The organism is Sphingobium sp. TomTYG46 (assembly GCF_055396345.1).
Window position 1 is genome coordinate 1 of sequence record NZ_AP027324.1, and the last position, 55,003, is coordinate 55,003.

Below are 55,003 nucleotides of genomic sequence, written 5' to 3' on the forward strand. Positions count from 1 at the left end.
ATGAAGGGTTTCACGGCAGTGGCGGATAGTTTGAGCGTTCAGGCATCGGATGATGATGCGCGTCTGGAATCGGCGTGGGACGCGATCCGCGCTGGGCTTCGCCGCGACATCGGCCCGCGCATGTTCGATCAGTGGCTGAAGGCCGCTCGGCTGGGCGACTATTGCCCCGAATCCCAGACGCTGGACCTGCTGTTCGCCTCCGACTTCACGGCCAATTTCGTGTCCGGTCATTTTGGTGACCGGCTGTGTATGGCATGGCGCTGTGCTGGCGTGGGGGTCCGGGAGGTCAGGCTTCGCCGCGCGCCTAACTCCATCGGCCCGCGCCTGCTCGAAGCCGCGCCGGTGGAGGAGGCGGCCGTTGGTGATCCCGTCTCGCTTGATGCCGCCCCCGCCTGCAACTTCCAGCCGCGCCACAGCTTTGCCGATTTCGTAACCGGTGAATCCAACCACCTCGCCTTTTCCGCGGCGCAGGCGATCGCGGCAGAAGCGCAGCCCCGCTTCAGCCCGCTTTTCATCCATGGCAGCACGGGACAGGGCAAGACGCACCTGCTCCACGCCATCGCCCAGCACTTCTCCACCCATTCCCCGGCCGCACCTGTGCTCTACATGTCGGCGGAGCGGTTCATGATGGAGTTCGTGAACGCGATGCGCGCGAACGAGACCATGATGTTCAAGGCGCGCCTGCGCGCCGCCCGGCTGCTGCTGATCGACGATATCCAGTTCATCGCGGGCAAGGGTTCGACGCAGGAAGAATTTCTCCACACTATCAATGACTTGATCGATTCCGGCGCCCGCATCGTCGTGACCGCCGATCGCGCCCCGCAACTGCTCGACTCGATCGACGCCCGCATCCTCTCCCGCCTTGCCGGAGGGCTGGTCGCGGACATCCGCCCGGCCGACCTCGACCTGCGCCTGTCCATCCTGGAAGCCAAGCGCGCCATCGCCGGCGACCCGCCAGTCCCTGACGCCGTCGTCGATTTCCTGGCGCGTTCAATTCGCTCAAACATTCGTGAGTTAGAAGGCGCTTTCAACAAACTCATCGCCTACGGCCAACTGACTGGTCGCTCGGTCGATCTGGAATTTGCCCAAAGCATGCTCGCCGACGCAGTGCGCGCCAACGCCCGCCGCATCACGGTAGACGAGATCCAGAAGGTCTGCGCGGCGCACTACAAGATCGACGCTTCGGAGATGCGGTCCAAGCGCCGCGCTCGCGCTGTGGCGAGACCCCGTCAGGTGGCCATGTATCTCGCCAAGAAGATGACGCCTCGGTCGCTGCCCGAAATCGGACGCATTTTTGGCGGCCGCGATCATAGCACGGTCATCCACGCCGTGCGCACGATCGAGGAACTGCGGCAAACAAACGCCGACATCGATGCCGACATCCGCACCCTCCTGCGCCAGCTGGAAAACTGACGCTGACAGCAGTGGAGCGGTGGATTAGGATGCAGCAGTGATCAGATATGTCGCCCTGCTGCTCGCCTCTCTACTTTCCTTCACGGCCGCTGCCGCTCAGGTTACGGCTTCTTCTCCTTCACAGGATGTGCAGGTCGCGCTCGATACAAATGCTGGCCGCATCATCGTCGCCGTCCATGTAGCCAAGGTGCCGATCACCGCGCGCAACTTCTTGCGCTACGTCGATCAGAAGCGGCTGGATGGCACCACATTCTACCGCGCTGTGGGGACAGCTGATTATGGCTTCGTCCAAGGCGGAACGCAGAATGATCCCGCGCGCACACTCCCACCCATCGCCCATGAGTCCACCACGCAAACCGGCCTCACACATGATGAAGGGGCGCTTTCCATGGCACGCTACGCGCCGGGAAGCGCTGCTGGCGATTTCTTCATCGTCCTTGGCAAGATGCCCAGCATGGATGCGCAACCCGCGTCGCCGGGCGATAATCAGGGCTTCGCTGTGTTTGCCCATGTGGTGGAGGGTATGGACGTGGTCCGCGCAATCCTGTCGGCACCAAAGTCGCCGACTGCGGGTGAGGGCGTTATAAAGGGGCAGATGCTTCAGCAACCCATAAGGATCACGACAGTCCGTCGGCTGCCCTGATCCTAACGAGCAGAAAAATTCGGCGGCTCCTGCTCCGAAGCGAAGACCGCCGACGAGCGTTTCGTCCGAGGTCAGCCCTTCCGTTCGGGCGGCAGGGTGATCTTCACATCCTCTCCATTCTGCCCCGGAAAGCCGGTGAACATCGCGTCGATCAAGTTGGGGACGAGATAGGTCAACCTGTTCGATAGGGACTGTGCAGAAGCCTTGCCTTCGAACAGCCGCCTATTGTCGGCCGCCCGATCGATCTTCATGCTGAGGTCGCTGGTATACACGGTATAGCTGCTGACGTCGCTGTAACCGGGGCCGAACAGCCACGGATCATAAAAGCCGTAGCCCCAAGGCCTACCCCAGCGGCCGCGCCAGCCCCAGCCGCCATAGAAATACGGATCGGGCGGGCCAAAGCCCGTAGAGCGCACCTTTTCACGCCCATTATCGACATGATAGGCGACGCGGACGATCAGGTCAGCGCGGGCCGGATCAGATGCTGGAGTGTAGCCGGTCTGGGCCAGGCGTTGACCTACCATCCCTGCATATTGCGAAAATTCTAGGCCACCGGCGAGACGGGGGTCATCGGCAACGACGGTGAAGCTCTGCCCGGCGGGTGTAGGCAATTGCTGGAAGCGCGCGACATTCGCTTTGAAGGATGAAGCACAGCCAGAAAGGGCGATCAGCGCCAACGTCGGCGCCGCAACCATACCAATCTTTTTGATAAGTTTCATATTCCTGCGTCCCTAAGGCAGAGAGCCAATACAACCTTGCGCCCGACAATAGCAGAACGCAACTGAACATCATTTGAACGCTCGAACAAGGCGGGCGGACGCAATTATGTCAGCTATAGGAAAGACGTCGCGGCGACCGTTATTCCGTCGACGGCGATGGGCAGCGTTTCAGCGCATCAGGCCCATCGCATCATAGGCCGCCCGCAGGGTCGGCTCAGCGGCGGCGCGCGCCTTGGCGGCACCATTTTCCAGTATGGCGTCGAGCGCCGCGTCATCCGTGCGCAGTTCAAGGAAACGCGTACGGATGGGCCGGAGGGTTTCAACCAGCAGTTCGCCCAAAGCAGGTTTGAAAGCCCCAAAACCCTTGCCCGCAAAATCGGCGCACACGGCGTCGGCCTTTCTTCCGGTCAAGGTCGCGTAGATGCCGATCAGATTATTCGCTTCCGGTCGGCCCTGCAGACCCTCTGCCGTTTCGGGCAACGGTTCCGGATCCGTCTTGGCCTTCTTCACCTTCTGCATGATCGCGTCATCCTCATCGGTGAGGTTGATGCGGCTCATGTCCGACGGATCGGACTTCGACATTTTCGCAGTGCCATCGCGCAAGGACATAATGCGCGCCGATTCCTTGGGGATGATCGGATCGGGCAAGGTAAACAGCTCGACCCCGAAATCCGTGTTGAACTTTGTGGCGATGTCTCGGGCCAGTTCGAGATGCTGCTTCTGGTCCTCGCCCACAGGCACATGGGTAGCGTTGTACACGAGGATGTCGGCTGCCTGGAGTACCGGATAGACGAACAGGCCTATCGAGGCGCCCTCGCGATCCTTGCCGACCTTGTCCTTGAACTGTGTCATGCGGTTCAGCCAGCCAATCCGCGCCGTGCCGTTCAGCAACCAGCATAGCTCCGCATGGGCGGGGACCCGTGCCTGATTGAACAGTACGGAGCGATCGGGATCAATCCCCGCAGCGACAAGCGCCGCCGCCATGTCCCGGACATTACGAATGCGCTGCTCGCGTCCCTCATGCACGGTGATCGAATGCATGTCGGCCAGAAAGAAGAAGCATTGGCTTGCCGCATCCATCTCGTCCTGCATGCGCACCCAATTGCGGATCGCGCCCAGATAATTGCCCAGATGCAGATTACCGGTCGGCTGGATGCCGGAAAGGACGCGCATTCTTCTATCCATTCTCTTGGGTTGTGGTTGAACCCCGTCGGCGCATGAGTGCCTTAAGGTCGGACACGCGATAGGCGCCCGTCAGGAAACAGGCTATCCCGTAAAGCGCTATCCCCGCGCCGACAAGCACGGCCAGCGCAAGATAACGCTGGATCATTGCCCCAGCTAACCATGGTTCAAGAAGGCTTTCGCCCGCGATGAGCGCGCCGCCCATGACCAGTGCTGCCAGCGCAAGTCGAGGAAGCCGTCGGCGCAGCTGCGCATCAGCGATGAAATGGCCGCGTTTTACCAGCGTTGCATAAAGCATGGCGACATTGACGGTCGAGGACATCGCAGTTGCCAGCGGCGGGCCTACATGCCCGAGCAGGGGGATTAGCGCGACATTGCCGATGATATTGATGAGGATCGACAGCATCGCATAACGCACCGGGGTCTTGGTGTCGCCACGTGCATAATAGCCAGGCGTCAGAACCTTCACGAGAACGTAGGACGGGAGGCCGATCGAAAAGGCGGACAATGCCCAGCCACAGCGACGCGCGTCCTCAACGCTGAAGCGGCCATATTGAAAAAGGCCGCGAACGATTGGTTCGGCGACCGTGATGAAGGCGATCGTCGCGGGCAATGTGAGAAACAGGGCCAACTCGACGCCGCGATTTTGCGTTTCCATGGCCACCTGCTCCTGCCCCGTCGACAGAAGCCGGGAAATGGTCGGCAGCAATATGGTGCCAAGGCCGATCCCGATCAGTCCGAGCGGCAGTTGGTTCAACCGATCGGCATAGTAGATATAGGTGATCGACCCAGAGGCTAGCAGCCAACCGGACAAGGCAGTGGAAATGAGCAGGTTGATCTGCGAAGCGCCAGCACCGGCGGCAGCTGGCACGATGAGACGCAGCAACTCACGCACATCGCCATCAAGGCGAGGGCGTTTGAGCTTCATCGAAACGCCCGCGCGACGGCAGGCCCAGATCAGCCATAAGAGTTGCAACGCTCCGCCCACGGTGACCGACATGGCCTGTACCCGCGCCGTTTCATATTCGTCCGCCCCGTGGAAAAGCCACAGCCCAACGATCATGGCGACATTCAGCAATATAGGCGCGGCGGCATTCACCCAGAATTTATCGAGCGAATTCAATATGCCGCCCAGCAACGACGCAAGGCTGATCAGCGCGAGATAGGGCAGGGTGATGCGCGACAACAGCACCGCAAAGGCAAACTGCTCCGGCGTCGGATTTTGGCGCGAGAAACCGCCGGACAACAGCCAGGTGATGGGGTAGGCCGCAGCAATCAGGATGACGGTGAAAAGGACGAGCACCGGCAGCAGGACGGCAAGCGCACGTTCGGCGAAATGATAGCCGTCCTCGACACCGCCCGGCCCCGCCGCCTTGCGGTTGAACATCGGAATGAAGGCTGCGGAAAAAGCGCCCTCCGCAAACAGGGCGCGAAACATGTTGGGCAGGCGAAAAGCTACGCCATTGAAGGCGTCTGACGCAAAGCCTGCACCGACATAGCGCGCGGCCAACGAGTCGCGGACCAGCGCCAGCACCCGGCTGGCGAGCGTCAGTCCGCCTACCGAGCCAAGCGCCTTGACCAACTTCATGGGGTTATCTCTCCCGCCGAGCGAGGTTGGGCTGGTCCGTTCTGCCTATGGCCGAAGCGCGGGGCAGTTCGCTTACTCCGCTTACCGCAAGCTTGGCGAGCCCAGCGGGAGCGGAGTGCGACCTCATATGTGCTTCAGGCGTGACCAGCCGGTTCGCCTGCGGTTTGTGCGATCGCCTGAGCCTGCTGCTCGTAAAGTCCACCGAAATCGATCGGGTCGAGCAACAGTGGCGGGAAACCGCCATCGCGGATCGCGTCGGCCAGCACGCGGCGGGCGAAGGGGAAGATCAGGCGCGGCGCTTCTGCCAGCATGAACGGCTGAAGCTGTTCGTCCGGCACATTGCGCATGCCGAAGATCGCGGCGTACAACAGCTCGACGGCAAAAGCCGTGCCCTGCGGAGCGAGCGCCTTTACCTCGATTTTCAACGAAACTTCTACGACTTCATCACCGACCTTGTCGGCCCCGATGTTGAATTGAACATCGATTTGCGGCTGGTCCGGCCACTGGTAGACGGCGGGCGAATTGGGGTTCTCGAACGAGAGATCCTTCACATATTGGCTGATGAGCGCGATCTGTGGGCTCGTGTCGGCGCCGTTACCCGCGCTGGTCTGGATCGTATCGGCTTCGTCGGCCATTTGAGTTCCCTGAATTTCCTGTTGATCCGGGGGCAACCGGCCCCAAGACGTTGGCCCGTGCGCTTAGCAGGGGCGGCGGGGCAGGGCAATGCCGCCGCCTAAAGGCGCCATTTGAATATGGGCGGAAACATGCCTATGTTGATTGCGTTGTCGTTTTCAGATCTAGTCTAAAGGGTTCTTTGCCCCGTGTATGTAATCGTGATCCTCGCCCTCATCGCCGGTTTTCTGGCGTTGCGGCTCTACTCCGTACTGGGAAAGCGGACGGGGCATGAGCAGGAACCTGCGTTGCGTCCGGCTGAGGAAAGGGCGAAGGTAACTGTTCTCCAGCCTCGCACGATGACGGACATGGCCGGTGATTCGGTGCGGTTGGCCGATGGCTTGATTGCCCAAGGTGGCGAAGCTGGCGTGCGCGCATTGATCGCGGCCGACCGGAATTTCGATGTCCCGCAATTTGTCGAGGGTGCGAAAGCAGCCTACAAGATGGTGCTGGAGGCATTCTGGCGGGGCGATCGTTCGGAACTGGAATGGTTGTGCGATACAGAAGTGCTGACCTCTTTCGAGGAAGCGATCGCACAGCGCGAGGCTGCGGGTCATGTGCTCGACAACCGTCTTGTTCGGATCGAAAAGGCGCAGATCGTGAGCGCCAGCGTCGATGGACGTGTTGCCGAAGTTTCGCTTCGGTTCGAGGCCGATATTGCAGCGGTGACCAGGGACAAGGAAGGCAATGTCGTCGCTGGTTCGCTGACTGATGCAGTGGGCACCAACGATATCTGGACATTCACGCGCGACTTGCGCAGCACCGATCCCAACTGGAAGCTTAGCGAAACCGACGAGGCCGCATGAACTTCAGGCAGCCGTGGGCAGCGCTATCGGCTGCGCTGCTCTTGTCGGCATGCGCGGGCGGTGTCATCCCACCCGGAGCGACAGGTCCTGCCCCTTCAAGGCAAGTGGGCGGCTCCGAGGCCCCGGTCAGTGCAGTTGCCGCTACGCCGCGCCCAGCTTTGCCGTCCACTACGCCATCGACCCAGGCTGCTGATAATTTAACGGCGGTCGCCGCCGGAGTTACGCGTGGTCCCGATATTGCGCCACTGATCGAAGCGGGAGAGCGTTCACGCAAGGCGCTGGAGGCATTTCGTCTTTCCTGCCCGTCGCTGATGAAGCGCATTGATCAAAGCGGCCTTACAAAAGGGTCGGACTGGAACAACGCCTGCGCTGCTGCGTCCAGCTGGCCGGGAGCGAGCGCCAACGAATTTTTTGCCCGCTATTTCGAGGCGGTGCAGGTTGGCCCTGGCACAGCGTTCGTCACGGGATATTATGAGCCGGAAATCTCCGGATCGCGAAATGAGCAAGCGGACTACCAGGTCCCGATCTATCGCCGTCCACCTGAACTGATCGACGTCAATCTTGGCTTGTTCAGTGACAGTCTGAAGGGCAAGACGATCCGCGGGAAAGTGCAAGGGAGCAATTTCGTCCCCTTTGACGAGCGTTCCCAAATCGTCGCTGGTGCGCTTGCCGGTCGCGGGCTTGAACTCGCTTGGGCGGCGGACCCGGTCGAATTCTTCTTTCTTCAGGTGCAGGGCAGTGGACGTCTGCTGCTGCCCGGTGGCGATGTCATGCGGATCGGTTATGACGGGCAGAATGGCCGCGATTATGCTGGCATTGGCAAGCTGATGAAGGATCGCGGGCTGATTCAGGCGGGATCGATGCAGGACATCATGGCATGGTTGCGCGCCAACCCGGTGGAGGGCGCGGAGATCATGAATGAAAACAAGAGCTTCGTGTTTTTTCGCGAATTGACGGGGCCGGGGCCGATTGGCGCTATGGGGGTGCCGGTGACGGCTGAGGCGACCGTGGCCGCTGATCCGCGATATGTCCCGATGGGGGCGCCCGTGCTGCTTTCGCTTGATCGCGCGGAGCCCAATGGAGTCTGGATCGCCCAGGATACGGGCGGTGCCATCAAAGGCGCCAATCGGTTCGACAGCTTCTGGGGCGCAGGCAGTCGCGCGCGATCGATCGCCGGGGGCATGTCGGCACGCGGAAGCGCGCTGATCCTGCTGCCCGTTGGATCGGCGGCGCGGCTGGCGTCACAATAATTGCTGCTGGCGATGGCCCGGCGGCATCTTTCCTCTGACGAACAGGCGCTTTGGAGCGCTCTTACTCGATCCGTTCGCCCGCTGCGGCCCGGTCGGCATAAAGTCGATATGGCTGAGCCTGTCGCAACGGTGCCGGGCAGTCGATCTTTGCCGCCTGTTCCCTTGCGGCCGATAGAAAACCGTCCATCCCGCTCCCCGACAGCTATTCTCGATACCGGGTGGGAGCGCCGTATCCGTGGCGGGACGCTGGTGCCGGACATGGCCATCGACCTTCACGGTCATACCCTATCGAGCGCGCATGTAATGCTGAATCAGGCGCTTTCTTCCGCATTGGCCCGTGATTTGCGCATCTTGCTCGTGATTACAGGGAAGCCTCCCAAAGCGGCCGTTCCAAACCGCGAATCCCGGCGGGGCGCAATCCGGGGTGAGATCGGTCACTGGCTGGAAACCAGCCCGTTTGCAGACCGGATCGCAAGCGTCAGACAGGCCCATCCGCGCCATGGCGGCGATGGAGCTATCTACATCATATTGCGGCGCAAAAAATAGCCGCCCCAAGGTCTGCCACTGACCTTTTCTTAACCAGCATCCTCCATAAGCATCCCGATCCGTGGCTCATTATCGAGCTGCGCTCTGGGCAGGAGGCACATGCAGGGCGTGACATTGAAAAGCCGCGCCACTGCCTTCGCCTGCGCCGCGGGGGCGCTGGTGTTCATCCTGTCGCTTGTGCTGGGGCAGGATCAGGCCGACGATATCCTGGGCATCGGCAGATCGCTGATCGTCGCGATCCTGTGCGGCACATTGAGCTGGGCCTCGGCGCGCCAGACGGTCGCCACGACCGCGAGCGCCATTGATGTCGCAACCGAAAGGTTGATCGCTGCTGCCCATGGTGATCTGCAATCGTCCGTACCGCCTGAGATCGCCGTCGAATTGCCGGACCTGTCGGTGGCGATGACCAGCCTGTTCAGTCAGGTCCGCACCAATCTGGACCATGTGCAAACGCTCGCATTGTTTGACCAGGTGACGGGCCTAGCCAACCGCACGAGCTTTTGCCGACAGGTCGAAAGGCTGCTTGCCGAGCGGGAAGAGACCTGTGCAGCGGCGCTGTTCTTTATCGATCTCGATGGCTTCAAGGGGGTGAATGACACGCTGGGCCATGCTGCTGGCGACCAGCTGCTCGCTCGTGTCGCCGGGCGCCTTCGCGAAGTCGTGATGGCGCAGGTCAGTGCAGGCATGAACGACGCGGTCATCGGTCGGCTGGCGGGTGATGAGTTTACGATGTTCTTCCCCCGGCTGTCCGCACCGGAGGCCGCGAGCCGCATCGCGCGCGCTATTCAGTTCGCGCTGAGCGAGCGCTTCGATCTGGGCAGCCAGCATATAGAGTTGGGCGCATCGATCGGCATCGCCTGCTACCCCGATCACGGCGATACCCTCTCTGCCCTGCTGCGATCCGCCGACATCGCCATGTATCATGCCAAGCATCGCGGCCGGAACCGGGCCGAGATGTTCACTGCCGAACTGGCGCTGGAAGCCGCCGACCGCGCCGAACTGGAGCGGGATTTGTTGCTGGCGCTGCAACGGGATGAGTTTATTCTGGAGTTCCAGCCGCAAGTGGAGGCTGTGAGTGGCCGGGTCGTCACGGCCGAAGCCTTGATCCGCTGGGAGCATCCCGAACGTGACATGGTCATGCCGGGCTTCTTCGTACCTGTCGCGGAGGAAAGCGGTGCCATCGTGGCGTTGGGCGATTGGGTAATGAGCCGCGTTTGCGAAACGGCGGCGCGTTGGTCGAAGGCCGAGATCGGGCAGCGCATCGCGGTCAACATCTCGTCACGGGAACTGTCCCAAGCGGATTTCTTCCTGCGACTGCGGCATGCCATGGCGGCGCATCAGACCCCGCCGCACATGCTGGAGCTGGAAATTTCCGAATCGCTGGCGATGGGAATGGACGAGCGGGTGCGTGCGCAGCTGAAAGCGCTGCGTGAGGAAGGCGTGCGGATCGCCATCGATGATTTCGGGACTGGTTATTCCAACCTGTCCCGCCTGAAGGAGCTGCCTGTCGATCGGGTCAAGATCGATCGGAGTCTGGTGCGCGACATCGCCATATCAGCCGAGGCACGTACGATTTGCAGTGCCGTTGTCGGCCTAATCCAAGGGTTGGGGATGGAGGTTGTGGTGGAGGGTGTCGAATCGGAAGCGCAAATGGAAATGCTGCGCGTTATCGGTTGCACGCTGTTCCAGGGATATCATTTCGCCCGACCCACCAGCGAGCAGGATTATCTGGCCCGCTTCGCACCAAAGCAGGCCATCCAGCGCCGCATGGTTTGAAGGTCAGGCCGCTAACGCTCTGCGAACAACCAGCGCGTATATGCGCGTCAGATCTTGCAGGTCCTGCAGAGCCACGGCCTCATCCAGCTTGTGCATCGTCGCATTGTTCAAGCCGAATTCGACCACGGGGCAGAGGCGCGAGAGGAAACGGGCGTCCGAAGTGCCACCAGTGGTGGAAAGTTCCGCTTCCACCCCGGTCACCTCCCTGATCGCTCCTGCTACAAGGCTGGACAAGGCTCCGGGTTCGGTCAAAAATGGTTCGCCGCTGATCTTCGCGGTGACGGTGCCGCCCTCGGCCGCGGAGATCGCGTTGATTCGTTCAATCAACAGCGCGCCATTATGTCGATCATTGAAGCGGATGGAGATACGCGCATTCGCTGCGGCTGGAATGACATTGGTTGCGGGGTTACCCACTTCCAAGTCGGTGATTTCGATATTGCTTGGCTGAAACCAGTCGGTGCCTTCGTCCAGCACCACGGCATCGATGGCGGCAAGAATGCGAACGAGCCGTGGCACGGGATTGTCGGCCAGATGGGGGTAGGCGACATGGCCCTGCATCCCTTCCACCCGGATCCACATATTCACCGAACCGCGTCGGCCCACCTTGATGACGTCGCCCAGCCGTTGGGACGAGGTAGGCTCGCCGACCAGGCAGAGGTCGGGCCGCAGTCCACGCGCGGCCATGCGATCCATGAGCGCCAGCGTACCGAAAACCGCAGGGCCTTCTTCGTCGCCAGTGATGATGAGGCTGACCGTACCCGGCAAGTCTTCCGGAATGCTGGCAAGCGCCGCGACGAATGCAGCGATCGCCCCCTTCATATCGACCGCGCCGCGACCATAGAGCAGGTCGCCGCGAAGTTCGGGTGTGAAAGGGTCGCTTGTCCAGCCATCCCCGGGCGGTACTACGTCCAGATGTCCGGCGAAGGCGAAGTGCGGACCCGCCCCGGTTGTCCGCCAGGCGAGCAGATTTTCGACCGGACCGTCAGGCTCCTCCCCCACAACAAAGCGATCGACGGTGAAGCCGAGCGGAACCAGCATCGCTTCCAGAACGGCGAAAACCTCACCCCGCGCGGGCGTTACCGAAGGACATGCAATCAGCTTTCGTGCTATGTCCACTGTGTCGGCATTGGTGCTGGTCATGCTCATGAGGCTGCGTTAGCGAAAGCCGAACGCCTTTGCCAGCGGAGGAAGAGATCATGCCCAAGATCGATCTTGCAGCCATAGAGCAGAGTAACAGGACCGGTTATCCGGCACCCTATTCTGTGGTAGTCGATGGACGCTGGGTGCGAAAGCTCGGCCATGGTTGCGGACTCGCCGATTTTGGCATCAGTCATGTCATATTGAAACCAGGCGCGGCTTCATCGCAGCGGCACTGGCATGAGGACGAAGATGAATTCGTCGTAATGCTGAGCGGGCAGGCCGTGCTGATCGAAGAAGAAGGCCGCTTTTCGATGCAGGCAGGTGACATGGCAGCTTTCCCCAAGGGAGAGCCGAACGGGCATCAACTGATCAATGAAAGCGACGGCGATTGCGAGTTCCTGGCTTTCGGGCGGGTGCCGCAGGGAGACGCGCATTATCCTGACATCGATCTTAGATGGTCGATGGGAAGCTATCGGCGCAAGGACGGGAGCGCTTTTTGAGCGGCTATCCGGGCTTCGACAGGCGCATGATGCTGGCGGGAATGGGAGCCGCGCTACTGGCCGCCAAGGCGCCTGCTCCAACCCTCATCAAGCCGCCGCGTTTGCGTCCGGGCGAGGTTGTGGGGCTTGTTGAGCCAGCGGGCTTTACAGATGACATGTTCGATCTGGCTGTCGTGCGGGAAACGATATTGGCGATGGGGTTGAAGCCCAAGCCTGCCCGCCATCTGGTCGAGCGATATGGCTATCTGGCGGGCAAGGACGAAGACCGGGCCGCCGATGTGAACGCGATGTTTGCCGATCCGGAGGTCCGGGCCGTGTTTGCTGTTCGCGGCGGATGGGGATGCGCGCGCATCCTGCCCCATCTGGACTTTGCAACGATTCGCGCGAATCCCAAGCTGCTGATCGGATTCAGCGATATTACCGCGTTACACATGGCCTTTGCGGCGCGGGCGGGCTTTACCACCATCCATGGCCCCAATGCTGCAAGCAGCTGGCCGCAATTCAGCTGGGACGTCTTTCGCGCGATTGCCTTCGAAGGCGCTACACCGACCTTGATCAACCCGCAGCCCAAGGAGGACCGGCTGGTTCCATTGGGCGGACGCATCCGGACCTTTGTGGGAGGACGTGCCAGCGGGCGATTGCTGGGCGGCAATCTGACCGTGCTGGCGGCCATGATGGGCACGGGCTGGCTGCCTGACTTTGCGGGTGCCATCCTGTTTCTGGAGGATGTGGATGAGGCGCCCTACCGGATCGACCGGATGCTGACCCAGCTGTCGCAGGCAGGCATTCTGGGCAAGGTGTCGGGCGTGGTTTTTGGTCAATGCACAGGCTGTGGCGCACGCGAGCCGTCCTATGGCGGTTTCACCTTGTCCGAAGTGCTGCAACAGCATTTCGGTCCCCTTGGCGTTCCAGCATTTCAAGGCGCTGCCATAGGTCATGTCGCGAGCCAGTTCAGCCTGCCATTGGGCGTGCGCGCGGAAATTGATGCTGATGCGGGGAGCATCCGCTTGCTGGAGGCGGCGGTTAGCTGAGGATTCACTCCGTTTCGTCTGAGGGACGGATGTAAGCTCCGCGCCCATCGGGCGGGATCAGTTCGTTATTCCTTATGGTCAGTGTCAGCATATTGAAACCGGGCTGCGGCACGTCTTTCGTCGGTTCGGCCAGTAGCCGGACGGTGCCATTTTCCTCCTGCCAGCGTCCTTCGGCGAAAAGATCAAGAGCGCCGTAGACGAGATACCATTGAAACCGCCCATCCGGCCGGAGCATCAGTTCAGAGCCGGTTTCCATGACTCCACGAAGATAATAATGGCCCGCCCGCTGAGTGGGTGAAGGCTCTGCCAAGGCTGCTGTGGCGAAGAAGGCCACCAGCGGTAGGAAGGGTGCGATCAGCCGCATGCGAGCCAAGATAACAGATTTTGGCGACGAAAGCCTGTCTTGCGACTAGACCCGGCTGAAGGGGAGTAGCTCTTCATAAACCTGGAGCGGTGGTTTCCCTTCCACGCGCGCGCCTTTCCGCATCAGGAACGCATGGCGGATGATCTCCGCCTGTTGTTCAAGTCCATACCTGCCGAAAGGCCGCCCCGGCATTATGTCGTAACCATAGCGACAGAAGGGGTGGCGCATCAGCGGCAGATACCATTTGCCGCCCCTTTGCGCCTGCCAGACATGGGTCATCTCGTGGATGAAATGACCCTGCAAGTGCAGCCCCTGGTCGCAGAAATCGGCGCAGAAGAGGCCGCTCTTGGGATTGAACCAAATATGCCCGTCCGGCGACATGGTCACGCGGGCGGGCTGAAATGGCCACCATTTATGATTGTGAGCCCGCACCTGATCATAGGCGATCGCATCGCCAAAGACCGAGCGAGCTAGCGCGACTTCTCCCAAGGTCAGAGGTCGGCTGGTCAATGCTTATTTTACTTCCTCGGCCTTGGGAGTTGGCGCGCCAGGCTTCTGGATCGCGGCATCGACCAGCAGGCGGTCGCCATTGGCGAGGAGGAAGGTCAGCGTCATCTTGCCCCGGCTGATAGCCGTATCATTGACTCCCCAGATCATCAGATGCTTGCCTCCGGGCGCGAAGGCGACTTTCGTCTTGGCGGGAATGTCGACTGAATCGACCTTCTGCATCATCATCATGCCGTTATGATCCATGCTCTCGTGCATCTCTACCTTGAGCGCATAATCGGTGAGCACGCCGCGTAGTTGCGTCGCTGCGTCACCGCCATGCACCACAAAATATCCAGCCGATGGCGTATCCTTGTTGGGACTGAGGCGTACCCAAGCTTGGTCAATATAGGTCGGTGCAGGATCGCCGCATGCCGCAAGCGTGAAAGGAGCGGCAAGGGCAAAAAGGCTGAAGAGTGCGCGCATCAGGAGGCTTTCGTGACTGTCTCGTTTCCGGTCGGTTGTTACGGTAATCGCCCGCGCTTCTTGTGCCAAGAAAGATCACGCCTATATCCCATCCGCAAACGGCCTTGCCTTGGCGCTTTCGTGAGGTATGGGGCCATCAACCGCTGAATGAAATTGGGGTTTAAGAGGACAAGATGGGAAAAGTAATCGGCATTGACCTTGGCACCACCAACAGCTGCGTGGCTGTAATGGATGGCGGCAAGCCCAAGGTGATCGAAAATGCGGAAGGCGCGCGCACCACGCCGTCGATCGTTGCCTTCACCAAAGATGGCGAGCGCCTGATCGGCCAGCCCGCCAAGCGTCAGGCCGTCACCAATCCGGACAATACGATTTTCGCGGTGAAGCGCCTGATCGGCCGCCGCTTCGATGATCCGACGACGAAGAAGGACATGGAGCTGGTCCCCTATCACATCGTGAAGGGCGGCAATGGCGACGCGTGGGTTCAGGCGGGGGGCAAGGATTATTCGCCTTCGCAGATTTCGGCCTTCACGTTGCAGAAGATGAAGGAAACCGCCGAGAGCTATCTGGGCGAGACCGTCACGCAGGCGGTCATCACCGTTCCGGCTTACTTCAATGACGCGCAGCGTCAGGCGACCAAGGACGCTGGCCAGATCGCGGGTCTCGAAGTCCTGCGCATCATCAACGAGCCGACCGCGGCCGCGCTCGCCTATGGTCTCGACAAGCAGGACGGCAAGACGATCGCTGTCTATGACCTTGGCGGTGGCACCTTCGACATCTCGATCCTCGAGATCGGCGACGGCGTGTTCGAAGTAAAGTCCACTAACGGCGACACCTTCCTGGGCGGCGAAGATTTCGACGCCAAGGTCGTCGAATATCTGGCCGAAGGCTTCAAGAAGGATGAGGGCATCGACCTCACCAAGGACAAGCTGGCGCTCCAGCGTCTGAAGGAAGCAGCCGAAAAGGCCAAGATCGAACTGTCTTCGGCACAGTCGACCGAAGTCAACCTGCCCTTCATCACCGCTGACCAGAATGGCCCCAAGCACCTGGTGAAGAACATCACCCGCGCCGATTTGGAGCGTCTGGTGACCGACCTCATCAAGCGCACCATGGAGCCCTGCAAGAAGGCGATGGCCGACGCTGGTATTTCCGCCAGCGAGATCAGCGAAGTCGTCCTCGTCGGCGGCATGACCCGCATGCCCAAGGTGCGCGAGGCCGTGAAGGAATTCTTCGGCAAGGAACCGCACACCGGCGTGAACCCGGACGAAGTCGTCGCCATGGGCGCGGCGATCCAGGCGGGCGTGTTGCAGGGCGACGTCAAGGATGTGCTGCTGCTCGACGTCACTCCGCTTAGCCTCGGCATCGAAACGCTGGGCGGCGTGTTCACCCGCATGATCGACCGCAACACCACCATCCCCGCCAAGAAGTCGCAGGTCTACTCGACCGCCGACGACAATCAGCAGGCGGTGACGATCCGCGTGTTCCAGGGCGAACGTGAAATGGCGGCGGACAACAAGCTGCTGGGCCAGTTCGACCTGGTCGGCATCCCGCCCGCGCCGCGCGGCGTGCCGCAGATCGAAGTGACCTTCGACATCGACGCCAACGGCCTCGTCAACGTCCATGCCAAGGACAAGGGCACGGGCAAGGAACAGCAGATCCGCATCCAGGCTTCGGGTGGGCTGTCCGACGCCGACATCGACCAGATGGTCAAGGACGCTGAACGCTTCGCCGAAGAGGACAAGAAGCGGCGGGAAGGCGCCGAGGCAAAGAACAATGCCGAAAGCCTGATCCACACCACCGAACAGCAGCTCAACGAGCATGGCGACAAGGTGGACGCGGCTCTGAAATCCGAAATCGAAACCGCGATCGCCGCGACCAAATCCGCCGTCGAAGGCGGTGACGCCGAAGCGATGAAGGCCAAGGCGCAGGAACTCGCCCAGGTCGCGATGAAGCTCGGCCAGGCGATCTACGAGAAGGAACAGGCTCAGGCCTCTGCTCCGGGGGCTGAAGCTCCGAAGGCTGATGACGATGTCGTGGACGCCGAATTTTCGGAAGTGGACGACAACAAGGCATAAGGCCCGATGAAACGGTTCTCGACTTCGCTCGAACCGAACGGTTATGGTAGCCGCTACCGCCGTTCGTGCCGGGCGAAGCCGAGGGACGTGCGCGCGCCGGGGGCGAGATGAGTAGCGAATTGGACTATTACGAACTGCTCGAGGTCGAGCGCACCGCCGACGCGGGCGTGATCAAGAGCGCCTACCGCAAACTGGCGATGAAATATCACCCGGACAAAACCGGGGGATGCAGCGACGGTGAAGCGAGATTCAAGGCGGTTTCCGAAGCCTATGAGTGCCTGAAAGACCCGCAGAAGCGCGCAGCCTACGATCGCTACGGTCACGCTGCCTATACCAATGCCCAGAATGGTGGCGGTGGCGGCTTCAACGGGCGTGGCGGCGCGGGCGGCTTTTCTGACCTCGGCGATATTTTCGAGACGATCTTCGGCCAGAGCGGCTTCGGCGGCGGTGGTCGTCAGGCGCAGCGGCGCGGCGCGGACTTGCGCTACGACATGGAGATCACGCTCGACGAAGCCTATCATGGCAAGAAGACCGAAATAGAGATCGAAGTCTCCGCCTCTTGCGAAAGCTGCGACGGGTCGGGCGCGCAGCCCGGCACCGGCGTCAAGACCTGCGGCACTTGCGGCGGTCATGGCCAGGTCCGCGCTCAGCAGGGCTTCTTCGTGGTCGAGCGCACCTGCCCCGGCTGTCATGGCGCGGGTCAGGTGATCGAAAGCCCCTGCCGCACCTGCCGTGGCGAAGGGCGTGTGGACAAGCCCAAGACGCTGTCCGTCAACATCCCGGCCGGCGTCGATGAAGGCACCCGCATCCGCCTGTCGGGCGAAGGCGAAGCAGGCGCACGCGGCGCACCTGCGGGCGACCTCTACATCTTCCTTCATGTAAAACGGCACACTCTGTTCGAACGCGACGGCACGACGCTTTTCTGCCGCGCGCCGGTCAGCTTCACCACAGCGGCACTCGGTGGCTGCATCGAAGTGCCCGGCCTCGACGGCCAGCGGCATGAGATCAAGATCCCGAGCGGCATCCAATCGGGCAAGCAGATCCGCCAGCGGGGCGCGGGCATGCCGGTGCTGAACGGGCGAGGGCAGGGCGACCTTGTGATCCAGGTCGATGTCGAAACCCCGACCCGCCTTTCCGCAAAGCAAAAGGAACTGCTCGAAGCCTTCCGCGACACGGAAACCGGCGAGGAATGCCCGCAATCCACCGGCTTCTTCAGCAAGCTCAAGGAATTGTGGGGCGACTAAGCGCGCTCTGTTCCAGACCTGAAAATCAGAAGGCCGGGCGCAGCATCATCTGCCCCGGCCTTTTTGCATCAGCTAGGCAGAACTCGTTTCGCTCACCAGTCAACGTTCGTTTCGTCGCCCGGCGGCTCCCGACCAAAGTCGGTCGTCAGTCATGATGATTTTGCATCCCAAAAACCTGCCATTCAGACCAGGAAGACAACCTACCAATTGAGTTAAGCGCCTTCCAGGTGCCCGCAACCCAGCCATCCGTCATCGCCACCCGTAAATAATGCCAATGCCTCGCCTCAGGCCGCCAAAAACATGTCCGGATCGATCGCCATCAGGCTTTCGGCGCCACCCTCGATCTTCCGCCTCAACGCGCCCGCATCCGGCATGATACGCTCCGCGAAAAAGCGCGCCGTGACCAGCTTCGCCTCCAGATAGCGCGCATCGCCTTCGCCCGCTTCCAGCAGCGCCGCCGCCGCCTTCGCCATGCGCAGCCACATGAGGCCCGTCGAAACGATACCCAGGATATGCATATAATGCACCGCCCCAGCCCCGGCATTGTTCGGGTTCTGCATCGCATTCTGCATCAGCCACATGGTCGCCGCGCCCAGCTGCCCGCTGGCCTTCTCCAGCGCCTCGGCCACGCCAGCCAGCTTCTCATTGCCCTTCGCCTGCGCGACCTCGTCAGCCACCAGCTTCAGGAAAGACTGCAAAGCCCGGCCGCCATTCATCGGCAGCTTGCGGCCGACCAGGTCCATCGCCTGCACGCCGTTGGTGCCTTCGTAGATTTGGGCAATACGGGCGTCGCGTACATATTGTTCGGCGCCATTTTCCCAGATGTAGCCATGGCCCCCGAACACCTGCTGGCACATGACCGCAACGTCGAAGCCTTTGTCGGTGCCATATCCTTTCAGCACCGGGGTTAGAAGCTGGACGAGATCGTCGGCGGCCTGCCGTTCCTCCTCCGTCGCGGCGTGCTGCGCCAGATCGACCTGAAAGGCGCCCCACAACATTAGCGCGCGTAACCCTTCGGTCAGCGCCTTCGCCTCCATCAGCATGCGCCGCACATCCGGGTGGACGAACAGCGTATCGGCTTTTTCGTCTTTGTCTTGCGGGCCGGTCAGTGCGCGGCCTTGCCGCCGGTCGCGCGCATAATGGACCGCATTTTGGAACGCGATTTCCGCTTGGCCAAGCCCCTGCATGCCCACCCACATGCGCGCGGCGTTCATCATGATGAACATGGCGGCGAGGCCCTTATTCTCCTCGCCCACAATCCATCCCTTGGCGCCGTCATAATTCATGACGCAAGTGGCGTTGCCGTGAATGCCCATCTTGTGTTCGAGCGACCCACAGGACACCGCGTTGCGCTCACCCAGCGACCCATCGTCATTCACCAACAGCTTGGGCACGACGAAAAGGGAGATGCCTTTGCTGCCTTCGGGCGCGTCCGGCGTCTTGGCGAGGACGAGGTGGATGATATTTTCGGTCAGGTCTTGCTCACCGGAAGAAATGAAGATCTTCGTGCCAGTGATTGAATAGCTGTCGTCACCCTGCTTCACCGCTTTGGTCTTGATGAGGCCAAGGTCCGTGCCCGCATGGGGTTCGGTCAGGTTCATCGTGCCCGTCCATTTGCCAGACACCATGTTGGGGAGATATTTCTGCTTCTGCTCTTCGCTGCCCTTGGCGAGCAGAGCGGAGACAGCCCCGCTGGTCAGGCCATGATACATTTCGAAGCTGTGATTGGCCGACAGGACATATTCGCCAACAGCCGACGCGACGACATTGGGCAGGCCCTGTCCGCCATATTCGACCGGCGCGTGCAGTGTGGTCCATCCACCTTCCACATAGGTGTCGAACGCCTGCTTGAAGCCCGGCGGCGTCGTGACGCTGCCATCGGGGTTTCGAACGCAACCTTCCTTGTCGCCGACGGCATTGAGCGGAAAGAGTACTTCCTCAGCAATCTTCGCGCCCTCCGTGAGGATGGCATCCACCAGATCCGGCGTCGCGCTCTCAAAGCCGGGCAGATTGGCATAGCGATCGAGGCCCACCACATGGTCGAGTATGAAGCGGGTTTCGCGAATCGGGGCGGAATAGCTAGGCATCAATCTTCTCCGGTTATCTTTCTCGTCGCGAATGCTCAGGGCTTGTCGAGAGCTGTGACAAAGCCCGAAAGTTCCGCGATGGCGGCATCTATGTCGCTTTTCTGGCGGGTGAGCAGTTCGATGCGAGCCTTGCATTTGGCGACTGTGACGCGCCGCTGCTCCTCATGTTCCTCATCCGCATCGTAAAGGTCGATCATTTCGCGGATCTCGGCGAGGCTGAAGCCGACTCTTTTGCCACGCAGAATCCAGGCAAGCCTAGCGCGGTCACGGCGCGAATAGATGCGGGCAAGGCCATGACGTTCCGGTGCGATAAGCCCTTCATCCTCATAGAAACGCAGGGCGCGGGCCGTCACGTCGAACTCCTCCGACAGATCGGTGATCGTGTAGTTCTGTCGTTCCTTGTGGTCGGGCAGTTCGATGCCCGCGATGCTGCTGCGCTGGTCCATGGCGTCTTAGCTAAGAAAGGTTGACGTTAACGTCAAGCATGATCTGCGGCAATTTGCCCTGATGACAGTCGGGCCTGGAGAGGTTAAGCGGCCCCTAATGACGGGGGCAATCAGACAATCTGAAGTCGCGCGGGGCTTGCTTTCCGCGTTGGCGCTGCTCGTCCTGGCCATCCAGTTGATTACGCCCGCCGGTTTCATGCCGGTTCGTACGGAGCGGGGCGTGATGGTGACCCTTTGCACGGGGCGGGGCGCGGTCAGCGTTCTGGTCGATCGCGATCAAGCGCCGGGTAAAGAACATCATTCGCAGGATGACGGCGTCCCGGTTCAGCAACATTGCTCCTTTGCCGCCTCGGTTCAGTCGGTGGTTCCTCCGCTGATTCTCGCCGATCTGCCGTTGCCAGCGTGGCAGACTGTTTTTGGGCCTATCGCATTCGCGCTCAAGACGGGGCTGATCGCCCGACTTGCCGCACCGCCCCCGCCATCATCCGGCCCTCCGCTGTCCTCCTGAAGCTGTCGTTTATTGCCGCGCTGAGCGCGGCGCGATTTTCTTGAGGATGAATTCATGTCTGCATTTACCGCTTTGCGCAGCGTGTCGCTGTGCGCTCTTGCCTGTTCGCTGCTTGCCACCCCTGCTTTCGCTGATGAAGCTGGCGATCAGGGCCGTATCATCGTGACCGCCAGTCCTACGGTAGAGGACGCCGTTACCCATATAAGCCGGACGGCGGGCGGCGCCGATGTCGTTGCTGCCAAGGATTTCGAAGACAAGCTGGCCGTATCGCTGCGCGACGCGTTGGCCTTCTCCGCAGGTGTCTACACGCAACCGCGCTTTGGTCAGGAGGTGCGCATTTCGATACGCGGTTCAGGACTGTCGCGGAGTTTCCATATGCGGGGCCTGACGCTGTTGCAGGATGGCATTCCGATCAACATGGCGGACGACAACGGAGACTTTCAGGAACTGGATCCGCAGGTGTTCCAGCATTTGGAGGTCTATCGCGGTGGCAATGCGCTGCGACTTGGTGGATCGACATTGGGTGGCGCTATCAACGCGGTGACACCCACCGGACGGACGATGCCGGGCACGGAGTTGCGCATAGATGGCGGCTCGTTCGATACGCTCCGTGCGAAGGCGGCCCATGGTTATGCCGATGCTCGTGGTGACGCCTGGGCAGCGATTACCGCCGACAGGTCCGATGGGGACCGCGCTCACGGAGAGAGACGCGCCCTGCGTTTCAACGGCAATGTTGGGATCAAGCTGAACGATCGGGTGGAAACCCGTTTCTATGTCAGCGCCCAGACGATCCGGCAGAAGCTGTCGGGAGCGCTGACCGAAGCGGATGCCTTGAATGATCCGGGAAAGGGCAACTTCGCAGGTGATCAGGCGCGCAACATCGATTCCATCCGGTTTCAAAACCGCACCACGGTTGAACTGGACGGCGGTCAACTGGCCTTTGGCGCCTATTTCAATGCGAAGGCTCTAAACCATCCCATTTATCAGGTGGTCGATCAGAAATCAGAGGATCGTGGACTGTTCGCCAGCCTCGACCTTTCGGGAGAGGTGCAAGGCCTCCCGGTCGAGCTGACCTTGGGAACGCAGGCACGTTTTGGCCATGGTGATTTCCGGCAGTTTGTTAATATCGACGGCAAAGCGGGCGCTCTCACGTCCATGCAAAAGGCGCGGGCGCAGACGATCAACAGTTATGCGGAGGCCAGGATCGCTCCGGTTCAGGGACTATGGCTGATCGCAGGCGGCATCTATACGCATGGTGAGCGGCAACTGGACAATCGCCTCGCGCCTTCACGCAGCGGCGAGGCTAAGTTCGACAGCTTCGCGCCTAAATTCGGGCTTCTGTATGCACCCTCTCAAACAGTGCAGGTCTATGCAAATTACAGCCGTTCTGTGGAGTTGCCTGGCTTCATCGAACTGGGCCAGATTGCCGCTGGACCAAGTGGCCCGCTGCCCGGCTTCACGCCACTCGACGCGCAGCGGGCCTGGACGGTGGAAATCGGCACGCGTGGCAGCATGGGGCCAGCCCGTTGGGACATAAGCCTCTATCGCGCGGACCTGAAAGGCGAGTTGCTGCAATATAATGTCCAGCCGGGCGTCATTCCGGCGGCAACATTCAATGCGGATCGGACAAGGCACCAGGGCATCGAGGCCGCGCTGGACCTGACCATCGCGCCGTGGGCGACGTTGCGGCAGGTCTACCAGTATAGCGACTTCCGTTTCCGGAATGACGCGCAATTTGGCGACAACCGCCTGCCCGTCGTGCCACGTCATTTCTACCGCGCCGAAGTTAAGCTGGGAACCGATCGCGTCAGCATCGCTCCGGCTGTGGAATGGGTGCCGCAGGGTGCCTGGGCTGATTATAACAATAGCAAGCGGGTTGATGGCTATGCGATGTTCAACATCGGGGCGCAGGCGCAATTGACGAAGGGCGTCAGCCTGTTCGTCGATGCACGCAATCTGACGGGGAAGCGAGCGATAGGCGATATCGGAGCGCTCGTAAGCTACAAACCGGACGATCCATCGATCCCTGGGAACCAAGCCAGCGCCGCCTTCTATCCCATCGAACGCCGGGCGGTTTACGCGGGCCTGCGCGCGCGTCTCTGAAAAGGCAGCGGCCTATCCTCATGAGGGGGTGGAGCGGGGCGGTAAATGCGGCTAGAGGCGGCGCCATGTTGCGTCTCTCCGGCCTCAAGCTGCCCCTCGACCACCCGGCCGATGCGATGCCTGCCGCCATTTGCGAGCGGCTGGGAATTGAGGCATCGGACCTCGTCCGTCACGTCATCGTGCGCCGGGGAAATGATGCCCGGCGAAAAAGTGCAATCCAACTGGTTTATAGTGTCGATGTCGAGCTGGTGGACGAGGCCGCGGTGCTTGAACGGCTGGCGGGCGACCACGATGTGCGCCGCCGCCCGGATACCGACTACCGCTTTGTTACGCATGCGTCACAGGGCTGGTCGGGGAAGCGCCCGGTCGTGGTGGGCGCAGGCCCATGTGGGCTTTTCGCGGGACTGATCCTTGCGCAGATGGGCTTCCGGCCTATAATCCTGGACCGTGGCAAGGTTGTGCGGGAGAGGACCAAGGATACCTGGAGCCTTTGGCGGCGGGCCGAACTGAACCCCGACAGCAATGTCCAGTTCGGGGAAGGTGGCGCGGGCACCTTCTCGGATGGCAAGCTCTACTGCCGTGTGAAGGACCCGCGTTTCCTGGGCCGCAAGGTGTTGGAGGAATTTGTCGCTGCGGGCGCGCCTGAAGATATATTGACCGAAGCGCATCCCCATATCGGGACGTTTCGCCTCGTGAGCATGGTCGAAAGCCTGCGCCGCCAGATCGAGCAGCTGGGCGGCGAATATCGCTGGCAGCACAAGGTCGACGAACTGGAAATGGAGCGGCAAGGCGACGGAACGCAGCGCCTGCGCGGACTGCATCTTTCCGACGGTAGCTTTATAGAGGCCGACCATGTTGTGCTTGCCGTCGGACACAGTGCCCGCCCGACTTTCGAGATGTTGCACCGGCGCGGCGTTCATATCGAAGCCAAGCCTTTTTCAATAGGAGTGCGGATCGAACATCCACAAAGTTGGATCGATCGAGCCCGCTACGGCAACTGCGCGGGTCACCCGGTACTTGGAGCGGCGGCCTACAGCCTTGCGCATCATTGCGAGAATGGCCGCACCGTTTACAGCTTCTGCATGTGTCCGGGGGGACGCGTGGTCGCTGCCACGTCTGAAGAAGGACGTGTCGTCACCAACGGCATGAGCCAGTATAGCCGCGCGGAATTCAACGCCAATTCAGGCCTGGTGGTTGGCATAGAGCCGGATCGGGATTTCCCCGGAGGGCCTTTGGCGGGCATCGACCTTCAACGGCATTGGGAAAGCCAGGCCTTTGTCGCAGGCGGATCTTCCTACTGGGCTCCAGGCCAAAAGGTCGGCGATTTCATGGCGCGGCGTCCCTCCACAGGGCTGGGGGAAGTCGTCCCTTCCTACAAGCCGGGCGTTACCATGACCGATCTGTCCCTTTGCCTGCCTGACTTTGCAATCGACGCCTTTCGCGAGGCGCTGCCTGCATTTGGCCGACAGATTGCCAATTATGATCACCCTGATGCGGTCATGACCGGTGTCGAAACCCGAACCTCATCCCCCATCCGCATCACACGCGGTAAGGATTTTCAGAGCCTGAATGTGGCCGGACTTTACCCGGCTGGCGAAGGCGCGGGCTATGCAGGCGGCATATTGTCGGCGGCCATTGATGGCATCAAGGTTGGGGAAGCCGTCGGCTTGGCGATTTCCACCTGAGTCGTGCGGCGTTGCCGTAAGGTAAGGGCCTGAAAATCAAGTCCGTGCCGAGGCTTAGCCAAAATTCTTTCCAAGCTGAGCCAAATAAAGCGGATAAGCCACATTCGATCGGAAAATTAAGCTCCGATGAAATAATTCTTATGCCCATGACTTCATTGGTGATAATTTGTTACCCGGTCAGGCGGCTTTGCAATATATAAGCAGCCGCTGCTCTCGGCTGGTCCGACGCTGCCGCAGCGGCCTTTCAGTAAAAATTACTAGAGAAACAGAGGAGGCCTCTATGTATGCCAAGCCTGTGATGGCGGCGCTTTGCGTCTGCTTGGCTGTGCCGATGGCGGCAGATGCCAAGCAGGGATCTGGGCAACTGACGGTGGTAGCACCCGATAAAAGCGCAATAAGCTATGAAAAGTGGACGGATCGTACAGCATCAAGATTGTCGCGGAGCATCCGTCAGGCAACGTCTCTTTATCGTGACGGAGCATCGGTTGGATATTCCCGCGTGCAGTTCCGGCTGGGAGAACAGGGGCGGCCGGAGAATATTTCTCTGGCGGGCTCTTCGGCATCCCGCAGTGTCGATCGCATATCGATGCGCGCTATCCGATCGATGGGGTCGCTTTACCCCTTACCGCAGGAGGTGCGCCCCGGGTCGAAGTTCGAGGCATGGGTGATTGTTGCGAATGATGCGACGGACAGGGACAACATGCTGAGCAGTTTGCGCGCTCAACACTTTGCGCAGGCGGCGGCCGATCGGCCGATCCTTCTGGCGGCGCGTTAAATAGCGGAAAAGTCGGCTCCAGGCGCGCGGCATGAAGTGTGCGTCTTGAGCAGCGTGAAACTTACCGTCAAAGGCGGCGTTCCCATGCCATGCGCCGCCTTCATTTCGATCTTCACAATGGCACCGGCTTTACCCGCGATGACGAGGGGCGGGAGTTGGCCGAAGAGGCTGATGCCCGTGCTCTTGCCATAAGCAGCATCCGCTCGATCCTGAGCGAGGAAGTGCTGATGGGCGTCGTCGATCTGACGGGCTGGATCGACATAAGGAGTGATTCTGGCGTACAGATGGGACGGGTGTCCTTCAGCGAGGCTGTGTGTCTCCGGCTCGCCCCAGGAGACCGCGATGGTAGAGGTGCATCTCGCCAAGCTTAGGTTCCGTCACCCGTTATCTCCGGAAGAGGAAGAGGCGATCCGGGCGATCACGCCGCCGGGCCGCCATGTGCCTCGCAACAGCATCATCGTGCATGAGGGCGAACCTCTGGAGGCGAGTACATTGCTGCTCGAAGGGGTTATGTGCCGTTTCAAGGATTTGGCGGACGGCAAGCGGCAGATCACGCAAATCCACGTAGCGGGCGACTTTGTCGACATTCATGGCTTCACGCTCAAGCGGCTTGAGCATGATGTCATGACGCTGACGGATTGCGTCGTGACCCTGGTGCCCCATGAGCAAATCCGCCAGTTGATCGAGCAGTGGCCGCGTATCGGCCGTCTGTACTGGTTCAGCACAAACCTGGATGCGTGCATGAGCCGCGAATGGGAATTGTCGCTCGGCCAGCGTTCGGCGGCGGGCCGGATGGCGGCTCTTTTTTGCGAACTATATGTCCGTCTACAGGTGATCGGTCAGGCGAACGACTGGTTCTACATTGGGATGAGCCAATCTCAGCTCGCCGACAGCCTTGGCATGACGGCGGTCCATGTAAACCGCACTCTCAGATTGCTCCGCGACCGGGGGCTTCTGAAATATCAGCGGGGTGAAGCGCAGATCATTGACCTTGAGGGTTTGAAGTCTCTCGCCGAATTCGACGCGCGCTATCTCTATCTCGATCCCGACCCGCTTTGACATGGATCCTCAAGGAAGGTGTTGATTTCGTTCCGGTTAAGGTGTCGATTGGTGCCGTGATCATAAGCGGGACTTGAGGACCGATGCCAACGATGCAGGAGCGCCAGCCCAAGGGCACCGAGGCGGTGAAGCCTCCCATCCCGGCGGATGAGGCCGACCGGTTGCGAGCGCTGGAGCATTACCGGCTTGGCGGCATCGGCCGCGAACGCCCGTTCGACCATATAACCCAGTTCGCAGCTGACCTGTTCGATGTGCCAATGTCGCTGGTGTCGATCGTGGGATCGGACACGCAATGTTTTCGCGGTGCGTGTGGCATCGATGAAACCCATACCTCACGGGACGTTGCCTTTTGCGCCTTCGCGATCCTGCAACCGGAGGTCATGGTGGTGCCGGATGCGACGAAGGATCCGAGGTTTAGCGGCAACCCATTGGTCACAGGGCCGCCGCACGTCCGCTTCTACGCCGGTGCGCCCTTGCGGGTGGCCAATGGCCAGCCGCTTGGAACCTTGTGCATCGTCGATTACAAACCACGTGATTTCAGCGACGGTGATCGGCACCGGCTCGCCCAGCTGGCACGGACGGTGATCGACCTGATAGAATTGCGGGTCGAAGGATTTGCGGCTGACGAACATCGGCGCAAGCTTGATGACGAACGCCAGTTGCTGAAGCTGACAGTGGAGAATGTGAGCGGCGGCGTCGCGGTGGTAGATCGGGACCTGCGGCTGATGCTGTGGAACCAGGCCTTCGTCGATCTGTTCGACTATGCTCCCGATAGCGTGACGGGCGGTAGGGATGCGCGTGAACTTATCCGCCTGACCGCGCAACGCGGCGAACTGGGACCCGGCGACCCGGATCAGATCGTCGCAGGCTTTGTCGAGTCCATCCGCACTAGTGATAGTCGGCGGTTGGAGATTCAGCGCAGGGACGGACGCATCCTGGATATACGGCGCGAGTCGATCCGTGGGGGGCGGTTCATCATGACGGCGCGGGATGTGACGCAGGAGCGGCAGATCAGCCGCTTGAAGGACGAACTGGTATCGACCGTCAGTCACGAATTGCGGACGCCGTTGACCGCTATCTCTGGCGCATTGGGACTAATGGCGGGTGGCGCCGCTGGGGAATTGCCTGACAGGGCCAAACAACTGGTCGCGATCGGCAGCAAAAATGCGGAGCGGCTCATTCATCTGGTCAATGACCTGCTGGACATGGACAAGCTTCAATCGGGCAAGCTGGTCTTCCATTTCGACGAACGGGAATTGGGCTTGTTGCTGACCGAGGCGATCGAGCAGATTGGGCCATATGCCGAGCGTTTCGGTGTTAAGCTTGAATTCGACCGCCCGGCTGAAGCCGTAGTCGCAAAGGTTGATGGCAATCGCCTGTGCCAGGTGATGACCAACCTATTGTCCAACGCTTGCAAATTCTCGCCCTCAGGCGGGACCGTCCATGTCTCCCTTGATCGGGCAGGGGATGTCGCGCGGATCAGCGTTGCTGACGAGGGGCCGGGGATTTCGCCGGAGTTTCGTGCGCGGCTGTTTAAGCGTTTCGAGCAGGAGGACGGTGCGCATCAGCATGGCCATGCGGGCACAGGTCTCGGCTTGGCGATCAGCAAAGCTATCGTAGAGGCGCATGGCGGAAGCATCGCGCTGGATTCCGCGGCGGAAACAGGGGCGACGTTCCTTGTCGAATTGCCGCTGTGATGCCGAATTGACAGAAAGGCCCAAGTTGACCCGCATTCTTTATGTTGATGACGAGGCGGACCTGCGGGAGATCGCGGCCATGTCGCTTGAGCTGGACCCGGAGTTCGAGGTGCGAACGGCGGCCTCGGGTGCGGAAGCGCTGGAGCAGGCGAGGCAGTGGCAGCCTGCTCTCATCCTGCTTGATGTGATGATGCCGGGCATGGATGGGCCTGCGACTTTGGCGGCGTTGCAGGTCGACCCCGCCACCGCGACAATTCCCGTCGCATTCATCACGGCCAAAACCCATCCACGGCACGTGACGAACCTCAAGGCCCTCGGTGCGCGAGCCGTGCTTGCCAAGCCGTTCGACCCGATGAGCCTTGCGGGGACCGTGCGGACATTGCTGGAGCCATGAGCGATGCCGAAGCGCAAATGCAGAAGTTGCGACAGCGCTTCCATGCGCGGGCCGCGTCCGATCGGAGTGCCATCATTTCGGCGCTTGAAGCCGGGGATCGCTCCCGCCTCTTGTATCTCGCCCATGGATTGGCGGGCGTGGCCGGGATTTTTGGCTATGCCGATATTGGCGGTCATGCGTCCGCGTTGGAGGAGGCTGTGGACGCCGGCGTTGATGATGCGGCCGTAAAGGGGCTTGGGCAAGCGCTTATAGAAGCGCTGGCGCGCGTTTAGGGTCGACTGATCCAGGAGGACCCAGGCAGGCTGCTCCGCCTGTATGGTATAGAAAAAAGGGCGGCATCCGAAGAGACCGCCCTTGTTCCAGCTGAGCTGGATCGGTGCCCCGCGCAAGCGGAGCAAGCCGATTACTTGAGCTCGACAGTCGCGCCGGCTTCTTCCAGCTGCTTCTTGATCTTCTCGGCTTCGTCCTTGCTGGCGCCTTCCTTGACAGCCTTGGGCGCGCCTTCGACGAGTGCCTTGGCTTCGGTCAGGCCCAGGCCGGTGATGGCGCGGACTTCCTTGATGACGTTGATCTTCTTGCCACCGTCGCCGGTCAGGATCACGTCGAATTCGGTCTGCTCTTCAGCAGCCGGAGCAGCGGCGCCAGCAGCCGGACCGGCAACTGCGACAGCAGCGGCGGCCGAAACGCCCCACTTTTCTTCCAGAGCCTTCGAGAGCTCAGCGGCTTCGAGAACGGTCAGAGCCGAGAGCTGATCGACCAGTGCGTTGATGTCTGCCATGATAATATTCCCTTCTGGGTGGGGCATGTGCCCCATGATTGAGTTGAAAACGTATTTCGGAAAAAGCCGTGACCCTTAGGCCGCGTTCTTTTCCGCATAGGCGTTGAAGACCCGCGCGAGCTGCGCAGCCGGTGCCTGGGTGACAGTCGCGAGCTTGGTCGCGGGTGCAACGAGCAGCCCAACGATCTTCGCACGCAGTTCATCCAGCGACGGCAACGATGCGAGCGCCTTGACGCCCTCTACATCGAGCAGCACTTCGCCCATCGCGCCACCAACGATCTCAAGCTTGTCGTTGGTCTTGGCGAATTCGACTGCAACCTTGGCGGCTGCAACCGGATCGGCCGAGGAGGCGAGGCCAACCGGACCAGTCAGCAGGTCGCTGAGGCTGGTATAGCTGGTGCCTTCAAAGGCGATCTTGGCGAGGCGGTTCTTCGTAACCTTGTAGGTGCCACCGGCTTCGCGCATCTTCTGACGCAGCTGGGTCGACTGTGCGACCGTCAGCCCGAGGTTGCGGGTCACGACGACCACGCCAACATCTGCCAGATGTGCGTTCAGCGCGGAAACGACCTCAGCTTTCTGATTACGATCCATGCCATTCTCCACTTCATGTTCATCGGACGACCCGATGAACGGCAAAAACCCGCGACTTGCGCGGGGCATTGGTCCGAAGGGGAGAGATCGACTGGCCCGTATCCCTTGAGGAGAACAGGCAGACCCGAACAGAGCACAAGGCCCGGCCGGTAAAGAACTTTTCCCCGTCTAGGCCGGAAATTAAGAAGGGCAGATTCCCTTCACCGACTGTCTCGGACGGAAGACCACCGCCATTGCTGACGAGGGTCTGCTGCGGGCGCCCCTACAGATTTGTAGGAGGCGTGTCACGCGGAATCTGACGGCGGGGCGTGGCGAGGCGCGGAAAACTGCCATTTTCCGCCGAAGTTCACATCATATGCGCGCGCGTGCGCAAGCGCGCGTAGGCGTTGTGGGAAGCAGTTGGACGGTTCAAAGACGGGACGGGATAGGCAGGCCGGAGGGATGTAGGACAGGGGAGAAAGGGGTCTGGACAGGAAATAGGATGCTTTTCGCCCCGACCGTGGCCCGGAGGGCACAGCCGACAGAGCACGGCCGGTTTCGACCAAAGTGAGACATTCCCCTCCCGCTGGCGGGAGGGGTTAGGGGTGGGCGCGAGCAGAGCGAGCCTTCAGCTTAGCCGTTGGAACCGCCGCTAATGTCGCGCCAACCCACCCCCTAGCCCCCTCCCGCTTGCGGGAGGGGGAGCAGGTACGCCTTCGCGGATTAAACCCGGTCGGCCTGCACCACCGCGTCCAGTGCTCGCAATGCCGAGAGGATGCGGTTCAGGTGCTGGGCGTCGTTGACCTCAAGATCGATGATGTCGGTGTGGAACGGCCCTTCGCGGTTGACCAACTGGAGGTTTAGAATGTTCGCCTTGGTCGCGCCGAACACGTTGGCGACGGCGGCAAGCGCGCCGGGCTGGTTCTTGACGATGACCTGGAGCCGCGCGGTGCCGCCCTTGGACTTGCTGTCCCAGCTGAGATCGACCCAATCGTCGTCCTGCCCGGCTTCCAGCGACCGGCAGTCGATGGTGTGCACCTCGATCGGTTCGCCCGTGCGGCGCACGCCGACGATGCGGTCGCCGGGTACAGGGTGGCAGCAGTCGCCCAGATTATAGGCGATGCCGGGCGTCAGGCCGCGGATCGAGACGGGCGCGTGCTGGCGCGGATGCGCTTCCTCTATCCCGTCTACGCTGGTGGAGCCGGGGATAAGAGCCTCCATCACCTCTGAATCGAGCAGGCGATGGGTAGCGATGGCCACCATCAGCGACGCGCGATCATCCAGCTTCAGCCGCTTCAGCGCGGCCTTCAGCGCCTTGTCACCCAATTCGCTCGCCAATTCGGGTGAGAAGCGGCCGATGATTTCCTCATAGAGCTTCTCACCCAGCGCAACTTCCTCGCCGCGCTGCTTCTGCCGGATATAGCGGCGTATGGCGGCGCGGGCCTTGCCGGTGATGGCGAAGGTCAGCCAGCCCGGCTGCGGCTCCTGCCCTTCGGATTTCAGGATTTCGACCTGATCGCCATTTTCAAGGCCGGTACGCAAGGGCACCACGCGGCCATTGACCTTGGCCCCGACCGTCTGGTTGCCCAGCGAGGTATGGACGGCATAGGCGAAGTCCACCGGCGTTGAACCTTTGGGCAGCTGGTGCAGCTCGCCTTTGGGCGAAAAGGCGAAGATGCGGTCCTGATACATCGCCATGCGGGTATGTTCGAGCAGCTCGTCCGCATCCTGACTTTGTTCCAGGATTTCGACGAGGTCGCGCAGCCACGCCGCATGATGGTCGGCCGCGTCACCCTTCTGCTTGTAGGCCCAGTGCGCCGCGAGCCCGAGTTCGGCGTCGTTGTGCATGTCGCGACTGCGAATCTGCACCTCGATCCGGGCGTTATCCTGATGGATCACCGTGGTGTGTAACGAGCGGTAGCCGTTACGCTTGGGCGTGGAGATGTAATCCTTGAACCGGCCCGGCACCATTTTGTAGGTCTGATGGATGACGCCCAACGCGCGGTAGCAGTCCTCTGTCGTCTCGGTGATCACGCGGAAGGCCATGACGTCGGTCAGCTGTTCAAAGCTGATGTGCCGCTCCTGCATCTTCTTCCAGATGGAATATGGGTGCTTTTCGCGGCCCGACACGGTGACGGGCAGATTCTTGCCGCCGAGCAGCAGTTGCAGTTCCGCGCCGATGCGATCGACCTTGCCGTGGCCGCCTTCCTTCAGCTGTTCGAGGCGCTTGGTGATGCTGTCATAGGCTTCCGGCTCAAGTTCCCGGAAGGCGAGCAGCTGCATCTCGCGCATGAAGTCGTACATGCCGATCCGCTCCGCAAGCGGCGCGTAGATATCCATCGTTTCGCGGGCGATGCGGCGGCGCTTCTGTTCATTCTTGATGAAGTGCAGGGTGCGCATATTGTGCAGCCGGTCGGCGAGCTTCACCAGCAGCACGCGAATATCGTCCGACATGGCGAGCAGGAATTTGCGGAGGTTTTCCGCCGCCCGCTCATTTTCCGACATCGCTTCGATCTTCGACAGCTTGGTGACGCCATCGACCATCTTGGCGACGTCCTTGCCGAACGCGCTTTCAATCTCGTCATAGGTGACGAGCGTGTCTTCTATGGTGTCGTGCAGCAGCGCGGTGACGATCGTCTGATCGTCCAGGCTGAAATCGGTCAAAATACCAGCGACTTCGATCGGATGGCTGAAATAGGGGTCGCCGCTGGCGCGCTTCTGGGACCCGTGTTTCTGGACGGAAAAGACATAGGCGCGGTTGATCATCGCTTCGTCCGCATCCGGATCGTAGCGCTTCACCCGCTCAACAAGTTCATATTGACGCAGCATCGTGACCCGATTGTCCGGGAAGCATCTTGCTGTGCAACAAAAAAATCCCATCTTGACGCAAAATGGCTGCTCTTTTGCATGGGCTGTGGCTTTGAGCTATCTAGACGGACGATGAAACATAATCTGGCGCAGGACCTGGAACAGTGCGCGCTCCCCAGCGCGCTGGAAGCGATGGGCGAGCGCTGGTCGTTTCTCATTCTGCGCGGCGCGTTGTCGGGCATCCGGCATTTCGAAGATTTTCAGTCGTCGCTAGGCATTGCGCGCAACATTCTGGCGAACAGGCTTTCGCGGCTGGTTGAGAATGGGATCATGCTGCGTCAGCCGATGCAGTGCGACCGGCGCAAGATCGAGTACCGCCTGACGGAAAAGGGGCAGGAACTGGCCCCGGTCATGATCGCGCTGCGTCAATGGGGCGAGAAATGGGGATGCGGATCGCCGTCTTGCCAGGTGCTGGCGGACAAGCGTGACGGTCAGCCCATCCGCCGGGTGACCATTCAGGCCCATGACGGCCGGTCGCTGGAGTTGAAGGACCTTGTCTGGCTTTGCCCCGACGAGGTCACGCCGATGGATCAGGAAGCTGCTACGGCGGCGTAACGTGGGTGGCTTCACCCTGAACCTGAATTCGCCTAGGCTGGCGGCGATGTCTGTTCAACCTATTCAGCCTCAGCCTTTTTTCGCTGACAAGAACCGCGCTTTCTGGAACCTGCAATCCGTCGGATGGGCGGGTGCGTTCCTGCTGCGCGGGTCGTCCACCATCGCCAATGGGCAACCGCTGTCCAGCCTGATCCCGGTGATGATTTCAACCGTGTCGGGCTATTCGGTGACCCTGCTGATCGCCGTCATCTTCCGGTTTCTGCAACGGCAGCGGCCGATCATCACATGGGGTGCGTCGATCGTTACCGTGGTAATGGCGGCTGGACTGGTCGCCTTTATTGACGCCTGGGTTTTTTCGACCCAGAACCGGGCGAGCGACACGGCGGGGCTGCAACTCTTCCTTGGCGCCTTTTATCTCAGCATAACGTTGCTGGGTGCCTGGTCGGCGCTTTACTATGCGATCAACTTCTACCTTCAGGTGGAGGAGCAGGCGGACCAGCTGCTGCATCTGGAAAATCAGGCGTCGAGCGCGCAACTCGCCATGCTGCGCTATCAGCTCAATCCGCATTTCCTGTTCAATACGCTGAACAGCATATCCACGCTGGTGCTTTTGAAGCAGACGGATCGCGCCAACGCGATGCTTTCACGCCTATCGTCCTTTTTGCGCTATACCCTGATCAATGAACCCACGGCGCAGGTGACGATCGAGCAGGAGGTTGAAACGCTCAAACTCTATCTGGAGATTGAGAAGATGCGGTTCGAGGACCGCCTGCGGCCGGTATTCAACATCGATCCGGCAGTGGCGCAGTCGCGATTGCCTTCCCTGCTGCTCCAGCCGCTGGTGGAAAATGCCATCAAATATGCAGTCACCCCCAAGGAAGAAGGCGCCGAAATCTCCATCACGGCGCAGCCTGCCGGTGAAAATGTCCGGATCGTCGTATCGGATAGCGGCCCGGGATTGAACGAGGGGTTCACTCGCCCGAACATCCCAATGAGCGAGGGGACAGGCGTTGGCCTGGCGAATATCCGCGATCGCCTGATTCAGGCGTTCGGGGAACGACAGAGCTTTGAAACGCGTTCCACGCCAAGCGGCTTTTCGGTCCATATCGAAATGCCGCTTAATCTGGATGAACCATCGAAAGTGGCCGCATGACCATCAGAACAATCCTCGTCGATGACGAAAGCCTGGCTATTCAAGGCCTCAAGCTCCGTCTGGAAGCGCATGAGGATGTCGAAATTGTTGAAACCTGCTCGAATGGCCGCGAAGCCATCCGCGCCATAAAGACGCATAAACCCGACCTTGTGTTCCTCGACATTCAGATGCCGGGATTCGATGGCTTTTCGGTTGTTCAGGGCCTGATGGAGGTCGAGCCGCCGCTGTTCATCTTCTGCACCGCTTATAGTGATCATGCGATTCGGGCTTTTGAGGCGCAGGCAGTGGATTACCTCATGAAGCCGGTCGATGAAGGGCGGCTTGCCGACGCACTGGACCGCGTGCGCCAGCGTCTGTCCGAAAAAAAGCAGGTGCAGGAAGCGGAGAAGCTGCGCGAGGTGCTGGCGGAGGTCGCTCCTGATGCCATGAACGATTTCAACGCGGATGAAGAGGCGCCGTCGTCTAACCGCTTCGAGAAGCTCATCAACATCAAGGACCGGGGTCAGATTTTCCGCGTCGATGTCGATTCGATCGAGCGGATCGATGCCGCAGGCGACTATATGTGCATTTACACGGCCGACAATTCGCTCATCCTGCGCGAGACGATGAAGGATCTGGAGAAGCGGCTCGACCCGCGCAATTTCCAGCGGGTGCATCGGTCAACCATCGTGAACCTCAGCCAAGTGCGGCAGGTGAAGCCGCATACCAATGGCGAATGCTTCCTGGTGCTGGAATCAGGCGCTCAGGTGAAGGTCAGCCGGTCGTACAGGGATGTGGTGGCCCGCTTCGTCCATTGAGGCGAGCCTAGCGGAACACCCATTGGCGATTGAGGCCGAACACTATGGCTGGCGTCACGAATATCATGGCCGGGATGGGCGACCATTCCGGCCATCGCATATGGGTGACGCAGAGGAAAACCCAGAGCGCATTCAGCGCATAACTCAGTAGGGATACGGCCACGAATTTGACCCCGCGTGCGGCATGGCTGCCATCGCTCCCCTGATCGCGGAAGGTGAAGAGGCTGTGGGTGACATAGCCGATCAGGACTGCCGCCACATAACCGGTCGTGTTGGCAAGCTGCGGGTGCCATCCCGCCAGAGCCGCGAGCGTCCAGTAGATGGTTGCCTGACAGGCTGTGATGAACAGGCCGCTGAGGCCATATCGCACGATCTGCCAGAACAGGGCCTGCCGTTCCGGCGTCAGACGTGACAGCAATTTCATGAAGGCCCCGTTGCGATTTGATGCGAACGCTCTAATCCACCGGCCATGAACTTGCAAAGCGGCTTCACCCTGCGGGAAAGATCCCGGCGCGCTCTTGTCTGGACGTCTGCATGGGCGCAGGAGCATTGGAAATGGCTGACCTTCCTGATGTGGGTCGCGGCCGTGACCTGGCTGCTCTATTCGCGCTGGCCTGCCATCCACTGGCTGACGCTCAACGATACCGACGACAATATGCGGTATTTGCAGGTCAAGGACTGGCTGGCGGGGCAGGGGTGGTACGATCTACGGCAGTATAGGCTTGATCCGCCTGCCGGGTTCAACATCCACTGGTCGCGGTTGGTCGATCTGCCGATCGCGGCGTTGATGCTGTTCTTCCGCGCTTTTCTGGAGCAAGGGCTGGCGGATCGGCTGGCCTGCGCCATCGCGCCGACGCTACCCTTATTGCCGCTGATGCTGGGGCTCGGCTTCATCGCGCGCCGCCTCGCTGGGGGCAATGGCTGGATATTGGCCGCCCTGGCCCCCTTCGCGGCGCAGATGGGCATAGCCATGTTCCTGCCGATGCGGATCGACCATCATGGCTGGCAACTGGCCCTGACGGTGCTGATGCTCGCGGGGCTGATTGACCGTAACTGGTTGCGCGGCGGCATCGTGGCGGGGGTGAGCAGTGCGCTGTCGATCACCATCGGCATGGAGATGATCGTCTATCTGGCGGCGGGCGGGGCGCTGATCGCGCTTCGTTGGGTATTCAAGGAAGGCGCGGCAAGGCGGATGCTGCCCTATGCGCTGAGCCTTGCCGGCTCGGTTTCCATCCTGTTCCTGCTCTTTGCCAGCTACGCGAACCGCGAGATGGTATGCGACGCTATCTCGCCTATCTGGGTCGCCATATTCGGGGCAGTGGGCGCGGGCATGACGCTGCTGGCACTACTGCCACTACGCAGCTGGCAGGCCCGGCTGGGCGCTGGCGTGCTGGTGGGGGGCGCCGTCGCGGCCTTTGCATGGCTGAACTGGCCCCAATGCCTGACGGGCGCCTATCAGATTTCGCCGGAACTGGAGCGGTTGTGGCTCGCCAATATTCGTGAGGCCAAGCCGATCACGGTTCAGGCATGGAGCCTGATCGTGCCGCTGATGGCCATTCCGGTCGCGGGGCTGTTCGGCCTGATCTGGGCGCTTTGGGAGTCGCGGCGCGATAGCGATCGGCTGTGGGCCGGGGCGACGGTCGGGCTGATGATGCTATTCTCAACGGCGTTGCTTTTCTGGCAGTTGCGGGCCGGACCAGCGGCGCAGCTGCTCGCCATCCCGGCGGCGGCGTGGGCGGCGCACCGTGTGCTTCAGCTTATATTCTTCGGCAGGCCTCTTGCGCGGGTGTTCGGCATCGTCGGAGCCGCGCTGCTCGCCGTGGCCGCATTCGCGACGCCGCTTTATCCGCAGATCAATCAGTTGTGGGCCAGCGTCACCGGCGAAAAGCCCAAACCGCAACGCCCGGCGGCGAAGACTCGACTACAGTCGATCAGCAAGGCCAATGGCCGCTGCCGGTCGCTGCCAGCGCTGGAGGTGCTGAACCAGCTTCCTTCCGCTACCATTTTCACAATGGTGGACCTGGGGCCGCGCCTGATCGCGACCACGCATCATAGCGCGATCGCGGGTCCCTATCATCGCAACGGCAAGGTCATCCTGGACCTGCATCATGCCTTTGACGGATCGGCAGACGGGTTCCGGCCGATCGCCTCGCGGCATCATGCGACCTACCTGCTGATCTGCCCCGGCTTTCCGGAAGGGACGGTTTACCAATCCCGCAGTCCGCGCGGCTTCTATGCAGGGTTGATGCGGGGTGATGTTCCCGGCTGGCTGCATCCCGTGGCGTTGAAGAGCGGCTTCACCTTGCCCTATACCCTCTACCGCATCGATTATTCAGCGGCGGGCAGCGAAAAAGTCACGCAGCAGCGCTGACGCTTCCGCTTCGCCTAGTCCGCCATAGACTTCAGGGCGGTGCAAGCATTGGGGTTGCGTGAAAAGTCGGGGGCCTTGCTCGACCGCTCCGCCCTTGGGGTCGGCAGCGCCATAATAGAGCCGGGCGATGCGCGCGTGGGATATGGCGCCCGCACACATCGGGCAGGGTTCCAGCGTTACCCAAAGGTCGCAGCCGGTGAGGCGGAAATCGCCCAGCCGTTCCGCCGCAGCCCGAAGCGCGACGATTTCGGCATGGGCGGTGGGGTCGCAATCGCGCCTGTTGCGATTCTCTCCTTCGCCAATGATCCGCCCGTCGAGTGTGACGACGGCGCCGATCGGCACCTCACCCGCAAGTTCCGCCGTGCGTGCGAGTTCGAGCGCGCGGCGCATGGGTTCGGGAAGCGGAAAGGGCGGTGCCATCCGCCAGCCCTTACAGCATAGCTATCGTCTATAAAATGATCAGGGCTTCTTCACATCCACCGTCGGCACTTCGACGGTTTCGTTCCGCGTGCCCACTTCGACCTTGGCCACGTCGGCCTGGAACTTCGGCATTTGCCCGCCTTCCACGGCGATTTTGGGCAGGCTGCCCTCCTGGGTCTTTTGCAGGTCGATGAAGCCGGTCGCGATGCCAGCAGCCAGCACCAGCAAAACAATCACCAACAAGCCACCAATGAGTCGCATTGCTCCCTCCTTTCGTCTATCGGCTGCAAACGTCCGAGCCATGGAAAGGGTTGCGAAAGCGATCCGATCTGGCCGGTGGGCGGGTTGACGGCTTTCCGGAATCCCGCTACTGGCGCCGCTTTCCGAACGAACATGAACTACAAGGTTGATTGACTATGTCGCGCATTTGCGAGCTGACCGGCAAGGGCCGCCAGGTGGGTCACAATGTTTCCCACGCCAATAACAAGACGAAGCGCGTGTTCCTGCCCAACCTGCAGAATGTGTCGCTGATTTCCGAAACACTGGAAACCACCGTCAAGCTGCGCGTGTCGACGCATGGCCTGCGTTCGGTTGAACATAATGGCGGGCTGGACAACTGGCTGCTGAAGACCAACGACGACAAGCTGTCGCTGAAGGCGCGCCGTCTGAAGCGCGACATCGTCAAGAAGCAGGCTGCTCCGGCCGCCTGATTCGGTTCGATTCGTTTCGGCTTTAAGAAGCGGCCTGGCGACGGGCCGCTTTTTTGCGTGCCGGGAGGATGTGCCCGCACGTCATTCCTGCTGCCTGATGCTGCTGTTTTTCTCAATGGGTGCGGGGCGCCCCGCGCAGCGCGAATTTCAGCAGCAGGGTGCGCTGAAAAAATTCATGATTATCGTCTGACACGATCCAGACGATAGTGCGCCCGGCCTCGCGCGTGATAGCCAGCCCTTCGAAGTTATCGGCCAGCAGGGGTGGAGCAAGACGGGCGATAGTGCGGGCGGTCAACCGATCGCCCGATTCCGGATGGGATGGCAGCTCTATGAGTGCCAGAGTGGCCGTGAACAGATCGCGCAGCGTCACGCGGCGATTGAGCACCAGAATGTGACGGTCATCCAGAGCGACGGCATCCGTCGGACGATAGCCCCGTGGCGCTACATAGCGAAGGTGCATGGGCGATGCGGTGCTTTGCTCCGCCGGGTCTCCGGCAAAGAGCAGCGTGTCATGGCTTCCATCCGCCGTCATTCCCATTTCCGCGATCACGAGGAAGCGCCCGTCGGGTAAGCGCGCCATGGATTCGATCGAGCCCGTTTCCGGCCAGGCTTCTATCTCCGGCCAGGTGCGGCACGTTTCCACCCGCGAAAAGCCGGGGGCGTAGCGGCAGATGCGCTGAAGCATCTCAAAGCCGACCCAGTAGCGATCCGATTCCGGATCATGCGCCATCGCCTCTGAATCCCACGCCCACCATGGCTGGGACCCGTCCTGCGCCCTGATTGGCAGGGGAGCGATGAAGGGATGGCGGCTATCGAGGGCGGGGTTGACCGCGAAACCCATCAGAGTGCCGGAATCGCTCAGCGCCAGAACCTGCCCCTGCTGATCTACCAGCAGGGATGAGATGCCGCCAAATCCATGGTGCGGGCTGCTGAGTTGCCAGCCTCCCAGATAATCGAGAGGGCCGATGCTGTGAATAGCTGGATCGGACGCGTTTAGTGGCAGGGCGCGCGCGGTAACGAGCAGCGGACCAGGCCCAAATAGTTCAGGCTTGTTCTTATGGGGCGCCGGCAAAAGCAGGATCGCAAGCAGCAGGACGATCAGGATACGGCGCATCGCCCCGCCATAGGCAATCCGGCCTGCCGGACCAACGGCTGATTGCTCATATATGCTGTTCGCCTGCGGGACAGGGGCCAGTTTTTCCGGTGCGGTGATGAGTGTTCAGCGCAGCTCTGATGAGCGGGCAACCGGCTGGGGACGGTGCTTTTTATCTGAACGGTGGCTGACACGCCCATTCAGGCTTGGCTCAATGCGAATCGGCCAAAAGGGGTGCAATCGACGGGGCGGCGGAGACGCGCCGGAGTCGGTAACGAGATGATTGAGGAGCACGCCATGAAGACCAAGTTTCTGATCAATATGGGGGCCGCGCTGGCAATGGGCGTTGCTTCCTTGGCCGTAACCGCCGCGCCTGCGCAGGCACGCGACGGCTGGGGCCGTTATGATCGCGGCGACTATTATCGCGGCGATCGGGGCTATCGCGGATACCGGGGTGATTATTATCGCGGATATCGTGGCGACCGCTACTATCGCGACAATTATTATCGTGGCTATCGCGGCGGCTATCGTGGTGGCTATCGCTGCCGGGACAATGGCACGGGCGGCACGATTATAGGCGCGATCGCCGGTGGCCTGCTGGGCAATGAAATCGGCAAGGGCAGTGGCCGCTATGGCCGCCGCGGCGACGGCACCACAGGTGCGATCGTCGGGGCAGGCGTGGGTGCGTTGGCTGGCCGGGCGATCGATCGGGACTGCTGATCAGCCGTTCATTGCTGGATAGAGGAGGGCTGCCCCAAAAGGGCGGCCCTTTTCATTGAAATCGCGCGTCCCAAAAGAAAAGGGCCGCTCCGTTGCCGGGCGGCCCTGTTTCCAAAAATCCCGAGAAGGGAATTACATCGCGTTCGCGGCAGCGTTCGATGCAGCGTTGCTGGCGTTCGAAGCGGCGTTGCTGGCGTTCGAAGCAGCATTCTCGGCAGCGTTCATGGCGTTGTCAGCAGCATTCGAAGCGTTCTCAGCAGCATTGGCCGAAGCATTGGCGGCATTGTCTTCGCCCTTCGAGCAAGCAGCGAGGCCGAGCGAAGCGGCGAGAACGAGCGAAAGAGCAATCGACTTGGACATGGGCAAACCCCTCTCAGAGATAAAAACGTCGCAGACCACTCTCGGAGAAAAGTTCACCCCCCATTGCGCCTGCGGGGCCGATTCGTAATGCCTTGGATCACTCAAGGCAATCCCCATAGTGCGACTCGCCAATTTCCGGGCTTCCACTTCTATGGCCTGTTTGAAGGGCGGCAGGCCCATTGACGCATATAAAGATTTCTTTATATGATGTCCCCATGAGCGCCGCACTCGACATCTTTCGCGCCCTTGGCGATCCGACGCGGCTGCGCATCATCTATCTTTTGCGCGCCATGGAGCTTGCGGTCGGTGAAATCGCGCAGGTCGTGGGGCAGAGCCAGCCGCGCGTATCCCGCCATGTCCGTATCCTTGCGGAGGCGGGTCTGGTCGAACGGCGCAAGGAAGGCAATTGGGTTTTCCTGCGACTGGTCAGGGGCGAGGCTATGGCGCCTTTCCTGACCCTGTTCGATCAACTGGTGCCTTCAGAAAGCGAAGATTTGTGGCAGAAGGCGGATCTTGCCCGGCTGGCGGCGGTTCGTGCGGATCGGTCACGGGCGGCGGAAAGCTATTTCGCGGAACATGCCGAGGAATGGGACGCGATCCGGTCGCTGCATGTGCCCGATGTGGATGTCGAAGCGGCCATGACCGCGCTTTTGAGTGCGGAGGCGATCGGGCATCTGCTCGATATCGGCACGGGTACGGGCAGGATGATCGAGCTGTTCGGGCGCTCGGCGGGTCAGGTCACGGCGCTTGACCGCAGCCCCGATATGTTGCGGCTGGCGCGGGCCAAGCTGCCTGCCGATGCGGGTGACAAATATGCGTTGGTGCTGGGCGACTTCGGCGCCCTGCCGCTGGAGCCGGGCAGCGTGGACACCGTGGTTCTGCATCAGGTTCTGCATTATGCGCAGGCGCCCGAAGCGGTGATTGCGGAAGCGGCGCGCGTCACCGGGGCAGGCGGCCGGGTGCTGATCGCCGATTTCGCGGCGCATGAACGGGAAGAATTGCGGCTGCGCGATCAACATGCGCGGCTTGGCTTTTCGGACGAGCAGATCGAAAGCTGGTTTGCGGACGCAGGTTTGGAGCTGGAACGGGTGGAGGTGCTGCCCGGCCAGGAATTGACGGTAGTATTATGGCTGGGCCGCCGCCGGGGCGCGCGAATCCTGCCTATCGAAGGACGACTTTCCCTATGACCCTGAGCTTCCAATCCGTCGAAGAAGAGGCCGCGCGGGCTTGGCAAGCGCCGCTCTACGCCGATCTGGCGGGCGATCTGAATGTGAGCTTCGAATTCTTCCCGCCCAAGACGGAGAAGATGGAAGAGCAGCTCTGGTCGGCGATCGAGACGCTGACGCCGCTCGCGCCTAAGTTCGTGTCGGTGACTTATGGCGCTGGCGGTTCGACGCGGGAGCGGACGCACAATACGGTGGCGCGGATCGCGAAGGAAACGCCGCTATCGGCTGCCGCCCACCTGACCTGTGTCGCGGCGAGCAAGGCCGAAATCGATGAAGTCGTCGATGCCTATTGGGAAGCGGGTGTGCGCCATATCGTTGCCCTGCGCGGTGATCCGCCGGAAGCGGGCACGAAGTTTCAGCCACATCCTGAGGGTTACAAAGGCGCAGCGGAACTGGTCGAGGGGCTGCGCAAGCGTCACCCGTTCGAGATTTCGGTGGCCGCTTATCCCGAAACGCACCCGGATGCATCCTGCGCGCAGAGCGATATCGATAACCTCAAGCGCAAGCTGGACGCGGGAGCCAGCCGAGCGATCACGCAATTCTTCTTCGAACCGGAAACCTTCTTCCGCTTTCGCGACACGGTGGCAGCGGCGGGCATTACAGCGGACATCATTCCGGGCATCATGCCGGTGAGCAATTTCGCGGCGGTTCAGCGCATGTCGGCCATGTGCAATACCGATGTGCCGGGGTGGATGGGCAAGCTGTTTGAAGGACTGGATGACCTGCCCGCCGCGCGGCAGCTCGTGTCCGCGACGCTGGCGGCGGAGCTATGCCGCAAGCTCTATGCGGGCGGGGTGCGTGACTTTCATTTCTATACGCTCAACCGGGCGGAACTGAGCTATGCGATTTGTCACTTGCTCGGGCTTCGGCCGCAATTGGAGAAGACGGCATGACCGCCGAGGCACGTTTCCGCGCAGTCGCGGCCGAGAAGATCATGATATTCGACGGCGGCTATGGAACGTCGATCCAGAAGCATGGGCTGACCGAGGCGGATTATCGCGGCTCGCTGGATCTGGCGAAGGATCAGAAGGGGAATAACGACCTTCTGTGCCTGACGCGGCCTGACATCGTCGAGGGTATTCATACCGCCTATCTCGACGCGGGCGCGGACATGATCGAGACCAACACCTTTTCGTCCACCAAGATCGCCATGGCCGATTATGGCTGCGAGCATCTGGTGCGGGAGATCAACATCGCGGCCGCGAACCTAGCCCGCAAGGCGTGCGAAGCGGCGACGGCCAAGGATGGGCAGCCGCGTTTCGTGGCGGGGTCGATCGGGCCGACGAACAAGACGCTGTCGATCTCGCCCGACGTGAACGATCCGGCCTATCGCGAGGTTGATTATGACACGCTGAAGGCGGACTATCGCGAGCAGTGCGACGCGTTGATCGAGGGCGGGGTGGATTTCCTGCTGGTCGAAACCTGCTTCGATACGCTGAACGCCAAGGCGGCGGGGATGGCCGCGCGCGAGGCCGAGGCGGCGGCTGGACGGCCGGTGCCGTTGATGCTGAGCTTCACGATTACCGACATGTCGGGGCGCAACTTGTCCGGGCATACGATCAACGCCTTCTGGTATTCGCTGCGGCATTTGAAGCCGCTGACCATCGGGGTGAATTGCGCCTTTGGGGCGGATTTGCTGCGGCCTTATTTGAGCGAGCTGGCGAAGAATGCCGATACGCTGATCCTGGCCTATCCCAATGCTGGCCTGCCTAATGAACTTGGGCAATATGACGAGCTGCCGGAGACGACGGCTTCGCTGATCCGCCAGTGGGTGGATGAGGGGCTGGTGAACATGGTCGGCGGCTGCTGCGGCACGACGCCCGCGCATATCGGTGCTGTGGCGAAGGCGCTGGCGGGGCATAAACCCCGTATCGTGCCGGAGCTGCCGGTGGTGACGCGGCTTGCGGGCCTCGAACCGATGCATATTGCTGCGTAAGATTGTTCCCCCTCCCGCAGGCGGGAGGGGTTAGGGGTGGGCCGGTCCAGGCGTCATCCGAAGAAAGCCCACCCCCGGCCCCTCCCGCTTGCGGGAGGGGGGAAGAGAATGACATGAACCAATCCACCGCCACATTCGTCAACATCGGTGAGCGTACCAACGTCACCGGCTCGGCCAAGTTCAAGAAGCTGATCATGGCGGGCGACTATGCCGCGGCCATCGACATCGCCCGCGATCAGGTGGAGAATGGCGCGCAGATTGTCGACGTCAACATGGACGAAGGGCTGCTCGACGCGGTCGAGGCGATGACGACTTTCCTCAAGCTCATGACATCCGAACCGGACATCAGCCGCGTGCCGGTGATGATCGATAGCTCCAAATGGGAAGTGATCGAGGCGGGCCTGAAGTGCGTGTCGGGGAAGCCGATCGTGAACTCGATCAGCATGAAGGAGGGCGAGGAGGCTTTCCTGCATCATGCCCGCCTCTGCATGGCCTATGGTGCGGCGGTGGTCGTCATGGCCTTCGACGAGACGGGGCAGGCGGATACGCAGGCCCGCAAGGTCGAGATTTGCGAGCGCGCTTACAAGCTTCTCGTCGGCATCGGCTTTCCGCCGGAGGACATCATCTTCGACCCCAATATCTTCGCCGTGGCGACGGGGATTGAGGAGCATAATAATTACGGCGTCGATTTCATCGAGGCCTGCCGTGAAATCAAGAAACGCTGCCCGCATGTCCATATTTCGGGCGGGTTGTCGAACTTCAGCTTCTCCTTCCGTGGCAATGAGCCGGTGCGGCGGGCGATGCATTCGGTCTTCCTCTACCACGCCATTCCGGCGGGTCTGGACATGGCGATCGTCAATGCGGGCCAGCTTGACGTCTATGACGCGATCGACCCGGCGCTGCGCAAGGCGTGTGAGGATGTGCTGCTGAACAGCGACCCGGAGGCGGGCGATCGGCTGGTGGAGCTGGCCGAAAGCTTCAAGGGCAAGGATGCGGCGTCCGAAAAGGCGGCAGAGGAGTGGCGCGGCTGGCCGGTGGCCAAGCGGCTGGAACATGCGCTGGTCAAGGGCATCGACATGTATGTGGTCGAGGATACGGAGGAGGCCCGCCTCGCTGCCGTCAAGCCGATCGAGGTGATTGAAGGCCCGCTGATGGATGGCATGAATGTCGTCGGCGACCTGTTCGGAGCGGGCAAGATGTTCCTGCCGCAGGTCGTGAAGTCCGCCCGCGTCATGAAGAAGGCGGTGGCGCATTTGCTGCCCTTCATCGAAGCGTCGAAGGAGCCGGGAGCCAAAGGCAAGGGCCGGATCATCATGGCTACGGTCAAGGGCGACGTTCATGACATTGGCAAGAACATCGTCGGCGTCGTGCTCCAGTGCAACGGCTTTGAAGTCATCGACATGGGCGTGATGGTGCCGTGGCAGGACATTATCAAGGCCGCGAACGAGAATGATGCCGACATGATCGGCCTGTCTGGCCTCATCACCCCCTCGCTGGATGAGATGGTGACCGTGGCGCAGGAAATGCAGCGCGCCAACATGACCATGCCGCTGCTGATCGGCGGCGCGACCACTTCGCGGGTGCATACCGCGCTGCGGATCGATCCGGCGTTTACTGGTCCGGTGGTGCATGTGCTGGACGCCAGCCGCGCGGTTGGCGTGGCGACGGCGCTCGTGTCCGAAACGCAAAAGGCTGACTTCGTTCAGAAAACGAAGGACGATTATGACCACGTCCGCAAGGCGCGCGAAGGCAAGGGGCAGAGCCAGCTGCTGTCGATCGAGGATGCCCGTGCCAACGCATTCGAGATGGATGAGGCGCTGAAGGCGCCGCGTCCGCTGCTGCAGGGCATTCACAGCTTCCCCGATTGGGACCTCAAGGACCTGATCAACTATATCGACTGGACGCCTTTCTTCCGCGCGTGGGAACTGGCGGGCAATTATCCGGCTATCCTTGAGGACAAGGTCGTCGGCGAAAGCGCGACCAGCCTGTTCAACGACGCGCAGAAGATGCTGGACAAGATCGTCAGCGAGAAGTGGCTGACGGCGCGCGGAGTGGTCGGGCTGTGGCCCTGCCGCCGCGAGGGCGACGACATCATCGTCCATGTCGAGGACGAAAAGCATGTCACGCTGCCGATGCTGCGCCAGCAGATCGCCAAGCGCGAGGGCCGGGCAAACATGTGCCTTGCCGATTTCATCAGCCCCAATGGCGACTGGATGGGCGGCTTTGCCGTGTCGATCCATGGCATCGAGCCGCATCTCGCGCGCTTCAAGGCGGCTATCGATGACTATTCGGACATTCTTTTGAAGGCGCTGGCCGACCGTCTGGCCGAAGCCTTTGCCGAGCGACTGCACCATTATGTCCGCACCGCTCTGTGGGGCTATGCGGAGGGCGAGCAGTTGACCAACGAAGCGCTGATCCGCGAGCAATATCGTGGCATCCGCCCGGCTCCCGGCTATCCTGCCTGTCCCGAGCATAGCCTTAAGCCGCTGCTGTTCGACATGCTGGACGCGCATCATGCGACCGGCATCACGTTGACGGAGAGCTTTGCGATGCTCCCCACGGCAGCGGTCAGCGGCTTTTACTTCGGCCACGCCCAGGCGGAATATTTCGGCGTGGCGCGCGTGGGCAGGGACCAGTTGGAAGATTATGCGCAACGGCGCGGGATTGACCTGGAAACGGCGGAGCGTTGGCTGCGGCCCAATCTGGATTGAGGAGCAAGGCCGATGCGGCGGTTTTTCCGGACTTCCTTCCCTCGCTTTTTCCTGCTGGGGTTGGTTGCTGCCGTCACCGGCTGCGCGCATGACCAGAGCGTTCGGCACGATGGCGGCATTGCTCCGGGATCGGTCTATGTGGCGATGGGCAGTTCCTTCGCCGCAGGGCCGGGCATTGTGCCATCCGCGAACAGCAAACCGGCCATGTGCGCCCGCTCCGCAAACAACTATGCACAGCAGCTTGCAAAACGGCGTGGGCTGGAACTGATCGATGTCAGTTGCAGCGGGGCGACGACCAGCGGGGTACTCGATGGTTGGGCAGGCATCCACCCGCAGATTGAAGCGCTGACGGCGGAAACGCGGCTCGTCACCATCACCATTGGCGGCAATGATGTGGGCTATATCGGGGGGCTGATGGGGGCGTCCTGCCGTCAGGTGAATGCGGCGAGCGGGGTTCGCTGTCCGCCCACCCTGGCGCCCAAGGAAGAAAGATGGACGGCGCTGGAGGCTGCGCTCCGCCGTATCGCGGCCGAAGTGCGGCAGCGCGCGCCCAAGGCCAAGCTGATATGGGTCGATTATCCTGTTGTGCTTCCGGGGAAAGGCCTTTGTGCTGCCACGCCGGTTTCTCCTCAAGATGCGGATATGGCGCGGGTCATGGCGAAACGGCTGGCGGCGCTGACGGCGCGCGTGGCGAGGGATACCGGCTCATCCATTGTTGCGGCCTCGCGCCTTACCGTCGGTCATGATGTCTGTGCACCGGACCCGTGGATGAACGGTTATCCGGTGCAAGGCGGCAAGCCGGTCAGCGCGCCCTATCATCCCAAGCTACCGGGCATGACCGCCATTGCGGCCGCGCTCGACAGGATGCTTGATCGCTAAGGCGGCGTTACCGCTTTTCGTGGTTCGCGGCCACGGCCTTTGCCACCGCCTGCATGAGTTGCCAGCGCGTCGGGATCGATTCGGTCGTACTGCCGATCATTACCGCGACCGCATAGCTCGTCCCATCCGGCGCGGTCATGATGCCGACATCGTTGAAGCCGGTCGAGCGGGCGCCCAGTTCCTGCCCGGTCCCGGTCTTGTGCAGATAATGCCAGCCAGCGGGCACGCCGCCCTTGATACGCTGCGGCCCGGTCTTGGCTTCGCTCATGATGGACATCAGCAATTGGGCCGAAGCGGGTGACAGCATGCTGCCTTCCTTGAGCTTGGCGAGCGCCTGCACGATCGAAGAGGGCGCGGCGCCATCAGGCGGGCTGGCGAGATAATTGTCGAGCGCCTTCGCTCGCGCCGCCATCGGCAACTGGGCGCGAGCCGCGTAGAAATTGCGGCCGATCGAATAGTCCTGCCGCCACTCCAGACCCGCAGTCGTCGCCTGCAACAGCCGTTCGCCCGGGCCGAAGCGGATATCCTTGATGTAACGCCGTGACAGATAGGATCGCACAGCCTCCGGCCCGCCAACCGCGCGCAGCAGGGTGTCGTTCGCCGTATTGTCGCTTTGCGTCATCGCGCGGCGCATCAGGTCGGAATAGGTCGTCGTCCATCCGTTGCTGCCCACCAGCGCAGCGCTTGGCTGGTGGAACAGGGTCAGGTCTTTCCGCGTAATCGTCGCCGAATCAGACAGGCGAATCTTGCCGCGATCCACCGCGTCGAGGAACGTCATCGATACCCAGAGCTTCGACACGCTCTGTTGCGGGAACAGCGAAGTGCCGTTCCACGCCACGGTCCAGTCGCTGCCGATGCGGCGAACGGCGATGCCGACTTTCCCGTTGAAGCTCTGACCCAGGTTACGGACGACGCTGACGAGGGCGGGGGGCGGCGTTTCGCGTTGATCGACGTCCAGCGCCTGAAAAGGCTTTGGCGGATTGGCGACAGGCTTGATCGGGAAGGTCGATGTCGTGGGCTGCACCCGCTGCGTGGCGCGCGCATGAGGTTCCACAGGTGCGCTGACACAAGCCGAAAGCGCCGCCATCAACAAGACAAGACGGGCCGAACCGCCATAAGGACGCGCGTCGCGCCCGTCATTTCCATTCTTCATCTGCGTCCCCGCGCTCTCCCTACCTCTCTTGGTGGCGCGAGCCTTCCGACTGACAAGGTTCATGCGACGAATGATTCCACAATTGCGATGTAAGGAGTCTGAACGGAATGCTTCTTGCGCTCAGTTAAGGTTAAGCCGCGACCGGGGATGGAGACGAGATGAACATAGAGGTTTTGGACCGGCGAACGCTCCTGCTGGGCGGCGCGGCTGCGGCGGGCGCGCTGATGTTCGGCAGTGCTGCTATGGCGGCTCCGTTCGCGTCGCGCAGGATCGCCGTGACAGTTCGGGGCACCGGACGCGACGTGGTATTGATAGCAGGGCTGGCGAGCGGTCCGGGCCTGTGGAACGGCGTGATGGCGGCTTTGCCGGGCTATCGCTGGCACCTTGTCCATGTGCGCGGCTTTGCGGGATTGGCAGCCGATGCCAATGCGAGCGGTCCCCTGATCCAGCCACTGGCGGATGAGATTGCGCGCTACATCAGTGCAGCGGGGCTGCGGCGGCCAGCGGTCGTCGGGCATTCCATGGGTGGCACCCTGGCTATGATGCTGGGGCTGAAGGGGGTCGCTGGACGATTGATGGTGGTCGATATGCTGCCGGATGGCGCTGCCATGGTGGGCGGCACGGCGCGCGGCATGGGCTATCTTGCCGATCAGCTCAGCCAGTATTTCACGGGGACCAAGGCAGGGCGGAGCTACCTTGCGCAGATATTGGCGCAAGCTCCGGGCGCGAGGGGCAGTGACCCGGACGTCATTGCCAATGCCCTTCGCGACCTCGCCAATATCGACCTTGGGCCGCAGCTCGGCCGCATCAGCGTACCCATGGAGGTCGTTTATGCCACCGGGGCCGATGCCAGTCAGGCGGCGCAGATCGGTCGAAACTTTCGCTCGGCCTATGCTGCCAAGAAGGATTTGACGCTGACGCCGATCGGGCCGGGCGGCCATGTCATCATGGCGGATCAGCCTGCGCGGTTCAGTGCGGCGGTGAAGCAATTCCTGACGAGCTGAGCCGCCTGGCATCAGGGCGCCAGCACCGTATCGACTGCTTGCGGAAGCATGTCCGGATAGTCGAGCGTGTAATGCAGGCCCCGGCTTTCCTTGCGGCGGAGCGCCGAACGGACGACCAGACGGGCGACTTCCAGCAGGTTGCGTAGTTCGATGAGGTCGGGCGTCACGCGGAAATGGCCGTAATATTCATCCACTTCCTTGGCGAGCAGGTCGATGCGGTGCTGGGCGCGCTCCAGTCGCTTGGTGGTGCGGACGATGCCGACATAGTCCCACATGAAGCGGCGGATTTCCTTCCAGTTGTGCTGGACGATGACTTCCTCGTCGGAATTGGTGACGCGGCTCTCGTCCCATGGCCGGATGGGCGGAGGGGAGGGTAGCTCATCCCAATGCGCGCGGATGTGCCGGGCCGCCGTCTCGCCGAACACGAAACATTCGAGCAGCGAGTTGGAGGCGAGGCGGTTGGCGCCGTGCAGGCCGCTTTCGGTGACTTCGCCCGCGGCATAGAGGCCGGGCATGTCGGTGCGGCCGTCCAGATCGATGACCACACCGCCGCAGGTATAATGCTGTGCCGGGACAACCGGAATCGGTTCCTTGGTGATGTCGATGTCGAGGTCCAGCAGCCGGGCGTAGATGGTCGGGAAGTGGTGCCTGACGAATTCCGGTTCCTTGTGACTGATGTCGAGATGGACATAGTCGAGGCCGAGCCGCTTGATTTCATGGTCGATGGCGCGGGCGACGACATCGCGGGGGGCGAGTTCGGCGCGGGGGTCGAAGCGGGGCATGAAGCGTTCGCCGCCACCGGGGACGCCGGGGGGCAGCTTCAGATGCCCGCCCTCACCGCGCACCGCTTCGGTGATCAGGAAATTCTTGACCTCCAGATTGTAGAGGCAGGTCGGGTGGAACTGGTTCATTTCCATGTTGGAAACGCGGCACCCCGCGCGCCAGGCCATGGCGATGCCGTCCCCGGTGGCTCCGCGGGGTGCTGTCGAGAAGAGATAGGTGCGGCCCGCTCCGCCGGTGCAGAGGATCGTTGCTTTCCCTAGCAGCGCGTCGACATGCTTTGTCCGTTTGTTGAAGGCGTACACGCCCCAGACATGGCCGTCGCCAGAGTAGCGCTCGCCATGGCGGGATGTGATGAGGTCGATGGCGACCATATCCTCCAGCAGGGTGATGTTGGGATTGGCGCGGGCGGCCTTGAGCAGGGCGACCTGCACGGCGTGGCCGGTGGCGTCATCGACATGGACGATGCGGCGGTGGCTGTGGCCGCCCTCGCGCGTCAGGTGCCAGCGTTCGCCGAACTCTTCGCCGCCCCCCTCTTCATTCGGATTGAAGGGGACGCCCAGCTCCGCCAGCCTTTCGATGGCGGCCGGGGCTTCGGAGACGACGAACTCCACCGTTTCCCGGTTGTTGAGGCCTGCGCCTGCGACCATGGTGTCGTTGACATGGGCTTCGAAACTGTCGCCCGCGTCGAGGACGGCCGCGATGCCGCCTTGTGCCCAATTGGTCGATCCGCTGTCGAGCGCGGCTTTGGCGAGGACGACGACCTTGCGGTCCTGCGCCAGGTTGATGGCGGCGGTGAGGCCTGCTGCGCCGGAGCCGATGATGACGACGTCGTGGGTGATGGTGGGCATGGACTTACTCGCTCCCCTCCCGCAGGCGGGAGGGGTTGGGGGTGGGCAAATGCGCAAGCGTGGTGGCTATGTGTGACATCACGCCTTCCAGATTGGTCAGCACATCTGCATTGGTGAAGCGCAAAATGGAATAGCCTTGGGCGCGGCAATAGGCGTCGCGGCGGGCGTCATAATCGGTTCTGTGGTCGTGGGTGGAGCCGTCTAGTTCTATGATGAGCTTGGCTTCGCGGCAGAGGAAATCGGCGAAATAGGGGCCGATAGGGATTTGGCGGCTGAATTTGTGGCCTGCGAGTTGGCGATTGCGGAGGTGCTGCCAGAGGAGGCGTTCGGGTGGTGAGGCTTCGTTGCGGAGGGATTTGGCGCGGGTGGTTGCGCGTGGTTTGAAAGGTCGCGCTGGCCCACCCCCCAACCCCCTCCCGCTTGCGGGAGGGGGAGCCGTATCGGCATCATTAACCACTAAGCCGCTGCCGTCAGGTTCAGGAAGACGTCCTCAAGATCCGGGTCTCTCGTGACGACATCTACGATCGAGAGGCCGCTTGCCTGGACGGCGCTCAGCACCTGCCCGGCATTGGCGCGGTCTTTCATATAGGTGATGGTCAGCGTGCGCGGGTCGGATAGCTCGACCTTTTCGAAGCAGGGGGCATCGGGCGCGGCGGTGATGTCGCGATCGACGGTCACCTGCACGACCTTTTCCTGCGCCATCGCGATCAGTTCCCGCGTCGGCTTGTCGGTGATCAATCGGCCATGGTTGATGATGCCGATGCGGTCGCACAGTTCCTCGGCTTCTTCGAGATAATGGGTGGTGAGGACGATGGTCACGCCCTGCACATTGAGTTCGCGCACATAGGCCCAGAGTTGCTGGCGCAGCTGGACGTCCACGCCTGCGGTCGGTTCGTCGAGCACGAGGATCGGCGGCGAGTGGACCATCGCCTTGGCGACTAGCAGGCGCCGCTTCATGCCGCCCGACAGAGTGCGGGCATAGGCGTTGGCCTTGTCCTCCAGATGGACGGCGCGCAGCAGTTCGAGGGAGCGGCGGCGTTCCTTGGGCACGCCATAATAGCCCGCCTGATTTTCCAGCGTCTCAAAGGGCGTGAAGAAGGGGTCGAAGACGATTTCCTGCGGCACGATGCCGATGCTGTTCTTGGCATTGCGGGGGTTCTGGTCGATGTCGAAGCCCCAGATTTTCGCCGTGCCGCTGGTCTTGTTGACTAGGCCAGCGAGGATGTTGATCGTGGTCGACTTGCCAGCGCCATTGGGGCCGAGCAGGCCGTAGATTTGGCCGCGCGGGATGGTGAGGTTGATATTGTCGAGCGCGCGTTTTCCGCCCGCATAGACTTTGGTGAGGTTGGTGATCTCGATGGCGGCGGTGGGGCTGTCGGTCATGGCTGCCTATGTGGTGCGAAACCGCTGAAAATGGAAGTGGAGGTGCTCCTGCGCAAGCAGGAGCCCAGTTCGGCCGTTTCCACTGGGTTCCTGCCTGCGCAGGAACACGCCTTCCTTAAAATTCGTCCGCAATGTCCATAAGGCCGAGCAGCTTCTTGGGGGCGATGTCCCGCCAGCTTTTCGCCAGACGGTCTTCGATATGGTCCCAGTCGGTGTCGCCAAGGTCGAGGCGGATGCCGACCCAGCCGTCGCCGAAATAAGCGGGGCGGAAATAGCGGGCGGGGTCGCTGTCGATCAACATCGCCTGTTCTTCGGGCGCGGTGGTCTTGACGAGCAGGGCGGTGATGTTGTCGCCATGATGATCATGGCTGAAATAGGCGAACTTCTTGCCTTTTTCGATGCCGAAGCAGGGCATGCCGTGCGATGTCACCTCGTCCGCCTGGGGGAGCGCGAGGGCGCGTTCGCGGACTTTGGCGAGCAGCCATTCGGGCTGGCGCTCGCGCGTGACGAAGTCGGCGAAGGTGCGGGAATAGAGCTGATGTTCGGCGATGAGGATGCGGGCGGCCAGGCTGTCGGCGGTGTCGCCGGGAAGGATGGCGACTTTCGTCTGCGCTAGCACGGGGCCGTCGTCCAGCTCGCTGGTGACGACATGGACCGAGCAGCCCGCATGGCTGTCGCCCGCGTCGAGCGCCTTTTGGTGGGTGTCGAGGCCCTTATATTTGGGCAGCAGGCTGGGGTGGATGTTGAGCATCCGGTTTTCCCAGCCGGCGACGAATTCGGGCGAGAGCAGGCGCATGTAACCGGCGAGGGCGACATAGTCTGCGCCAGCCTTGCGCAATTGCGCGTCGATGATCTGGTCGAACTCGGCGCGTTTCATGCCCTTGTGGCTTTGGGCGAAGGTCGGGATGCCTTCGGCCTGGGCGAGGGTGAGGCCCGCGGCGTCCGGGTCGTTGGCGGCGACGAGGACGATCTCATAGGGGCAGGACGGATGCTTGGCGGCGTAGAGCAGCGCCGCCATGTTGGACCCCCGCCCGGATATGAGAACGCCGACTTTTGCCTTCACCATATAAACCCCGTTCGGGCTGAGCTCGTCGAAGCCCTGCTCTTTCCTGAAGAGAAGTGAAGCCCTTCGACAAGCTCAGGGCGAACGGCTTTCTTATTTGACCCTCTGATCTAGCCCAGATGCGTGGCGGTCCAGTCGGCTTTGGCGCTCCAGGTTTCCTGGCTGCCCTTTACGGTGCAGCCTTTTTCGCCCGCTTCGACCAGGCCGACGCGGACGACGGTTTCGCCTGCGGCTTCGAGGTCGGCGGTGACGCTGTCTGCCTTAGCCGCGTCAACCGCGAGCACCATGCCGACGCCGCAGTTGAAGGTGCGCGCCATTTCTTCTGGCTCGATATGGCCCTGCGCTTGCAGGAAGGCCATCAGGCGCGGCTGTTCCCAGGCGTCGGCGTCTACCACGGCATGGCAGCCTTCGGGCAGGACGCGGGGGATGTTTTCAAGGAGGCCGCCGCCGGTGATGTGGGCGAGCGCGTTGATCTTGCCGCTGCGCGCGAGCGGGAGGAGCGGCTTCACATAGATGCGGGTGGGAGCCATCAGCGCGTCGATCAGCAGCACTTCATTGTCGAAGATGGCCGGGCGGTCGAGCTTCCAGCCCTTGTCAGCGGCGAGACGGCGGACGAGGGAGAAGCCGTTGGAGTGGACGCCCGATGAGGTGAGGCCGAGGAGGACGTCGCCTGCCTTCACCTTGTTGCCGGTCAGCGCCTGGCTACGTTCCACCGCGCCGACGCAGAAGCCGGCGAGGTCATAGTCTCCGGCGGCGTACATGCCCGGCATTTCGGCGGTTTCGCCGCCGATCAGCGCGCAACCAGCCTGCTTGCAGCCTTCGGCAATGCCCGCGATGACGCGTTCGGCGACGCCGCTCTCCAGCTTGCCGGTGGCGTAATAGTCGAGGAAGAAGAGCGGCTCCGCGCCCTGCACGATGAGGTCGTTGGCGCACATGGCGACGAGGTCGAT

55 protein-coding genes (1 of these 55 cut by a window edge) are annotated in these 55,003 nt (G+C 61.6%); 31 read left to right on the forward strand and 24 right to left on the reverse strand.

Annotated features, from left to right (window positions below):
• A complete protein-coding gene (dnaA, locus tag ACZ5YV_RS00005) occupies positions 1-1,413 on the forward strand; it encodes a chromosomal replication initiator protein DnaA (RefSeq protein WP_464788026.1) in 1,413 nt (470 codons plus the stop codon).
• A 37-nt stretch (positions 1,414-1,450) separates the two neighbouring features.
• Positions 1,451-2,056 carry a peptidylprolyl isomerase gene (locus ACZ5YV_RS00010; RefSeq protein ID WP_464788027.1) on the forward strand — a complete coding sequence of 202 codons (606 nt, stop codon included), beginning with the start codon at positions 1,451-1,453 and terminating at the stop codon, positions 2,054-2,056.
• 71 nt (positions 2,057-2,127) lie between these two features.
• Here ACZ5YV_RS00010 and ACZ5YV_RS00015 read toward each other — a convergent pair whose 3' ends face one another.
• From ACZ5YV_RS00015 to secB, 4 genes are all read right to left on the reverse strand, one after another.
• Complete coding sequence (locus ACZ5YV_RS00015; protein ID WP_464788028.1) at positions 2,128-2,775, reverse strand: DUF4136 domain-containing protein; 648 nt, start codon at positions 2,773-2,775, stop codon at positions 2,128-2,130.
• Positions 2,776-2,943: 168 nt separating this feature from the next.
• Positions 2,944-3,948: a tryptophan--tRNA ligase gene (gene trpS, locus ACZ5YV_RS00020; protein ID WP_464788029.1), complete on the reverse strand. Its 1,005-nt coding sequence runs from the start codon at positions 3,946-3,948 to the stop codon at positions 2,944-2,946.
• A 4-nt stretch (positions 3,949-3,952) separates the two neighbouring features.
• Positions 3,953-5,545, reverse strand: a complete 1,593-nt coding sequence (gene murJ, locus ACZ5YV_RS00025; protein ID WP_464788030.1) for a murein biosynthesis integral membrane protein MurJ — start codon at positions 5,543-5,545, stop codon at positions 3,953-3,955.
• 134 nt (positions 5,546-5,679) lie between these two features.
• The gene (gene secB / locus ACZ5YV_RS00030; RefSeq protein WP_464788031.1) at positions 5,680-6,180 is read right to left on the reverse strand and encodes a protein-export chaperone SecB; all 501 of its coding nucleotides are present in this window, start codon (positions 6,178-6,180) and stop codon (positions 5,680-5,682) included.
• A gap of 186 nt (positions 6,181-6,366) precedes the next feature.
• Between secB and ACZ5YV_RS00035 the strand changes: the two genes are divergently transcribed.
• From ACZ5YV_RS00035 to ACZ5YV_RS00050, 4 genes are all read left to right on the forward strand, one after another.
• Positions 6,367-7,023 carry a Tim44/TimA family putative adaptor protein gene (locus ACZ5YV_RS00035; RefSeq protein ID WP_464788032.1) on the forward strand — a complete coding sequence of 219 codons (657 nt, stop codon included), beginning with the start codon at positions 6,367-6,369 and terminating at the stop codon, positions 7,021-7,023.
• The gene (gene mltA, locus ACZ5YV_RS00040; protein WP_464788033.1) at positions 7,020-8,273 is read left to right on the forward strand and encodes a murein transglycosylase A; all 1,254 of its coding nucleotides are present in this window, start codon (positions 7,020-7,022) and stop codon (positions 8,271-8,273) included. The genes ACZ5YV_RS00035 and mltA overlap by 4 nt, the downstream gene beginning before the upstream one ends.
• 12 nt (positions 8,274-8,285) lie before the next feature.
• Positions 8,286-8,819 carry a Smr/MutS family protein gene (locus ACZ5YV_RS00045; protein WP_464788034.1) on the forward strand — a complete coding sequence of 178 codons (534 nt, stop codon included), beginning with the start codon at positions 8,286-8,288 and terminating at the stop codon, positions 8,817-8,819.
• Positions 8,820-8,918: 99 nt separating this feature from the next.
• The gene (locus ACZ5YV_RS00050; RefSeq protein ID WP_464788035.1) at positions 8,919-10,595 is read left to right on the forward strand and encodes a putative bifunctional diguanylate cyclase/phosphodiesterase; all 1,677 of its coding nucleotides are present in this window, start codon (positions 8,919-8,921) and stop codon (positions 10,593-10,595) included.
• A 3-nt stretch (positions 10,596-10,598) separates the two neighbouring features.
• Here the strand turns inward: ACZ5YV_RS00050 and dapE are convergent, their stop codons facing one another.
• Positions 10,599-11,741: a succinyl-diaminopimelate desuccinylase gene (gene dapE, locus ACZ5YV_RS00055; RefSeq protein WP_464788036.1), complete on the reverse strand. Its 1,143-nt coding sequence runs from the start codon at positions 11,739-11,741 to the stop codon at positions 10,599-10,601.
• 50 nt (positions 11,742-11,791) lie between these two features.
• Between dapE and ACZ5YV_RS00060 the strand changes: the two genes are divergently transcribed.
• The gene (locus ACZ5YV_RS00060) at positions 11,792-12,235 is read left to right on the forward strand and encodes a cupin domain-containing protein (protein ID WP_464788037.1); all 444 of its coding nucleotides are present in this window, start codon (positions 11,792-11,794) and stop codon (positions 12,233-12,235) included.
• A gap of 26 nt (positions 12,236-12,261) precedes the next feature.
• Positions 12,262-13,266: a S66 peptidase family protein gene (locus ACZ5YV_RS00065; RefSeq protein ID WP_464789235.1), complete on the forward strand. Its 1,005-nt coding sequence runs from the start codon at positions 12,262-12,264 to the stop codon at positions 13,264-13,266.
• A 4-nt stretch (positions 13,267-13,270) separates the two neighbouring features.
• Here the strand turns inward: ACZ5YV_RS00065 and ACZ5YV_RS00070 are convergent, their stop codons facing one another.
• From ACZ5YV_RS00070 to ACZ5YV_RS00080, 3 genes are read right to left on the reverse strand one after another with little or no spacing between them, the layout of a single operon-like run.
• Positions 13,271-13,630 carry a hypothetical protein gene (locus tag ACZ5YV_RS00070; RefSeq protein ID WP_464788038.1) on the reverse strand — a complete coding sequence of 120 codons (360 nt, stop codon included), beginning with the start codon at positions 13,628-13,630 and terminating at the stop codon, positions 13,271-13,273.
• A gap of 45 nt (positions 13,631-13,675) precedes the next feature.
• Positions 13,676-14,140: a vgr related protein gene (locus ACZ5YV_RS00075; RefSeq protein WP_464788039.1), complete on the reverse strand. Its 465-nt coding sequence runs from the start codon at positions 14,138-14,140 to the stop codon at positions 13,676-13,678.
• A 3-nt stretch (positions 14,141-14,143) separates the two neighbouring features.
• The gene (locus tag ACZ5YV_RS00080) at positions 14,144-14,602 is read right to left on the reverse strand and encodes a copper chaperone PCu(A)C (protein ID WP_464788040.1); all 459 of its coding nucleotides are present in this window, start codon (positions 14,600-14,602) and stop codon (positions 14,144-14,146) included.
• A 173-nt stretch (positions 14,603-14,775) separates the two neighbouring features.
• Between ACZ5YV_RS00080 and dnaK the strand changes: the two genes are divergently transcribed.
• Together dnaK and dnaJ are read left to right on the forward strand one after the other, a co-directional pair.
• Positions 14,776-16,674, forward strand: a complete 1,899-nt coding sequence (gene dnaK, locus ACZ5YV_RS00085) for a molecular chaperone DnaK (RefSeq protein WP_464788041.1) — start codon at positions 14,776-14,778, stop codon at positions 16,672-16,674.
• A gap of 107 nt (positions 16,675-16,781) precedes the next feature.
• Entirely contained in the window at positions 16,782-17,918 is a 1,137-nt protein-coding gene (gene dnaJ, locus ACZ5YV_RS00090) for a molecular chaperone DnaJ (protein ID WP_464788042.1), read from the forward strand.
• A gap of 284 nt (positions 17,919-18,202) precedes the next feature.
• Here dnaJ and ACZ5YV_RS00095 read toward each other — a convergent pair whose 3' ends face one another.
• Together ACZ5YV_RS00095 and ACZ5YV_RS00100 are read right to left on the reverse strand one after the other, a co-directional pair.
• Entirely contained in the window at positions 18,203-20,005 is a 1,803-nt protein-coding gene (locus ACZ5YV_RS00095; RefSeq protein WP_464788043.1) for an acyl-CoA dehydrogenase C-terminal domain-containing protein, read from the reverse strand.
• 35 nt (positions 20,006-20,040) lie between these two features.
• Positions 20,041-20,451: a MerR family transcriptional regulator gene (locus ACZ5YV_RS00100; protein ID WP_464788044.1), complete on the reverse strand. Its 411-nt coding sequence runs from the start codon at positions 20,449-20,451 to the stop codon at positions 20,041-20,043.
• A 97-nt stretch (positions 20,452-20,548) separates the two neighbouring features.
• Here ACZ5YV_RS00100 and ACZ5YV_RS00105 point away from each other — a divergent pair, with 97 nt between their 5' ends.
• The 9 genes from ACZ5YV_RS00105 to ACZ5YV_RS00145 all read left to right on the forward strand — a co-directional run bounded on the left by ACZ5YV_RS00105 (position 20,549) and on the right by ACZ5YV_RS00145 (position 28,944).
• Positions 20,549-20,959, forward strand: coding sequence for a DUF2946 family protein (locus ACZ5YV_RS00105; protein ID WP_464788045.1), 411 nt, complete (start codon positions 20,549-20,551; stop codon positions 20,957-20,959).
• A gap of 54 nt (positions 20,960-21,013) precedes the next feature.
• The gene (locus tag ACZ5YV_RS00110; RefSeq protein WP_464788046.1) at positions 21,014-23,062 is read left to right on the forward strand and encodes a TonB-dependent receptor family protein; all 2,049 of its coding nucleotides are present in this window, start codon (positions 21,014-21,016) and stop codon (positions 23,060-23,062) included.
• A 65-nt stretch (positions 23,063-23,127) separates the two neighbouring features.
• Positions 23,128-24,747 carry an NAD(P)/FAD-dependent oxidoreductase gene (locus ACZ5YV_RS00115; protein WP_464788047.1) on the forward strand — a complete coding sequence of 540 codons (1,620 nt, stop codon included), beginning with the start codon at positions 23,128-23,130 and terminating at the stop codon, positions 24,745-24,747.
• A 280-nt stretch (positions 24,748-25,027) separates the two neighbouring features.
• The gene (locus ACZ5YV_RS00120) at positions 25,028-25,522 is read left to right on the forward strand and encodes an energy transducer TonB family protein (RefSeq protein WP_464788048.1); all 495 of its coding nucleotides are present in this window, start codon (positions 25,028-25,030) and stop codon (positions 25,520-25,522) included.
• A gap of 89 nt (positions 25,523-25,611) precedes the next feature.
• Positions 25,612-25,893 carry a DUF6894 family protein gene (locus ACZ5YV_RS00125; RefSeq protein ID WP_464788049.1) on the forward strand — a complete coding sequence of 94 codons (282 nt, stop codon included), beginning with the start codon at positions 25,612-25,614 and terminating at the stop codon, positions 25,891-25,893.
• On the forward strand, positions 25,865-26,581 hold the full coding sequence (locus tag ACZ5YV_RS00130; protein ID WP_464788050.1) for a Crp/Fnr family transcriptional regulator: 717 nt from the start codon (positions 25,865-25,867) through the stop codon (positions 26,579-26,581). Before ACZ5YV_RS00125 ends, ACZ5YV_RS00130 begins: the two co-directional genes overlap by 29 nt.
• A gap of 92 nt (positions 26,582-26,673) precedes the next feature.
• A complete protein-coding gene (locus ACZ5YV_RS00135; RefSeq protein ID WP_464788051.1) occupies positions 26,674-28,278 on the forward strand; it encodes a GAF domain-containing sensor histidine kinase in 1,605 nt (534 codons plus the stop codon).
• 25 nt (positions 28,279-28,303) lie between these two features.
• A complete protein-coding gene (locus tag ACZ5YV_RS00140; RefSeq protein ID WP_464778855.1) occupies positions 28,304-28,672 on the forward strand; it encodes a response regulator in 369 nt (122 codons plus the stop codon).
• Positions 28,669-28,944: an Hpt domain-containing protein gene (locus tag ACZ5YV_RS00145; RefSeq protein WP_464788052.1), complete on the forward strand. Its 276-nt coding sequence runs from the start codon at positions 28,669-28,671 to the stop codon at positions 28,942-28,944. Before ACZ5YV_RS00140 ends, ACZ5YV_RS00145 begins: the two co-directional genes overlap by 4 nt.
• A gap of 131 nt (positions 28,945-29,075) precedes the next feature.
• Here ACZ5YV_RS00145 and rplL read toward each other — a convergent pair whose 3' ends face one another.
• The 3 genes from rplL to ACZ5YV_RS00160 all read right to left on the reverse strand — a co-directional run bounded on the left by rplL (position 29,076) and on the right by ACZ5YV_RS00160 (position 32,849).
• Positions 29,076-29,450: a 50S ribosomal protein L7/L12 gene (gene rplL, locus ACZ5YV_RS00150; protein ID WP_449471019.1), complete on the reverse strand. Its 375-nt coding sequence runs from the start codon at positions 29,448-29,450 to the stop codon at positions 29,076-29,078.
• Between the two features lie 75 nt (positions 29,451-29,525).
• Positions 29,526-30,041, reverse strand: a complete 516-nt coding sequence (rplJ, locus tag ACZ5YV_RS00155; protein ID WP_464788053.1) for a 50S ribosomal protein L10 — start codon at positions 30,039-30,041, stop codon at positions 29,526-29,528.
• Between the two features lie 702 nt (positions 30,042-30,743).
• The gene (locus tag ACZ5YV_RS00160; RefSeq protein WP_464788054.1) at positions 30,744-32,849 is read right to left on the reverse strand and encodes a RelA/SpoT family protein; all 2,106 of its coding nucleotides are present in this window, start codon (positions 32,847-32,849) and stop codon (positions 30,744-30,746) included.
• A 111-nt stretch (positions 32,850-32,960) separates the two neighbouring features.
• Between ACZ5YV_RS00160 and ACZ5YV_RS00165 the strand changes: the two genes are divergently transcribed.
• Genes ACZ5YV_RS00165 through ACZ5YV_RS00175 form a run of 3 tightly spaced genes read left to right on the forward strand, consistent with a single transcriptional unit; the run spans position 32,961 to position 35,393 of the window.
• Positions 32,961-33,443, forward strand: coding sequence for a winged helix-turn-helix transcriptional regulator (locus tag ACZ5YV_RS00165; protein ID WP_449471024.1), 483 nt, complete (start codon positions 32,961-32,963; stop codon positions 33,441-33,443).
• A 46-nt stretch (positions 33,444-33,489) separates the two neighbouring features.
• Positions 33,490-34,596 (forward strand): sensor histidine kinase, encoded by a 1,107-nt coding sequence (locus tag ACZ5YV_RS00170; RefSeq protein ID WP_464788055.1) that lies wholly within the window; start codon positions 33,490-33,492, stop codon positions 34,594-34,596.
• Positions 34,593-35,393 carry a LytR/AlgR family response regulator transcription factor gene (locus ACZ5YV_RS00175; protein WP_196225243.1) on the forward strand — a complete coding sequence of 267 codons (801 nt, stop codon included), beginning with the start codon at positions 34,593-34,595 and terminating at the stop codon, positions 35,391-35,393. Before ACZ5YV_RS00170 ends, ACZ5YV_RS00175 begins: the two co-directional genes overlap by 4 nt.
• 7 nt (positions 35,394-35,400) lie before the next feature.
• Here ACZ5YV_RS00175 and ACZ5YV_RS00180 read toward each other — a convergent pair whose 3' ends face one another.
• The gene (locus ACZ5YV_RS00180) at positions 35,401-35,817 is read right to left on the reverse strand and encodes a GtrA family protein (protein ID WP_464788056.1); all 417 of its coding nucleotides are present in this window, start codon (positions 35,815-35,817) and stop codon (positions 35,401-35,403) included.
• Between the two features lie 45 nt (positions 35,818-35,862).
• Between ACZ5YV_RS00180 and ACZ5YV_RS00185 the strand changes: the two genes are divergently transcribed.
• The gene (locus tag ACZ5YV_RS00185) at positions 35,863-37,764 is read left to right on the forward strand and encodes a hypothetical protein (protein WP_464788057.1); all 1,902 of its coding nucleotides are present in this window, start codon (positions 35,863-35,865) and stop codon (positions 37,762-37,764) included.
• On the opposite strand, the gene ACZ5YV_RS00190 is transcribed toward ACZ5YV_RS00185, so the two are convergent.
• Positions 37,726-38,184: a nucleoside deaminase gene (locus ACZ5YV_RS00190; protein ID WP_464788058.1), complete on the reverse strand. Its 459-nt coding sequence runs from the start codon at positions 38,182-38,184 to the stop codon at positions 37,726-37,728. The genes ACZ5YV_RS00185 and ACZ5YV_RS00190 overlap by 39 nt on opposite strands.
• A gap of 39 nt (positions 38,185-38,223) precedes the next feature.
• Complete coding sequence (locus ACZ5YV_RS00195) at positions 38,224-38,445, reverse strand: hypothetical protein (RefSeq protein WP_196225247.1); 222 nt, start codon at positions 38,443-38,445, stop codon at positions 38,224-38,226.
• Between the two features lie 155 nt (positions 38,446-38,600).
• Here ACZ5YV_RS00195 and rpmB point away from each other — a divergent pair, with 155 nt between their 5' ends.
• Positions 38,601-38,894 (forward strand): 50S ribosomal protein L28, encoded by a 294-nt coding sequence (rpmB, locus tag ACZ5YV_RS00200; protein WP_196225248.1) that lies wholly within the window; start codon positions 38,601-38,603, stop codon positions 38,892-38,894.
• 112 nt (positions 38,895-39,006) lie between these two features.
• On the opposite strand, the gene ACZ5YV_RS00205 is transcribed toward rpmB, so the two are convergent.
• Positions 39,007-40,008, reverse strand: a complete 1,002-nt coding sequence (locus tag ACZ5YV_RS00205) for an esterase-like activity of phytase family protein (RefSeq protein ID WP_464788059.1) — start codon at positions 40,006-40,008, stop codon at positions 39,007-39,009.
• A gap of 276 nt (positions 40,009-40,284) precedes the next feature.
• On the opposite strand from ACZ5YV_RS00205, the gene ACZ5YV_RS00210 reads away from it, so the two are divergent.
• Positions 40,285-40,707: a hypothetical protein gene (locus tag ACZ5YV_RS00210; protein WP_464788060.1), complete on the forward strand. Its 423-nt coding sequence runs from the start codon at positions 40,285-40,287 to the stop codon at positions 40,705-40,707.
• Between the two features lie 132 nt (positions 40,708-40,839).
• Here ACZ5YV_RS00210 and ACZ5YV_RS00215 read toward each other — a convergent pair whose 3' ends face one another.
• The gene (locus tag ACZ5YV_RS00215) at positions 40,840-41,067 is read right to left on the reverse strand and encodes a circumsporozoite protein (protein ID WP_460988155.1); all 228 of its coding nucleotides are present in this window, start codon (positions 41,065-41,067) and stop codon (positions 40,840-40,842) included.
• Positions 41,068-41,282: 215 nt separating this feature from the next.
• On the opposite strand from ACZ5YV_RS00215, the gene ACZ5YV_RS00220 reads away from it, so the two are divergent.
• The 5 genes from ACZ5YV_RS00220 to ACZ5YV_RS00240 all read left to right on the forward strand — a co-directional run bounded on the left by ACZ5YV_RS00220 (position 41,283) and on the right by ACZ5YV_RS00240 (position 47,819).
• Positions 41,283-42,254 carry an ArsR/SmtB family transcription factor gene (locus ACZ5YV_RS00220; protein ID WP_464788061.1) on the forward strand — a complete coding sequence of 324 codons (972 nt, stop codon included), beginning with the start codon at positions 41,283-41,285 and terminating at the stop codon, positions 42,252-42,254.
• Positions 42,251-43,186 carry a methylenetetrahydrofolate reductase gene (metF, locus tag ACZ5YV_RS00225; protein ID WP_464788062.1) on the forward strand — a complete coding sequence of 312 codons (936 nt, stop codon included), beginning with the start codon at positions 42,251-42,253 and terminating at the stop codon, positions 43,184-43,186. Before ACZ5YV_RS00220 ends, metF begins: the two co-directional genes overlap by 4 nt.
• A complete protein-coding gene (locus ACZ5YV_RS00230; RefSeq protein WP_464788063.1) occupies positions 43,183-44,229 on the forward strand; it encodes a homocysteine S-methyltransferase family protein in 1,047 nt (348 codons plus the stop codon). The genes metF and ACZ5YV_RS00230 overlap by 4 nt, the downstream gene beginning before the upstream one ends.
• Positions 44,230-44,342: 113 nt before the next feature.
• On the forward strand, positions 44,343-46,940 hold the full coding sequence (metH, locus tag ACZ5YV_RS00235) for a methionine synthase (RefSeq protein WP_464788064.1): 2,598 nt from the start codon (positions 44,343-44,345) through the stop codon (positions 46,938-46,940).
• A gap of 12 nt (positions 46,941-46,952) precedes the next feature.
• Positions 46,953-47,819, forward strand: a complete 867-nt coding sequence (locus ACZ5YV_RS00240; RefSeq protein WP_464788065.1) for an SGNH/GDSL hydrolase family protein — start codon at positions 46,953-46,955, stop codon at positions 47,817-47,819.
• Between the two features lie 7 nt (positions 47,820-47,826).
• Here ACZ5YV_RS00240 and ACZ5YV_RS00245 read toward each other — a convergent pair whose 3' ends face one another.
• Complete coding sequence (locus tag ACZ5YV_RS00245) at positions 47,827-48,972, reverse strand: serine hydrolase (RefSeq protein WP_464788066.1); 1,146 nt, start codon at positions 48,970-48,972, stop codon at positions 47,827-47,829.
• 158 nt (positions 48,973-49,130) lie between these two features.
• Here ACZ5YV_RS00245 and ACZ5YV_RS00250 point away from each other — a divergent pair, with 158 nt between their 5' ends.
• Complete coding sequence (locus ACZ5YV_RS00250) at positions 49,131-49,976, forward strand: alpha/beta fold hydrolase (protein ID WP_464788067.1); 846 nt, start codon at positions 49,131-49,133, stop codon at positions 49,974-49,976.
• An 11-nt stretch (positions 49,977-49,987) separates the two neighbouring features.
• Here the strand turns inward: ACZ5YV_RS00250 and nadB are convergent, their stop codons facing one another.
• From nadB to purM, 5 genes are all read right to left on the reverse strand, one after another.
• Entirely contained in the window at positions 49,988-51,607 is a 1,620-nt protein-coding gene (gene nadB / locus ACZ5YV_RS00255) for an L-aspartate oxidase (protein WP_464788068.1), read from the reverse strand.
• Between the two features lie 4 nt (positions 51,608-51,611).
• Entirely contained in the window at positions 51,612-52,016 is a 405-nt protein-coding gene (locus ACZ5YV_RS00260; protein WP_464788069.1) for an endonuclease domain-containing protein, read from the reverse strand.
• Positions 52,017-52,063: 47 nt separating this feature from the next.
• The gene (locus tag ACZ5YV_RS00265; protein ID WP_464788070.1) at positions 52,064-52,990 is read right to left on the reverse strand and encodes an ABC transporter ATP-binding protein; all 927 of its coding nucleotides are present in this window, start codon (positions 52,988-52,990) and stop codon (positions 52,064-52,066) included.
• Positions 52,991-53,105: 115 nt separating this feature from the next.
• A complete protein-coding gene (gene purN / locus ACZ5YV_RS00270) occupies positions 53,106-54,056 on the reverse strand; it encodes a phosphoribosylglycinamide formyltransferase (RefSeq protein WP_464788071.1) in 951 nt (316 codons plus the stop codon).
• Positions 54,057-54,163: 107 nt separating this feature from the next.
• Positions 54,164-55,003, reverse strand: the 3' portion of a protein-coding gene (gene purM, locus ACZ5YV_RS00275; RefSeq protein ID WP_464788072.1) for a phosphoribosylformylglycinamidine cyclo-ligase. 255 nt of this gene lie beyond the right edge of the window; 840 of the gene's 1,095 nt are visible here — the last part of the coding sequence; its start codon lies beyond the right edge, outside the window — the gene reads right to left on this strand; its stop codon occupies positions 54,164-54,166.

Coding starts and splice junctions, on each gene's coding strand:
- dnaA (WP_464788026.1), top strand. CDS start 1: ATGAAGGGTTTCACGGCAGTGGCGGATAGTTTGAGCGTTCAGGCATCG.
- ACZ5YV_RS00015 (WP_464788028.1), bottom strand. CDS start 2,775: ATGAAACTTATCAAAAAGATTGGTATGGTTGCGGCGCCGACGTTGGCG.
- trpS (WP_464788029.1), bottom strand. CDS start 3,948: ATGCGCGTCCTTTCCGGCATCCAGCCGACCGGTAATCTGCATCTGGGC.
- murJ (WP_464788030.1), bottom strand. CDS start 5,545: ATGAAGTTGGTCAAGGCGCTTGGCTCGGTAGGCGGACTGACGCTCGCC.
- secB (WP_464788031.1), bottom strand. CDS start 6,180: ATGGCCGACGAAGCCGATACGATCCAGACCAGCGCGGGTAACGGCGCC.
- mltA (WP_464788033.1), top strand. CDS start 7,020: ATGAACTTCAGGCAGCCGTGGGCAGCGCTATCGGCTGCGCTGCTCTTG.
- ACZ5YV_RS00045 (WP_464788034.1), top strand. CDS start 8,286: ATGGCCCGGCGGCATCTTTCCTCTGACGAACAGGCGCTTTGGAGCGCT.
- ACZ5YV_RS00050 (WP_464788035.1), top strand. CDS start 8,919: ATGCAGGGCGTGACATTGAAAAGCCGCGCCACTGCCTTCGCCTGCGCC.
- dapE (WP_464788036.1), bottom strand. CDS start 11,741: ATGAGCATGACCAGCACCAATGCCGACACAGTGGACATAGCACGAAAG.
- ACZ5YV_RS00060 (WP_464788037.1), top strand. CDS start 11,792: ATGCCCAAGATCGATCTTGCAGCCATAGAGCAGAGTAACAGGACCGGT.
- ACZ5YV_RS00065 (WP_464789235.1), top strand. CDS start 12,262: ATGATGCTGGCGGGAATGGGAGCCGCGCTACTGGCCGCCAAGGCGCCT.
- ACZ5YV_RS00070 (WP_464788038.1), bottom strand. CDS start 13,630: ATGCGGCTGATCGCACCCTTCCTACCGCTGGTGGCCTTCTTCGCCACA.
- ACZ5YV_RS00080 (WP_464788040.1), bottom strand. CDS start 14,602: ATGCGCGCACTCTTCAGCCTTTTTGCCCTTGCCGCTCCTTTCACGCTT.
- dnaK (WP_464788041.1), top strand. CDS start 14,776: ATGGGAAAAGTAATCGGCATTGACCTTGGCACCACCAACAGCTGCGTG.
- dnaJ (WP_464788042.1), top strand. CDS start 16,782: ATGAGTAGCGAATTGGACTATTACGAACTGCTCGAGGTCGAGCGCACC.
- ACZ5YV_RS00095 (WP_464788043.1), bottom strand. CDS start 20,005: ATGCCTAGCTATTCCGCCCCGATTCGCGAAACCCGCTTCATACTCGAC.
- ACZ5YV_RS00100 (WP_464788044.1), bottom strand. CDS start 20,451: ATGGACCAGCGCAGCAGCATCGCGGGCATCGAACTGCCCGACCACAAG.
- ACZ5YV_RS00105 (WP_464788045.1), top strand. CDS start 20,549: ATGACGGGGGCAATCAGACAATCTGAAGTCGCGCGGGGCTTGCTTTCC.
- ACZ5YV_RS00110 (WP_464788046.1), top strand. CDS start 21,014: ATGTCTGCATTTACCGCTTTGCGCAGCGTGTCGCTGTGCGCTCTTGCC.
- ACZ5YV_RS00115 (WP_464788047.1), top strand. CDS start 23,128: ATGTTGCGTCTCTCCGGCCTCAAGCTGCCCCTCGACCACCCGGCCGAT.
- ACZ5YV_RS00120 (WP_464788048.1), top strand. CDS start 25,028: ATGTATGCCAAGCCTGTGATGGCGGCGCTTTGCGTCTGCTTGGCTGTG.
- ACZ5YV_RS00125 (WP_464788049.1), top strand. CDS start 25,612: ATGCGCCGCCTTCATTTCGATCTTCACAATGGCACCGGCTTTACCCGC.
- ACZ5YV_RS00130 (WP_464788050.1), top strand. CDS start 25,865: ATGGTAGAGGTGCATCTCGCCAAGCTTAGGTTCCGTCACCCGTTATCT.
- ACZ5YV_RS00135 (WP_464788051.1), top strand. CDS start 26,674: ATGCAGGAGCGCCAGCCCAAGGGCACCGAGGCGGTGAAGCCTCCCATC.
- ACZ5YV_RS00145 (WP_464788052.1), top strand. CDS start 28,669: ATGAGCGATGCCGAAGCGCAAATGCAGAAGTTGCGACAGCGCTTCCAT.
- rplL (WP_449471019.1), bottom strand. CDS start 29,450: ATGGCAGACATCAACGCACTGGTCGATCAGCTCTCGGCTCTGACCGTT.
- rplJ (WP_464788053.1), bottom strand. CDS start 30,041: ATGGATCGTAATCAGAAAGCTGAGGTCGTTTCCGCGCTGAACGCACAT.
- ACZ5YV_RS00160 (WP_464788054.1), bottom strand. CDS start 32,849: ATGCTGCGTCAATATGAACTTGTTGAGCGGGTGAAGCGCTACGATCCG.
- ACZ5YV_RS00165 (WP_449471024.1), top strand. CDS start 32,961: ATGAAACATAATCTGGCGCAGGACCTGGAACAGTGCGCGCTCCCCAGC.
- ACZ5YV_RS00170 (WP_464788055.1), top strand. CDS start 33,490: ATGTCTGTTCAACCTATTCAGCCTCAGCCTTTTTTCGCTGACAAGAAC.
- ACZ5YV_RS00175 (WP_196225243.1), top strand. CDS start 34,593: ATGACCATCAGAACAATCCTCGTCGATGACGAAAGCCTGGCTATTCAA.
- ACZ5YV_RS00180 (WP_464788056.1), bottom strand. CDS start 35,817: ATGAAATTGCTGTCACGTCTGACGCCGGAACGGCAGGCCCTGTTCTGG.
- ACZ5YV_RS00185 (WP_464788057.1), top strand. CDS start 35,863: ATGAACTTGCAAAGCGGCTTCACCCTGCGGGAAAGATCCCGGCGCGCT.
- ACZ5YV_RS00190 (WP_464788058.1), bottom strand. CDS start 38,184: ATGGCACCGCCCTTTCCGCTTCCCGAACCCATGCGCCGCGCGCTCGAA.
- ACZ5YV_RS00195 (WP_196225247.1), bottom strand. CDS start 38,445: ATGCGACTCATTGGTGGCTTGTTGGTGATTGTTTTGCTGGTGCTGGCT.
- rpmB (WP_196225248.1), top strand. CDS start 38,601: ATGTCGCGCATTTGCGAGCTGACCGGCAAGGGCCGCCAGGTGGGTCAC.
- ACZ5YV_RS00205 (WP_464788059.1), bottom strand. CDS start 40,008: ATGCGCCGTATCCTGATCGTCCTGCTGCTTGCGATCCTGCTTTTGCCG.
- ACZ5YV_RS00210 (WP_464788060.1), top strand. CDS start 40,285: ATGAAGACCAAGTTTCTGATCAATATGGGGGCCGCGCTGGCAATGGGC.
- ACZ5YV_RS00215 (WP_460988155.1), bottom strand. CDS start 41,067: ATGTCCAAGTCGATTGCTCTTTCGCTCGTTCTCGCCGCTTCGCTCGGC.
- ACZ5YV_RS00220 (WP_464788061.1), top strand. CDS start 41,283: ATGAGCGCCGCACTCGACATCTTTCGCGCCCTTGGCGATCCGACGCGG.
- metF (WP_464788062.1), top strand. CDS start 42,251: ATGACCCTGAGCTTCCAATCCGTCGAAGAAGAGGCCGCGCGGGCTTGG.
- ACZ5YV_RS00230 (WP_464788063.1), top strand. CDS start 43,183: ATGACCGCCGAGGCACGTTTCCGCGCAGTCGCGGCCGAGAAGATCATG.
- metH (WP_464788064.1), top strand. CDS start 44,343: ATGAACCAATCCACCGCCACATTCGTCAACATCGGTGAGCGTACCAAC.
- ACZ5YV_RS00240 (WP_464788065.1), top strand. CDS start 46,953: ATGCGGCGGTTTTTCCGGACTTCCTTCCCTCGCTTTTTCCTGCTGGGG.
- ACZ5YV_RS00245 (WP_464788066.1), bottom strand. CDS start 48,972: ATGAAGAATGGAAATGACGGGCGCGACGCGCGTCCTTATGGCGGTTCG.
- ACZ5YV_RS00250 (WP_464788067.1), top strand. CDS start 49,131: ATGAACATAGAGGTTTTGGACCGGCGAACGCTCCTGCTGGGCGGCGCG.
- nadB (WP_464788068.1), bottom strand. CDS start 51,607: ATGCCCACCATCACCCACGACGTCGTCATCATCGGCTCCGGCGCAGCA.
- ACZ5YV_RS00265 (WP_464788070.1), bottom strand. CDS start 52,990: ATGACCGACAGCCCCACCGCCGCCATCGAGATCACCAACCTCACCAAA.
- purN (WP_464788071.1), bottom strand. CDS start 54,056: ATGGTGAAGGCAAAAGTCGGCGTTCTCATATCCGGGCGGGGGTCCAAC.